Source organism: Flagellimonas maritima, assembly GCF_003269425.1.
Classification (GTDB): Bacteria; Bacteroidota; Bacteroidia; order Flavobacteriales; family Flavobacteriaceae; genus Flagellimonas; species Flagellimonas maritima.
The window spans coordinates 2,024,898-2,082,568 of the sequence record NZ_CP030104.1 but is presented as its reverse complement, the minus strand read 5'-3'; the positions used below and the strand labels follow the sequence as shown (position 1 = coordinate 2,082,568).

The 57,671-nt window shown below is 38.3% G+C and carries 57 protein-coding genes and 1 pseudogene (2 of these 58 cut by a window edge); 42 read left to right on the top strand and 16 right to left on the bottom strand.

Translation table 11 applies throughout. The features are described from left to right. From HME9304_RS09345 to HME9304_RS09275, 15 genes are all read left to right on the top strand, one after another. A protein-coding gene (locus tag HME9304_RS09345) for a tetratricopeptide repeat protein (protein ID WP_417935256.1) crosses the window boundary here: on the top strand, positions 1-29 show its end. 1,759 nt of this gene lie to the left of the window's left edge; 29 of the gene's 1,788 nt are visible here — the last part of the coding sequence; its start codon lies beyond the left edge, outside the window; its stop codon occupies positions 27-29. A 36-nt stretch (positions 30-65) separates the two neighbouring features. Continuing rightward, positions 66-383: a DUF4286 family protein gene (locus HME9304_RS09340; protein ID WP_112378341.1), complete on the top strand. Its 318-nt coding sequence runs from the start codon at positions 66-68 to the stop codon at positions 381-383. Positions 384-502: 119 nt separating this feature from the next. Further along, positions 503-1,375 carry a 16S rRNA (adenine(1518)-N(6)/adenine(1519)-N(6))-dimethyltransferase RsmA gene (gene rsmA, locus HME9304_RS09335; protein ID WP_112378340.1) on the top strand — a complete coding sequence of 291 codons (873 nt, stop codon included), beginning with the start codon at positions 503-505 and terminating at the stop codon, positions 1,373-1,375. Then, positions 1,362-2,714, top strand: coding sequence for a magnesium transporter (gene mgtE, locus HME9304_RS09330; RefSeq protein WP_112378339.1), 1,353 nt, complete (start codon positions 1,362-1,364; stop codon positions 2,712-2,714). Before rsmA ends, mgtE begins: the two co-directional genes overlap by 14 nt. Positions 2,715-2,726: 12 nt before the next feature. Continuing rightward, positions 2,727-3,092 (top strand): cupin domain-containing protein, encoded by a 366-nt coding sequence (locus HME9304_RS09325; protein WP_112378338.1) that lies wholly within the window; start codon positions 2,727-2,729, stop codon positions 3,090-3,092. An 18-nt stretch (positions 3,093-3,110) separates the two neighbouring features. Next, the gene (locus HME9304_RS09320; RefSeq protein ID WP_112378337.1) at positions 3,111-4,043 is read left to right on the top strand and encodes a 2-hydroxyacid dehydrogenase; all 933 of its coding nucleotides are present in this window, start codon (positions 3,111-3,113) and stop codon (positions 4,041-4,043) included. A gap of 9 nt (positions 4,044-4,052) precedes the next feature. Beyond that, positions 4,053-4,469, top strand: coding sequence for a response regulator transcription factor (locus tag HME9304_RS17235; RefSeq protein WP_112378336.1), 417 nt, complete (start codon positions 4,053-4,055; stop codon positions 4,467-4,469). A 100-nt stretch (positions 4,470-4,569) separates the two neighbouring features. Next, positions 4,570-5,076, top strand: coding sequence for a DUF4199 domain-containing protein (locus HME9304_RS09310; RefSeq protein WP_112378335.1), 507 nt, complete (start codon positions 4,570-4,572; stop codon positions 5,074-5,076). Positions 5,077-5,081: 5 nt separating this feature from the next. Further along, positions 5,082-5,537, top strand: coding sequence for a DUF1801 domain-containing protein (locus HME9304_RS09305; protein ID WP_112378334.1), 456 nt, complete (start codon positions 5,082-5,084; stop codon positions 5,535-5,537). Between the two features lie 39 nt (positions 5,538-5,576). Beyond that, complete coding sequence (locus HME9304_RS09300; protein WP_112378333.1) at positions 5,577-5,963, top strand: VOC family protein; 387 nt, start codon at positions 5,577-5,579, stop codon at positions 5,961-5,963. A gap of 57 nt (positions 5,964-6,020) precedes the next feature. Next, a complete protein-coding gene (locus tag HME9304_RS09295; RefSeq protein WP_112378332.1) occupies positions 6,021-6,410 on the top strand; it encodes a TM2 domain-containing protein in 390 nt (129 codons plus the stop codon). Between the two features lie 86 nt (positions 6,411-6,496). Continuing rightward, positions 6,497-6,820, top strand: coding sequence for an ArsR/SmtB family transcription factor (locus HME9304_RS09290; protein ID WP_112378331.1), 324 nt, complete (start codon positions 6,497-6,499; stop codon positions 6,818-6,820). A 2-nt stretch (positions 6,821-6,822) separates the two neighbouring features. Continuing rightward, entirely contained in the window at positions 6,823-7,317 is a 495-nt protein-coding gene (locus HME9304_RS09285; RefSeq protein ID WP_112378330.1) for a DUF6428 family protein, read from the top strand. A 23-nt stretch (positions 7,318-7,340) separates the two neighbouring features. Further along, positions 7,341-7,817: a GNAT family N-acetyltransferase gene (locus tag HME9304_RS09280; protein ID WP_206170459.1), complete on the top strand. Its 477-nt coding sequence runs from the start codon at positions 7,341-7,343 to the stop codon at positions 7,815-7,817. Positions 7,818-7,832: 15 nt separating this feature from the next. Then, positions 7,833-8,255 carry an arsenate reductase ArsC gene (locus tag HME9304_RS09275; RefSeq protein ID WP_112378328.1) on the top strand — a complete coding sequence of 141 codons (423 nt, stop codon included), beginning with the start codon at positions 7,833-7,835 and terminating at the stop codon, positions 8,253-8,255. A 14-nt stretch (positions 8,256-8,269) separates the two neighbouring features. On the opposite strand, the gene HME9304_RS09270 is transcribed toward HME9304_RS09275, so the two are convergent. From HME9304_RS09270 to HME9304_RS09260, 3 genes are all read right to left on the bottom strand, one after another. Continuing rightward, on the bottom strand, positions 8,270-10,090 hold the full coding sequence (locus tag HME9304_RS09270; RefSeq protein WP_112378327.1) for a GNAT family N-acyltransferase: 1,821 nt from the start codon (positions 10,088-10,090) through the stop codon (positions 8,270-8,272). A gap of 73 nt (positions 10,091-10,163) precedes the next feature. Beyond that, on the bottom strand, positions 10,164-11,414 hold the full coding sequence (locus HME9304_RS09265; protein WP_112378326.1) for an aspartate kinase: 1,251 nt from the start codon (positions 11,412-11,414) through the stop codon (positions 10,164-10,166). Between the two features lie 26 nt (positions 11,415-11,440). Beyond that, complete coding sequence (locus HME9304_RS09260; protein WP_112378325.1) at positions 11,441-11,923, bottom strand: GNAT family N-acetyltransferase; 483 nt, start codon at positions 11,921-11,923, stop codon at positions 11,441-11,443. 112 nt (positions 11,924-12,035) lie between these two features. On the opposite strand from HME9304_RS09260, the gene fbp reads away from it, so the two are divergent. Then, on the top strand, positions 12,036-13,043 hold the full coding sequence (gene fbp, locus HME9304_RS09255; RefSeq protein WP_112378324.1) for a class 1 fructose-bisphosphatase: 1,008 nt from the start codon (positions 12,036-12,038) through the stop codon (positions 13,041-13,043). Here the strand turns inward: fbp and HME9304_RS09250 are convergent. Continuing rightward, a complete protein-coding gene (locus HME9304_RS09250) occupies positions 13,040-13,462 on the bottom strand; it encodes a tellurite resistance TerB family protein (protein WP_112378323.1) in 423 nt (140 codons plus the stop codon). The genes fbp and HME9304_RS09250 overlap by 4 nt on opposite strands. 188 nt (positions 13,463-13,650) lie before the next feature. Between HME9304_RS09250 and HME9304_RS09245 the strand changes: the two genes are divergently transcribed. The 5 genes from HME9304_RS09245 (at position 13,651) to pdeM (ending at position 20,441) form a co-directional block, all read left to right on the top strand. After that, the gene (locus tag HME9304_RS09245) at positions 13,651-14,679 is read left to right on the top strand and encodes a ligase-associated DNA damage response exonuclease (protein ID WP_112378322.1); all 1,029 of its coding nucleotides are present in this window, start codon (positions 13,651-13,653) and stop codon (positions 14,677-14,679) included. Next, positions 14,676-16,361, top strand: a complete 1,686-nt coding sequence (locus tag HME9304_RS09240; RefSeq protein ID WP_112378321.1) for an ATP-dependent DNA ligase — start codon at positions 14,676-14,678, stop codon at positions 16,359-16,361. The genes HME9304_RS09245 and HME9304_RS09240 overlap by 4 nt, the downstream gene beginning before the upstream one ends. Positions 16,362-16,452: 91 nt before the next feature. Then, on the top strand, positions 16,453-16,749 hold the full coding sequence (locus tag HME9304_RS09235; RefSeq protein WP_112378320.1) for a GIY-YIG nuclease family protein: 297 nt from the start codon (positions 16,453-16,455) through the stop codon (positions 16,747-16,749). A 30-nt stretch (positions 16,750-16,779) separates the two neighbouring features. After that, complete coding sequence (locus HME9304_RS09230; RefSeq protein ID WP_112378319.1) at positions 16,780-19,254, top strand: ligase-associated DNA damage response DEXH box helicase; 2,475 nt, start codon at positions 16,780-16,782, stop codon at positions 19,252-19,254. A 554-nt stretch (positions 19,255-19,808) separates the two neighbouring features. Beyond that, complete coding sequence (gene pdeM / locus HME9304_RS09220) at positions 19,809-20,441, top strand: ligase-associated DNA damage response endonuclease PdeM (RefSeq protein ID WP_112378317.1); 633 nt, start codon at positions 19,809-19,811, stop codon at positions 20,439-20,441. A gap of 49 nt (positions 20,442-20,490) precedes the next feature. Here pdeM and HME9304_RS09215 read toward each other — a convergent pair whose 3' ends face one another. After that, on the bottom strand, positions 20,491-21,834 hold the full coding sequence (locus HME9304_RS09215; protein ID WP_112378316.1) for a dihydrolipoyl dehydrogenase family protein: 1,344 nt from the start codon (positions 21,832-21,834) through the stop codon (positions 20,491-20,493). Between the two features lie 207 nt (positions 21,835-22,041). On the opposite strand from HME9304_RS09215, the gene HME9304_RS09210 reads away from it, so the two are divergent. From HME9304_RS09210 to HME9304_RS09200, 3 genes and pseudogenes are all read left to right on the top strand, one after another. After that, complete coding sequence (locus tag HME9304_RS09210) at positions 22,042-22,851, top strand: tryptophan-rich sensory protein (RefSeq protein ID WP_112378315.1); 810 nt, start codon at positions 22,042-22,044, stop codon at positions 22,849-22,851. 69 nt (positions 22,852-22,920) lie between these two features. Further along, complete coding sequence (gene mfd, locus HME9304_RS09205) at positions 22,921-26,508, top strand: transcription-repair coupling factor (protein WP_112378314.1); 3,588 nt, start codon at positions 22,921-22,923, stop codon at positions 26,506-26,508. Between the two features lie 61 nt (positions 26,509-26,569). Beyond that, positions 26,570-27,247 (top strand): annotated as a pseudogene (locus HME9304_RS09200) (Dph6-related ATP pyrophosphatase); the annotation flags it as partial. 70 nt (positions 27,248-27,317) lie between these two features. Here HME9304_RS09200 and HME9304_RS09195 read toward each other — a convergent pair. From HME9304_RS09195 to HME9304_RS09180, 4 genes are all read right to left on the bottom strand, one after another. Beyond that, positions 27,318-28,475: a serine hydrolase domain-containing protein gene (locus tag HME9304_RS09195; RefSeq protein WP_112378312.1), complete on the bottom strand. Its 1,158-nt coding sequence runs from the start codon at positions 28,473-28,475 to the stop codon at positions 27,318-27,320. A gap of 74 nt (positions 28,476-28,549) precedes the next feature. Beyond that, the gene (locus tag HME9304_RS09190) at positions 28,550-30,529 is read right to left on the bottom strand and encodes a DUF3352 domain-containing protein (protein ID WP_112378311.1); all 1,980 of its coding nucleotides are present in this window, start codon (positions 30,527-30,529) and stop codon (positions 28,550-28,552) included. A 67-nt stretch (positions 30,530-30,596) separates the two neighbouring features. After that, positions 30,597-31,256 carry an aspartate kinase gene (locus HME9304_RS09185; RefSeq protein ID WP_112378310.1) on the bottom strand — a complete coding sequence of 220 codons (660 nt, stop codon included), beginning with the start codon at positions 31,254-31,256 and terminating at the stop codon, positions 30,597-30,599. Between the two features lie 52 nt (positions 31,257-31,308). Next, on the bottom strand, positions 31,309-31,668 hold the full coding sequence (locus HME9304_RS09180; protein WP_112378309.1) for a YraN family protein: 360 nt from the start codon (positions 31,666-31,668) through the stop codon (positions 31,309-31,311). Between the two features lie 168 nt (positions 31,669-31,836). On the opposite strand from HME9304_RS09180, the gene HME9304_RS09175 reads away from it, so the two are divergent. Both HME9304_RS09175 and HME9304_RS09170 read left to right on the top strand, forming a co-directional pair. After that, on the top strand, positions 31,837-33,333 hold the full coding sequence (locus HME9304_RS09175) for a DUF1800 domain-containing protein (RefSeq protein WP_112378308.1): 1,497 nt from the start codon (positions 31,837-31,839) through the stop codon (positions 33,331-33,333). An 11-nt stretch (positions 33,334-33,344) separates the two neighbouring features. Beyond that, positions 33,345-35,057, top strand: a complete 1,713-nt coding sequence (locus HME9304_RS09170) for a DUF1501 domain-containing protein (protein WP_112378307.1) — start codon at positions 33,345-33,347, stop codon at positions 35,055-35,057. 90 nt (positions 35,058-35,147) lie between these two features. Here the strand turns inward: HME9304_RS09170 and HME9304_RS16975 are convergent, their stop codons facing one another. Next, complete coding sequence (locus tag HME9304_RS16975) at positions 35,148-35,285, bottom strand: hypothetical protein (RefSeq protein ID WP_164674825.1); 138 nt, start codon at positions 35,283-35,285, stop codon at positions 35,148-35,150. A 188-nt stretch (positions 35,286-35,473) separates the two neighbouring features. On the opposite strand from HME9304_RS16975, the gene metG reads away from it, so the two are divergent. The 5 genes from metG to HME9304_RS09145 all read left to right on the top strand — a co-directional run bounded on the left by metG (position 35,474) and on the right by HME9304_RS09145 (position 41,919). Continuing rightward, positions 35,474-37,630 carry a methionine--tRNA ligase gene (metG, locus tag HME9304_RS09165; protein WP_112378306.1) on the top strand — a complete coding sequence of 719 codons (2,157 nt, stop codon included), beginning with the start codon at positions 35,474-35,476 and terminating at the stop codon, positions 37,628-37,630. 63 nt (positions 37,631-37,693) lie between these two features. Next, a complete protein-coding gene (locus HME9304_RS09160; protein WP_112378305.1) occupies positions 37,694-38,011 on the top strand; it encodes a GIY-YIG nuclease family protein in 318 nt (105 codons plus the stop codon). A 301-nt stretch (positions 38,012-38,312) separates the two neighbouring features. Further along, positions 38,313-40,442, top strand: a complete 2,130-nt coding sequence (locus HME9304_RS09155) for a Tex family protein (protein WP_112378304.1) — start codon at positions 38,313-38,315, stop codon at positions 40,440-40,442. A gap of 7 nt (positions 40,443-40,449) precedes the next feature. Further along, complete coding sequence (locus HME9304_RS09150; protein ID WP_112379778.1) at positions 40,450-41,352, top strand: histone deacetylase family protein; 903 nt, start codon at positions 40,450-40,452, stop codon at positions 41,350-41,352. Positions 41,353-41,397: 45 nt separating this feature from the next. Next, complete coding sequence (locus HME9304_RS09145; RefSeq protein ID WP_112378303.1) at positions 41,398-41,919, top strand: ferritin; 522 nt, start codon at positions 41,398-41,400, stop codon at positions 41,917-41,919. Positions 41,920-42,191: 272 nt separating this feature from the next. On the opposite strand, the gene HME9304_RS09140 is transcribed toward HME9304_RS09145, so the two are convergent. Beyond that, positions 42,192-42,605, bottom strand: coding sequence for a hypothetical protein (locus tag HME9304_RS09140; RefSeq protein ID WP_112378302.1), 414 nt, complete (start codon positions 42,603-42,605; stop codon positions 42,192-42,194). 141 nt (positions 42,606-42,746) lie between these two features. Continuing rightward, positions 42,747-43,079, bottom strand: coding sequence for a single-stranded DNA-binding protein (locus tag HME9304_RS09135; RefSeq protein WP_112378301.1), 333 nt, complete (start codon positions 43,077-43,079; stop codon positions 42,747-42,749). Between the two features lie 748 nt (positions 43,080-43,827). Here HME9304_RS09135 and HME9304_RS09130 point away from each other — a divergent pair. The 4 genes from HME9304_RS09130 to HME9304_RS09115 all read left to right on the top strand — a co-directional run bounded on the left by HME9304_RS09130 (position 43,828) and on the right by HME9304_RS09115 (position 45,944). After that, a complete protein-coding gene (locus tag HME9304_RS09130; RefSeq protein ID WP_112378300.1) occupies positions 43,828-44,325 on the top strand; it encodes a Dps family protein in 498 nt (165 codons plus the stop codon). 46 nt (positions 44,326-44,371) lie between these two features. Further along, positions 44,372-44,842, top strand: coding sequence for a hypothetical protein (locus tag HME9304_RS09125; RefSeq protein WP_112378299.1), 471 nt, complete (start codon positions 44,372-44,374; stop codon positions 44,840-44,842). 105 nt (positions 44,843-44,947) lie between these two features. After that, positions 44,948-45,547: a GNAT family N-acetyltransferase gene (locus HME9304_RS09120; RefSeq protein ID WP_112378298.1), complete on the top strand. Its 600-nt coding sequence runs from the start codon at positions 44,948-44,950 to the stop codon at positions 45,545-45,547. A gap of 1 nt (position 45,548) precedes the next feature. Next, positions 45,549-45,944, top strand: a complete 396-nt coding sequence (locus tag HME9304_RS09115; protein WP_112378297.1) for a hypothetical protein — start codon at positions 45,549-45,551, stop codon at positions 45,942-45,944. Here the strand turns inward: HME9304_RS09115 and HME9304_RS09110 are convergent. Beyond that, positions 45,930-47,069: a glycerate kinase gene (locus HME9304_RS09110; protein WP_112378296.1), complete on the bottom strand. Its 1,140-nt coding sequence runs from the start codon at positions 47,067-47,069 to the stop codon at positions 45,930-45,932. The genes HME9304_RS09115 and HME9304_RS09110 overlap by 15 nt on opposite strands. Positions 47,070-47,233: 164 nt before the next feature. Between HME9304_RS09110 and HME9304_RS09105 the strand changes: the two genes are divergently transcribed. Then, positions 47,234-47,938 (top strand): SIMPL domain-containing protein, encoded by a 705-nt coding sequence (locus HME9304_RS09105; protein WP_239023228.1) that lies wholly within the window; start codon positions 47,234-47,236, stop codon positions 47,936-47,938. A 3-nt stretch (positions 47,939-47,941) separates the two neighbouring features. On the opposite strand, the gene HME9304_RS09100 is transcribed toward HME9304_RS09105, so the two are convergent. Both HME9304_RS09100 and HME9304_RS09095 read right to left on the bottom strand, forming a co-directional pair. Next, a complete protein-coding gene (locus HME9304_RS09100; RefSeq protein WP_112378294.1) occupies positions 47,942-48,523 on the bottom strand; it encodes a TetR/AcrR family transcriptional regulator in 582 nt (193 codons plus the stop codon). Positions 48,524-48,718: 195 nt separating this feature from the next. Next, positions 48,719-49,468 (bottom strand): SDR family NAD(P)-dependent oxidoreductase, encoded by a 750-nt coding sequence (locus tag HME9304_RS09095; RefSeq protein WP_112378293.1) that lies wholly within the window; start codon positions 49,466-49,468, stop codon positions 48,719-48,721. Between the two features lie 152 nt (positions 49,469-49,620). On the opposite strand from HME9304_RS09095, the gene HME9304_RS09090 reads away from it, so the two are divergent. From HME9304_RS09090 to HME9304_RS09075, 4 genes are all read left to right on the top strand, one after another. Continuing rightward, a complete protein-coding gene (locus HME9304_RS09090; protein WP_112378292.1) occupies positions 49,621-52,767 on the top strand; it encodes a VPS10 domain-containing protein in 3,147 nt (1,048 codons plus the stop codon). Positions 52,768-52,977: 210 nt separating this feature from the next. Further along, on the top strand, positions 52,978-53,541 hold the full coding sequence (locus HME9304_RS09085; RefSeq protein WP_112378291.1) for a pentapeptide repeat-containing protein: 564 nt from the start codon (positions 52,978-52,980) through the stop codon (positions 53,539-53,541). A 106-nt stretch (positions 53,542-53,647) separates the two neighbouring features. Continuing rightward, entirely contained in the window at positions 53,648-54,145 is a 498-nt protein-coding gene (locus tag HME9304_RS09080) for a DUF6265 family protein (RefSeq protein ID WP_112378290.1), read from the top strand. Further along, complete coding sequence (locus tag HME9304_RS09075; RefSeq protein ID WP_112378289.1) at positions 54,142-54,492, top strand: hypothetical protein; 351 nt, start codon at positions 54,142-54,144, stop codon at positions 54,490-54,492. The genes HME9304_RS09080 and HME9304_RS09075 overlap by 4 nt, the downstream gene beginning before the upstream one ends. 11 nt (positions 54,493-54,503) lie before the next feature. Here the strand turns inward: HME9304_RS09075 and HME9304_RS09070 are convergent, their stop codons facing one another. Further along, entirely contained in the window at positions 54,504-54,974 is a 471-nt protein-coding gene (locus HME9304_RS09070; protein ID WP_112378288.1) for a CBS domain-containing protein, read from the bottom strand. 120 nt (positions 54,975-55,094) lie between these two features. On the opposite strand from HME9304_RS09070, the gene HME9304_RS09065 reads away from it, so the two are divergent. Both HME9304_RS09065 and HME9304_RS09060 read left to right on the top strand, forming a co-directional pair. Beyond that, the gene (locus HME9304_RS09065) at positions 55,095-57,377 is read left to right on the top strand and encodes a M28 family peptidase (RefSeq protein WP_112378287.1); all 2,283 of its coding nucleotides are present in this window, start codon (positions 55,095-55,097) and stop codon (positions 57,375-57,377) included. Then, positions 57,370-57,671 carry the 5' portion of an SDR family oxidoreductase gene (locus HME9304_RS09060; protein WP_112378286.1) on the top strand. The gene runs 508 nt beyond the window's last position, so 302 of the gene's 810 nt are visible here — the first part of the coding sequence; the start codon lies at positions 57,370-57,372; the stop codon falls past the right edge of the window. The genes HME9304_RS09065 and HME9304_RS09060 overlap by 8 nt, the downstream gene beginning before the upstream one ends.

Sequence of the window (57,671 nt, the reverse complement as noted above, 5' to 3'; positions counted from 1 at the left end):
GGATGCTTAGGGGAGATGCTATTAACTAAATCTTTTTTACATTTAGTTTTTTAAGATAAACTCACATGCTCATATATAATGTCACCATCAATATAGATGAAAGCGTTCATGATAAATGGTTATCCTGGATGCGTGATAAACATATTCCGGATATGTTGGCGACAGGTAAGTTCTCTCATGCAAAAATGGCCAAAGTACTTGTTGAAGAGGATATGGAAGGAATCACCTACTCCATTCAGTACACTTCCAAAGACAGGAAAACCTTGGAAAGCTATTATGAGGAAGATGCGGAGAGATTACGTGGCGATACTCTAAAATTATTTTCCAACAAATTTGTTGCCTTTAGAACAGAGTTGGAAATAATAAGCCAGCAAATACCCTAAATTTTTCAAACTAATTTCCCTATAAAATATAATCGGATTTTTAAATACTGAAAATTTCGATTTGGAGCTGGACCGTAGGCCTATGTGTAAAATTCACATTAACTTGCAAAAAAACTGCTGTGGCCAAAAAGAATAAAAAGAGATATGAAGAAAGCTGGTCAAAAAAAAAGAAAAATGGGCGTGACGAGAGCATTGTCAAACCTAAAAAGTATCTAGGACAGCACTTTTTAAAGGATGAGGATATAGCCAAACAAATTGCTGATACGCTTTCCCTCGATGGATATACCAATGTTTTGGAAATTGGTCCGGGCATGGGTGTGCTTACCAAATACCTGCTCCTTAAAAATTTGGATTTAGTAGCCATGGATCTCGACGAAGAATCCATAGTCTATCTTAACCATAGTTTCCGTTTGGAGCATCCAAAAGTGTTTGAAAAGAATAATCGCTTTGCTATTATTGAAGCAGACTTTTTAAGGTTTGATTTAAAACAACTTTATGGGGATGAACAATTTGCCATAACCGGCAACTTTCCCTATAATATTTCCAGCCAAATTGTCTTTAAGATGTTGGAAATGAGACAGCAGATTCCAGAATTTTCAGGTATGTTCCAAAAAGAGGTCGCAAAGCGTATTTGCGAAAACCCTGGGAGCAAAACCTACGGCATATTATCGGTTTTGGTACAGGCCTTCTATGAAGCGGAATACCTTTTCACCGTGCATCCACAAGTATTTGACCCCCCTCCAAAAGTACAATCAGGAGTGTTGCGACTAACCCGAAGGGCAACTTTAAAATTACCCTGTGACGAGCATTTGTTTTTCAAAGTGGTAAAGGTCGCTTTCAACCAAAGAAGGAAGACTATTCGCAATAGTCTTAAAACCTTCAACCTTTCCAATAATCTAAAAGAAGATACTATATTTGATAAGCGTCCAGAACAACTGAGCGTACCTGACTTTATAGCGTTAACACAGAAAATAGCCAATGACTCCGTTTAAACTTACAGATGAGCTAATCGCTGAGATACAACAGCTTATAGAGGCAAAGAAGAACGCTGACCTTCAGTTATTGATGAAGGAGTTCCACTATGCGGATATTGCAGAGATAGCCGATGAACTTACCGTTGATGAGGCTACTTATCTAATCAAGCTCTTGGATAGTGAAAAAACCTCCGATATCATCGCTGAAATGGACGAAGATATTCGAGAGGCCGTACTGAACAATCTTTCCGCAAAAGAAATCGCGGGCGAGCTTAAAGAACTCGACACGGATGATGCCGCAGATATTGTTGGGGAACTTCCAAAAGAAATCGTCCAGGAGGTCATCTCGGAAATAGAGGATAGAGAGCACGCCAAGGATATCGTGGACCTTTTGCGCTACGATGAGGATTCAGCAGGAGGCCTTATGGCAAAAGAGTTGGTGAGGGTCAATGAAAATTGGAATGTACTCACTTGTGTAAAGGAAATGAGAGCACAGGCAGAGAATGTTACCCGGGTCCACTCTATTTATGTGGTTGATGATGAAGATAAACTAAAGGGTAGGCTATCATTAAAAGATTTGCTTACAACTTCCACAAAAACCCATATAAAGAACATTTATATTCCCAAAGTGGACTATGTTGGAGTCAATGAAAAATCTGAAGAAGTAGCAAAAATAATGTCCAAGTATGATTTGGAGGCGATTCCCGTAGTCGACGAAATTGGGCGATTGGTTGGGCGTATCACAATCGATGATATTGTTGATGTGATTCGTGAAGAAGCAGATAAAGACTACCAGATGGCTGCAGGTATCTCTCAAGATGTTGAGGCAGATGACAGTATTTGGGAATTGACCAGAGCAAGATTGCCCTGGCTTATATTGGGCCTTTTTGGAGGAGCCGCCGCCGCATATATTATGGGAGGGTTCGAAGAAATGTTCAATAAATACACCGTTCTTTTTCTCTTTACGCCTTTGATTGCCGCCATGGCAGGAAATGTTGGTGTACAATCCAGTGCCATTATTGTTCAAGGTCTGGCAAACGATGATTTAAAGGGAAGTGTAAGCAATAGATTGGTAAAGGAAATTGTATTGGCACTTTTAAACGGAGTTATTTTAGCAGTAATACTATTGCTTTTTACCTGGGGCTGGAAAGGAGATTTTATGACAGCACTGGCAATTTCCATTTCGTTGATCGCGGTTATTGTTGTAGCGGGTTTTGTGGGCACATTTACCCCGCTATTTTTACATAAGCGTGGCGTTGACCCAGCAATTGCCACTGGGCCTTTTATTACAACTAGCAATGATATTTTTGGAATCTTGATTTATTTTTTGATTGCCAAAATGATTCTGGGGATTTAAATTCTAAAAGTTATGAAGCCTATCAACCTAAAACAAAAACATTCAGAATTCACCAAGCAATGGCATCCACATCAAATTGCGGTCGTGGATGACATGCAGGTCATCCTTGCCAAAGTACAGGGAGAGTTTGTTTGGCATTCGCATGAGGGCGAAGATGAACTTTTTCAAGTTTTGAAAGGCACTTTGTACATGAAGTTTCGAGATAGAACCGAAGTTGTGGAAGAAGGTGAGATTATTGTAGTTCCAAAAGGAGTGGAGCATTGCCCTTCGACCAAAAATGGGGAAGAAGTCCATTTATTGCTTTTTGAAAAACAGGATACTGCACATACCGGTAAAGTAGCGCATGAAATGACCCAAACCGAATATCCCAAAATTTAGGAATTTTAGATTACAGCCATGAAAGTTCTCCACCTAGACACCAATCATCCACTGCTTATAGAACAGTTCGCGGAACTCGGATTCCAAAATGACGAAGACTATACATCATCAAAAGACGATATTGAGAAAAAAATACATTTGTACGATGGCGTAATCATAAGAAGTAGATTTACTATTGACCAACAGTTCTTGGACAAAGCAACCAACTTAAAGTTTATAGGCCGTGTAGGTGCCGGTTTGGAAAATATAGATACACGTTATGCCAAACAGAAGGATATCTTTTTAGCTTCGGCACCAGAAGGAAATCGTAATGCCGTAGGCGAACATACTTTGGGGATGTTACTGTCCTTAATGAACAAAATGACCAAAGCAAACAGGGAGGTCAAAAAAGGGAAATGGGACAGGGAAGGTAATCGCGGTGTTGAATTAAACGGTAAAACTGTTGGTATTATCGGTTATGGAAATATGGGCAAGGCTTTTGCCGAAAAACTCAGTGGCTTTGATGTGGACATTATCTGCTATGATATTGTAGGCGGTGTAGGCGATGATAATGCAAGACAGGTAGGGATTATGGAGTTCAAACAAAAATCCGATGTTGTAAGCCTCCATGTTCCCCAGACAGAAAAAACCATAGGGATGGTCAATTCAGGATTTATAAATGAATTTCACAAACCATTTTGGTTTCTGAATACGGCACGTGGAAAATGTGTTATAACCCACGATTTGGTAAATGGATTAAAGTCAGAAAAAATTCTTGGTGCTGGTTTGGACGTGTTGGAATATGAAAAAAAATCGTTCGAAAATATGTTTGCGCAGAAACCAAAGGCCTTCAAATATTTACGAAAAGCCAAAAATGTTCTATTGACGCCCCATGTTGCAGGTTGGACAACAGAAAGCAAGGAAAAGTTGGCACAGACCATTGTAGATAAAATCAAAGCTGGATTTTGTTAAATTTAATGGGTGAAAAAGACCGTATTCGTTTTTTCGGCACTTATAGTATCATTGCTTGCACTTCTTCAACTAAGCAAGTATGCCTATATTTCCAATGATATTTCCATAGAAATAATCATTGCCATTATTGCTATCTGCTTCTTTGCCATTGGTCTTTTTATCAACAAAAGGAAATCGCAAGAAGAAAAATTCTCTTCTTCCTCAATAGATTTAAAGAAGATTGAACAGCTTGGAATAAGCAAACGTGAACATGAAGTACTTGTTCAGGTATCAAAAGGCCTTTCCAACAAAGAAATTGCAGATCAACTTTTTGTATCGGAAAGTACCATAAAAACCCATGTATCCAACCTGCTTGTAAAGTTAGAGGCCAAACGTAGGACACAAGCGATACAAATAGCAAAAAAACTACAAATCCTGTCACTCTAAATTGTTTTGGAAGTTAAATACCATCATTTTAGTACTTTAGTATGAATACAGCATGACTCCCCATAAGTACTTTTGAACTAACCATTTAAATAAATTTAAGATGAAGAAAACAGTATTAAAGTTCGGTCTTTATGGAGCCATTACCATCAGTGTGCTTTTTTTGATCAGTTGGTACGCTTTGAGTGATTTATCATTCTCCATGCAGGAAGTATTGGGTTATATATCCATAATACTTTCCTTAAGTTTTGTATATTTTGGTATAAAACATTTTAGGGACAAAGAGAATCAAGGCAAGGCAAGTTTTAAGCAAGGGCTTATTGTTGGAATATTGATAAGCCTCATAGTCGCATTGATTTTTGGTGTCTTGGATATATTTTACATTAAAGTAATAAATCCAAATTTTACCACAGAGTATTACGAGCATGCTATAGCAGATATGAAAGCATCTCTTCCAAAGGTAGAGTTTGAAACCAAATTGGCAGAAATGGAATCTCAAAAGGAATTATTTGCCAATCCATTTTTCTCCTTTGCGCTCATGGCAATGACCGTTTTTGTAATAGGTTTTATAATTTCCTTGATTTCCGCTTTTACACTTCAACGTAAATAGTAAAAATGACCATAGAAGCGAAGACACCCGATGAATATATTGGCAAATTGCCCAAAGAACGCAAGGAAGCAGTTTCTAAGTTGCGGAGTACAATAAATACAAACCTACCTAAAGGATTTGAAGAATGTATCAACTATAATATGATAGGGTATGTGGTGCCCCATTCTTTGTACCCCAAAGGTTATCATTGTAATCCTAAATTGCCCTTACCATTTATACATATCGCCTCACAGAAGCATTACGTGTCCCTATATCATTCTGGGATATATGCGGACAAAAAATTATTGGATTGGTTCTTGGCCGAATATTCCAACCATATAAAAGCAAAATTGGATATGGGAAAAAGCTGTATCAGGTTTAAAAAAATGGAGAATATTCCTTTTGGACTCATTGCTCAACTGTGTCAGAAAATGACAGTTGAGGATTGGATAAAATTATACGAAAAGAACATAAACAGATAAAATTTTTCCATTTTCTGGAAAAAGGAAAGTAGAATTAAAATGAAAAATAGAGTAACGGGCCTAGGCGGTTTTTTCTTCAAAACAAAAAATCCAAAAGCATTGAAGGAATGGTATAAAAACCATTTGGGTTTGCCCACGGATGATTATGGCTGCACCTTTTGGTGGAAGGACAAAAGAGGTAGCTCCTGCTCCACACAATGGAGTCCACTTAAAGAAAACACCGAATATTTTCAACCAAGCGATAAACAATTTATGATGAACTTTAGGGTTGAAAATTTAACCGAACTCTTAAAAACGCTCAAAAAAGAAGGAGTAACCATAATAGGCAAAGTTGAAGAATATGAGTATGGAAAATTTGGCTGGATCATGGATTTGGAAGGGAACAAAATAGAACTTTGGGAACCTGTTGATAAAGCATTTCTATAGCTAATAAAATATTCCTTAAATTTAAACCATGTACAACCAACAAAATTAATTAATACCATGTCCGAAGAAAACAAAGACGATAATAAGGCCAAAGATGGCTTTGAAGGAGCAAAAGATTCTACCAATGACTTTAAAGAAGAAGCGAAAAAAACCGCCAATGAGTTTTCAGATGGTGTCAACGACACCCTAAATGCTGAAAATAAAAAAATGCTTGCGGGTATTTTAGCTATTATTCTTGGCTCATTGGGGGTTCATAAATTTATTTTGGGCTATCAGAAAGAAGGATTGATCATGATAGCGGTTACTTTGGTTCTTGGAATATTTACATGTGGAATTGGAGCATCAGCTATGGGCTTAGTAGGTTTAATAGAAGGAATAATCTATCTAACTAAATCTGATGAGGAATTTTATAATACTTATCAAGTAGGAAAAAAACCTTGGTTCTAAAATAAAAATGCCAGAGGTTTTTTACTCTGGCTTTTTTATTTAAAGGTATTATCGTAATATTGCAATATAATTTTTAATAATAAAATTTGGGCGCATCCAAAACACATATTTTTTCTTTACCTCAAAATGAACTGGCTCAAGTGGCCAAAGTTTTGGCACATCCTGCACGTATAGCTATTTTAGAATATATAAGCCGACAAGAAAATTGTATATGCAACGATTTGGTCGATGTGATTGGACTTTCACAACCTACTATATCCCAGCACTTGAACGAAATAAAAAAGATAGGCCTCTTAAAAGGTACTTTTGAAGGTAAAAATCTTTGTTACTGTATAAATAAAGAACGATGGGAAGAATTGCAACAATCGTTCAATACTTTTTTTACGAACATTAACTATAACTGCTGTTGATCATGAACACATCTGAACTTTTATCATTACTCAACCAAAATCAAGAAAAGAGCCTACTTTTTGAGTATTCAAAAAATAAATTTGTTGAAGCAAACTATCACATTACCGAAGTAAAAAATATTACGGTAGATGCTGTTGACTGTGGTGCTGGAACGGACTACTGGAAAGAAACCGTGGTACAATTGTGGGAAAGTCCAGATGAGATAGGGAAACAAGACTTTATGAAAGTTCATAAAGCCATGGAGATTTTGAACAGGGTGGATAAAATGAAACCAATGGTCAGGGAAGCCGAAATTAAATTTGAATATAGTAATCCAAATTTTCACACGGCCCAACTTTTTGTTGATGATTATAATATTGATAAAGATGCATTAATCATCCAATTGTCCATTAAAAAAACTGATTGTAAAGCGCGTGATACTTGTGGTGTAAGCAATACTTTGGAATCCGTAAATCAAACAGAAAGCAGTTGTGCTCCAGATAGCGGTTGCTGTTAACGTAAATGATAAAAACCCGTAAAATGAAAGCTTCGGACTGGAAGCAGGTTTCTCAAATATACGAACAAGGAATCGCTACCGGTCTTGCAACTTTTGAACAGCAAATCCCTAGCTATGAAAGTTGGGATAATGCGCATGTAAAAGAATGTCGAATTATTGCCATCAGTAGTGCCAAAATCTTAGGATGGGCAGCCCTTTCGCCTGTCTCAAGCAGGTGTGTTTATGGAGGAGTCGGTGAGGTAAGCGTTTATGTTGCCTCAAATAGCAAGGGAAAAGGCGTGGGGAGACTGCTTTTGGAACAACTTATAAGTGAAAGTGAAACAGCAGGATTTTGGACATTGCAGTCTGGTATCTTCCCAGATAATGAATCCAGCATCGCGCTCCATAAAAAGACTGGATTTCGTTATATAGGCAAGCGTGAGCGTATTGGCAAAATTAATGGCGAATGGAAAGATAATTTGCTATTCGAAAAAAGAAGTGAAGTTGTTGGAACATATTAATAATCAAATTGAAGCATGAAAAACGTATTGGTACTTTGTACAGGTAACTCTTGCAGAAGTCAAATGGCACATGGTTATTTAAATTATTTTCAAGATGCCTTGGCAAATATTTATAGTGCAGGTATTGAAACACACGGATTAAACCCAGATGCAGTTGCCATAATGAAGGAAGATGACATCGATATATCCTCGCATACCTCAAACCATGTGGATGAATATAATGGAATTGAATGGGATTACATTATTACTGTCTGTGACCATGCTAAGGAAAACTGCCCTTTTATTCCTTCAAAAAATGCAGAGCGGATACACCATAATTTTTTTGACCCTTCAAAAATAGTTGGTGCAGATGACGTAAAACATAAGGCATTTCTAAAAGCCAGAAATGAAATAAAGGAATTTTGTCAAAACTTTGTCAAAGAAGAATTACTAAATTAAAATCCAACATTCATTTAATCTGTTGCGTAAGGATTGTTCCCTTCCGTCATTTTTTGTTCAAGCTCGGCCTGAAACTCTTCCATAACCGGTTTTACGGTACCCTCTGGCAAATCTGCAATTTTAATATACATTAACCCATCTACCGAATTATTAAATAACGGATCAACATTAAAGGCAACAACCTTTGCGTTTTGTTTAATATATTTTTTGATTAATACTGGTAAACGAAGACTCCCTGGTTCTACCTCATTAATGAGCTTATCAAATTTATTTAAATCAGCTTGGGTCTCGTCAAATATAAATTCCTTATCAGCATCTTTTAGTTTCACCTTAAATTCTTTCTTGGGATGCACATATTGAGCCACATAAGGATCCCAATAGTTGGACTTCATGAATTCAATCATTAGAGACTTTGAAAAATTGGAAAACTGATTGCTGATGCTTACTCCACCAATCAAATATTTATGCTCGGGATGTCTTAAAGTAGTGTGCACTATACCTTTCCATAACAAAAACAAAGGCATTGGTTTTTGTTGATATTCCTTCACGATATAGGCTCTGCCCATTTCAATGGATTTTTCCATCATCCCGTACAGTTCTGGTTCAAAACGGAACAAATCTTGAAGATAAAACCCATCTATACCATATTTCTTGAAAATTTGAGAACCTAATCCCATACGGTAAGCACCAACTATGGCCTTGTCTTCGTCGTCCCAAAGAAAGAGATGATGATAGTAAGAATCGAAGCCATCCAAATCTATGGCATTATTGGTGCCCTCCCCTACTTCTCTAAACGTTATTTCCCGCTGCCTTCCAATTTCGTTTAAAATAAAGGGCATATCTTTCTTCTGTGCCAGATATACCTCATAGTTTTTGCTTTGCAGCATTCGGCAATCTTTTTCTCTTAGTTTTTCTATCTCGCCTTGCAATACTTCGGTACTTACAGGGGACGCAATCTTTTTTGGGGATTTAGGAATTTTTAATGTAGAAGGGACCTTATCTATTAAACGTTCTTTTTCAAAAGCGTTAGCGAGCAAATAGGTCTTTTTACGTAAAAGCTCCGTAAAAGATTCCAAGGTTTTTTCTTCTTTTTGAGTAGCCACCGATATAGGTTGTCCAACCCTTACCTTTATAGGTCTCTTGTTCTGTGAAGTAACTTCAGATGGCAACTTTGCAGTTCTAAAGACATCGTTCAATTTGGATAGTCTGTAAAAAAGCCGGCTGTTGCGGGCATGAAAATAAATAGGTACAACAGGAACTTCCGCTTTTTTGATCAATTTAAGTGCAGCTTCTTCCCAAGGTCTATCAACAACCAACTTTCCATCCCTATATGTTGAAACTTCGCCAGCAGGGAAAATACCAAGAGGGTGCCCCTCCCTTAAATGCAAAAGTGCATTCTTGAAGCCGGTAATACTACTTTTGGCATCTTTATGGTTCTCAAAAGGATTAACTGGCATTATAAAAGGTTTCATTGGCTCAATACGATGAAGCAAAAAATTGGCGATGATTTTAAAATCTTCTCGCTTCTGCAGCATCAGTTTAAGTAACAATACGCCATCTATGCCTCCCAACGGATGATTGCTTATGGTAATATAAGCCCCGGATTTGGGAAGACGCTTTAAATCTTCCTCTGGAATCTCAAAATCGATTTCGTAATGCTCGAGAATAGCATCCAAGAATTTTGTGCCCTCTAAGTCTTTGTTATCATCATAAAACCGATTTATAGAGCTAATTTTGGTAGCCACAATTAAAAGCCATCCCACAAAAGTTCCCAAAAATCCGTATTTGTCCAGATTAATGACCTTTGCTACCTCTTTCGCAGAAACCAACCCCATAGATTATCAATTAGGTAACCGTAAAGATAGAAAAATACCCTAACTGAGTTCTCACCCTAAAATGATTTTAAATTTATTTTACAACAAGCTGAACAGTTTCTTTGCCGCGTTGCTCCACAAGAACAGAGGCTCCATTTTGAAGTGATCTTACAGATTTATCATCAAAATGTCGAACAGTGTATAGCGATACATCTTTATGGCAGACCACTTTAAATTTTCGCTTCAATTCATTCAACATCGCTTCCAGACCATTAAATTTATTATCCAAACAAACAGAAAAACTTATCGCAGAATTTTGAATCAAATCTACTTTCATTCGGTGATGATGGAAAAGTTTGAATATCTCGCTAATACTATCCTCCATAATAAAAGAAAAATCAAGAGAAGATAGTTTGATGAGCACTTGATTCCTTTTTACGATAAAACACGGCACTTCTGGAGATATTCCTTTGCCTTTGGCAACCTTTGTTCCATTTTTTAAGGGGTCAAGAAAAGATTTGACATATAATGGAATTTCCTTCCGTTGCAATGGCTGTAGGGTTTTGGGATGAATTACCGAAGCTCCATAAAAAGCCAATTCTATTGCTTCTCTATACGAGATTTCATCTAGCAATTGTGTTTTCTTAAAATTTCTGGGATCCGCATTCAAAACGCCCGGAACATCCTTCCAAATCGTGACCGAATCCGCGTTTAGACAAAACGCTAAAATAGCGGCAGAATAATCAGACCCTTCTCGACCCAGGGTTGTGGTAAAATTGTTATCATCGCTTCCCAAAAATCCTTGGGTAATATTCAATTGCGATATATTGATTCTAGTGGAAATCTCATTTTGGGTACGTTCCCAGTTCACAGAAGCATCCCTATAAGCAGTATCTGTTTTAATTAAATTACGTACATCTTGCCACGTGTTGGGGATACCCGCTTCTTTAAAGTACTCACTCACTATTGTTGTAGATATCAGCTCGCCATATCCCACAACCTGATCATAGACAAACCCATATTTAGGTGATTTGTTCCAGGTCAAAAAGCCCTTTACTTCCTCAAAAAGAAGTTTTACCCTTCCATATACAGGATGGTTTTTAGTATCGAACAAATCTGCCAATATGGCTTCATGGTAATCAATGACTTCCTGCAGCGAAGAGGATATTGTTTTTTTGTTCTCAAAATAAGAAGCAATCACTTTTTCCATTGCATTTGTAGTTTTTCCCATTGCAGAGATTACGACCAATGTATTTTCATGACCTACCTGTTGCAGAACATTTACAATATTCCTTACCCCATCTGCATCTTTGACAGACGCGCCACCAAATTTAAAAACCCTCATTTGACTTTATTTATTCCGAGGAAAGTCTAGTCCAAACTTTCCATATAATTTTTTATTCCCTTTTCGTCCAATTGCACAACATCCCAATCCCGCATGACCTTTGCTCCTTGCTTTTCGTAAAACTTAATTGCGGGTTCGTTCCAATCCAATACTTCCCAAGAGATACGTTTTACGCCCAGGCTATATCCGTACTTCACAACCTCATCCAAAAGAGCCGTTCCAAGACCACCGCCCCGCATAGTCTCGGCAACTATTAAATCTTCCAAATGAATCACAGGCCCTTTCCATGTAGAATATCTTGGGTATACCAATGCAATACCTATTATCTTATCGTTTTTCTCGGCAACAAAACAATGAAATAGTTTTTTGTCCCCAAACCCATCTTTAATCAAATCTGCTTCGGTGACCTCTACGGCATTGGACTCTTTTTCAAAATCGGCCAATTCCTGGACAAGTTCCAATACTTGTTCCATATCTTCTTTTTGCGCTTCCCTGATTGAATAATCCATATTGTTACAAATAAAACTCAAAGTTATATATTTAAAATACTTTACGTTGGCGAAAACGATGTAGTATCACAAAATACCCGATATTTGTCGGCAAATAAAACACCTGCCTACAATGGATAAGAAAACCTTGACCCTTGGAGAGTTCATTATTGGAAACCAAGATTCTTTTCAGTACACTTCAGGAGAATTATCAAGGCTTTTAAATGGCCTTAGATTAGCTGCAAAAGTCGTGAATCACGAAGTGAACAAAGCAGGACTCGTAGATATTATTGGCGCTGCAGGAGATACCAATATTCAAGGGGAGAACCAACAGAAATTGGATGTAATGGCCAATGAAAAATTCATTCAGACCCTTTCAAAGCGGGAGATAGTTTGCGGAATAGCTTCAGAAGAGGAAGATGATTTTATTAGTATCAATAGTTTTGATAAGCAACATCAAAACAAATACATTGTTCTCATCGACCCTTTGGATGGCTCTTCGAATATTGATGTTAATGTATCCGTTGGGACCATCTTTTCAATTTATAGAAGAATAACCCCTGTTGGGACACCGGTGACCATTGAAGATTTTCTTCAACCGGGCCGAAATCAAGTCGCCGCAGGTTATATTGTCTACGGAACCTCAACAATGCTCGTTTACACTACGGGCGATGGCGTAAATGGTTTTACGTTGAATCCTGCGTTGGGAACTTTTTATCTTTCCCATCCAGACATGGAATTCCCGGAAAATGGAAAGATCTATTCAGTGAACGAGGGCAACTATATACATTTTCCACAAGGCGTAAAAGACTACATAAAATATTGCCAAGAAGAGGAAGATGACAGACCTTACACGTCCAGATACATAGGCTCTTTGGTGTCTGATTTTCACAGAAACATGATCAAGGGCGGTATATACCTGTACCCAAAAAGCAGTAAAGCCTCAGAAGGCAAACTACGCTTGCTCTACGAGTGCAACCCTATGGCATTTTTGGCGGAACAGGCCAACGGAAAAGCCAGTGATGGGTTCAATCCTATCATGGACATTAAACCAAAAGAACTGCACCAACGAGTTCCTTTTTTCTGCGGAAGTAAAAAAATGGTGGAAAAAGCAGAAGAATTTATGGCATTAAGGGCCTAATGGTCCAAAAGATACTGATAGGACTCAAAAGATATCTTACCCTCAAAAATATCAAATGACTTTTTTATAATTCTTTCTGCATCTTTTGATGGGTAGCCCAATGCCACTGCATATTTCTCGATCAATCTCATCTGGTCTTCATCTACGGAGTGGTCTGCAAATGCCATTTGAAAGAACTCAAAAAGTCGCTTCAATCTTTTTTCACCACTATGGGGAGTTTCAATAGGATACTTATTTTCCTTTTTCATTACCTCCTTATATTCGGCATCCGTAATATCCAATTTAAAGGCAAACCTATCCAAGATTGCTTTTTCTTTAGGATTTACTTCCCCATCAACAGCAGCCAAAGAAGCTAACGTTGCAAAATGGGCAAGATTTTTTCGTTTATCTCCGTGCTCGTAAAGATCAATAATTGGCATATGTTAAAATTTGTTGCGCAAATATAATTCTTTTTAGAGGTAAAGATTAATCCCCATATCCATTATTTTGGCGTTTCCCAAATCGTTGGTTTTGGTTCGCGCTATTCGTTACAAAGCCTTGTGCACTTTTAATGCACTTCGCTATCGCTAACGCTGGCTACCCGTAAAATTTGTAAATTCACACAGCTATGAACATTCCCCTTTTACAATTTACCGATCGTGGAATTTACTGTGATGCGGCCAATGTATACCTAGACCCTTGGAAACCTGTGGACAACGCTATTATTTCCCATGGCCACGCAGACCATAGTCGGTGGGGGCATAAAAAATATATTACCCATCACAGTAACGTTCCTATTATAAAACATAGATTGGGTGATATAAACGTTACAGGTAAAGAATGGGGCAGATCATTTACGATTAGAGGGGTAAAGTTCAGTTTGCACCCTGCAGGCCACATTATTGGCTCGTCACAGATCAGGGTAGAACATAAAGGGGAAGTTTGGGTTTTTACGGGAGATTACAAAACCGAGGATGATGGCCTCGCCACACCCTACGAAACCGTTAAATGCCATACCTTTATAACCGAATGTACATTTGGGCTGCCAGCATTTCTTTGGACGCCCCAGAAAGAAGTTTTTGAGGATATTAACAACTGGTGGAGCCAGAATAAGGCTGACGGCAACACTTCTGTACTATTTGGATACTCTCTGGGAAAAGCACAACGATTGCTTAAACATCTTGATCCATCCATCGGAAAAATCTATACACACGGTGCAGTTGAGAACATGACCCAGGTATTACGCTCACTGGTTGATTTTCCAGAAACCGAACTCATTACCCGCGACACCAAAAAAGAGGATATCAAAGGCAACATTGTCATTGCACCGCCCTCGGCACATGGCAGCACTTGGATTCGTAAAATGGTTCCCTATGTTACGGCCTCCGCTAGTGGCTGGATGGCCTTCCGTGGTGCACGGCGCAGGCGTGCAATTGATAAAGGCTTTGTACTGAGCGATCATTGTGATTGGCCGGCACTTTTGAGCGCCATCAAAGATACTGGGGCTGAAAAAATTATTTGTACGCACGGCTATACCGAAATATTTTCCAAATACCTACGGGAGCTTGGGTACGATGCTAGGACGGAAAATACACAATACGAAGGTGAACTGGCAGAAATGAATATTTCAGAAACCTCAAAAATTGAGGTCAAATGAAAAATTTTGCTAGCCTGATCAAAACCCTGGACAGTACCAACAAGACCAACCGAAAAGTCCAAGCTTTGGCAGACTATTTTCAAAAGGCAGGCGCCAAAGACAAGATTTGGACAATTGCGATACTCTCACATCGCAGACCACCGCGTCCCGTCAACACTACCTTGCTCAGAGAATGGGCAGCGGAATTGGCAAACATTCCCTTATGGTTGTTCGAGGAAAGTTACCATATTGTTGGTGATTTGGCGGAGACCATTGCACTGATAATCCCAGAAGGAAAAAAATCCACGGACAAAAGCTTGACTGACTTTTTGGAAGAAATGATTTGGCTCAAATTAAAGACCGATGAAGAAAAAAAGTCTTATCTCTTCAAAAACTGGAGTCAACTCAATTATTACGAACGCTTTGTTTTTACTAAACTGATTACGGGCGGATTTCGCATTGGAGTCAGTCAAAAACTAATGACCAAAGCACTTTCAAAAGCAACCGAGATCGACGAAGATGTATTGGCGTACAAACTCATGGGTAACTGGGACCCAAACACCATAACTTTTGAAGATTTAATACTGAAAGAGAACGAAAGCGATTATCTCTCCAAACCTTATCCATTTTATCTGGCCTATGCGATTGAAAATGAAGTTTCAGAACTAGGAGATGTGAAAGACTGGTCCATTGAACATAAATGGGACGGCATCCGTTGTCAGGTCATCATCAGGAACAACGAAATTTTTGTTTGGAGTCGTGGAGAAGAATTGGTGACGGATAAATATCCAGAATTCGGAAAATTCATAAAAGCAATTCCTAACGGAACTGTTCTGGATGGGGAATTACTCCCCTATCCTAATGGTGAAATCGGCACTTTTAATGATTTACAGACCCGTATTGGCAGAAAAACAGTTTCTAAAGCACTTTTAGAAAAAACTCCTGTGGTCTTAAAAGTATATGACCTGCTCGAATGGGAAGGTCAAGATATTAGAAGCAAAGCGTTTTTGGAGCGTAGGGCATTATTGGAAAACCTTTATAATACTGTGGTTTCCGCTACGCAAAACCACCAAAACAATACAAATCAGGTCACTGAGCGGAGCCGAAGTGACCTACCCCTCCTTCTTTCCGAACGACACCAGTTTAATACTTGGGATGAAGTAGCACAAGAACGAAACCGCGCCAGAGAAATGCGAAGCGAAGGATTGATGTTAAAAAGAAACAAATCCCACTATCAAGTAGGACGTAAAAAAGGAGATTGGTGGAAATGGAAAGTCGACCCATTGACCATTGATGCGGTGCTCACCTATGCCATGCGCGGCCATGGTCGCCGAAGTAACCTCTTTACCGATTATACATTTGCGTTATGGCAAGAAAAAGAAAGTGGGGAAAAAGAACTGGTGACTTTCGCCAAAGCATATTCAGGATTGACCGATGCCGAATTTAGACAAGTGGATGCCTGGATAAAGAAAAATACGCTTGAACGTTTTGGCCCTGTACGGAGTGTGACACCCCACCATGTTTTCGAAATTGCATTTGAAGGTATTGCGCTATCAAAAAGGCACAAGAGCGGTGTGGCTACCAGATTCCCTCGTATATTGAGATGGAGAAAAGACAAGAAGATTGAAGAAGCAAACACTTTGGAGGATTTGAAGGCACTGATTCCGAGCACAGCGAAGGAATCCCTTAACAAAGAAACCTGAAACGGAAACATTGAAACAAGCCATTCAAATAGAAAGCAATCAAAAACTTCCGTTCCCTTCACGCAGATTACTTCGTTTAACTCGTAATTTCATGACAAAAGGATATTGCTATATATTAACCAACAAGAATAAAACCGTACTATACATTGGGGCAACCAATGATTTACGAAGACGCACGAGTGAACATAAGAATGGTAAATACTCAAATTCGTTTACAAAAAGATATAATTGTAATCTATTGGTATATTTTGAAGAATTTGATACGATAAAAGATGTATTTGCCAGAGAAAAACAGTTAAAATCAGGCAATAGAAAAAGAAAAGAAGATTTGATAACCTCTATAAATCCAGATTGGAAGGATTTATCTTTGGAATGGCAAGCAGACTAAAATAACAGATTCCTTCGCTGCGCTCGGAATATGAACAGAAAACAACTTTTTGAAATTGCCGAAAACTGGTTCCAACAACAGCACTGGAAACCTTTCGCATTTCAAAAGGAAACATGGACGGCCTTTTTACAGGGAAAGCATGGTTTGCTCAATGCTCCAACAGGTAGCGGAAAAACTTATGCGCTTTGGTTTCCCATTGTTCTGAACTACATCAAAAAAAATCCTGATTATAAATCCAAGCACAAAAAAGGCCTAAAGGCGATATGGATTACGCCCCTACGTGCCTTATCCCAAGAAATTAAACAATCCGCAGAGCGAATTACCCTAGATTTGGACACTCAGATGACCGTCGGGATTCGAACGGGAGATACTTCCACAAAAGAACGTTCAAGACAGAAGACCAATATGCCCGATCTATTGATTACAACACCTGAAAGTTTGCAGTTGTTGCTTTCATCAAAGGGATATGAAAAAGTGTTCAAGGATTGCTCGGCGATTGTTGTTGATGAGTGGCATGAGTTACTGGGAACAAAACGTGGCGTACAAATGGAGCTGGGATTGTCCCGATTAAAAACAATCTGTAGTGATTTACGCATTTGGGGTATCTCGGCCACTATTGGGAATTTAGAACAAGCTAGGGAAGTGTTGCTCGGCCCAACCTCAGAAGCACTAAAAAATTCAGTTTTGGTGAAAGCTAAGCTCAATAAAAAAATTACGGTAAAAAGTATCATCCCAAAAGAAATGGAAACCTTTCCTTGGAGAGGACATTTAGGGCTTCGTCTTCTGGAGGACGTGGTACCGATCATTAACGGTAGTAAAACAACTTTACTTTTTACAAATACCAGAAGCCAATGCGAAATCTGGTTTCAAAAAATACTGGAAAAACATCCTGAATATGCAGGTGAAATGGCCATGCATCATGGTAGCATAAATAAGGAAACCCGTATATGGGTAGAGCAGGCCATCCGCAACGAAAGTCTAAAAGCCGTGGTATGCACATCCAGCCTTGATTTGGGAGTAGATTTCGCTCCTGTTGAAACCGTGGTACAAATTGGCGGACCAAAAGGTGTTGCCCGTTTTTTGCAGCGTGCGGGGCGTAGCGGACATCGTCCTGGAAAGGAAAGCGTAATTTACTTCTTGCCGACCCATGCCATGGAACTCATAGAGGCTTCTGCCCTTCAACAAGCCGTTATAAAAGAGGCAGTAGAAGATAGAATGCCCTATTTGAACAGTTACGATGCGCTATTGCAGTATTTGACCACTTTAGCGGTCTCCGATGGATTTTATCCCGAAGAGATCTATCCAGAAATTAAACAAACCTTTTGTTACCAAGCGCTAACTAAAGATGAATGGCAATGGTTGCTCAATTTTTTGGTTATGGGCAGTCAAAGTCTAAAGACTTACGATGAATATCAAAAAGTAGAAGTAGAGGATGATGGCAGATTTAAAGTGAACAACAGGGCAATCGCAATGCGACACCGTCTCCAAATAGGGACTATAGTTGGTGATGCGGTTATTTCAGTTCGCTATCAAAAAGGAGGATATATCGGTACTATGGAAGAATATTTTGTTTCTAAATTACAACAGGGCGATGTATTTACATTTGCAGGTAGAAATTTGGAGTTTATTCGAATAAAGGGAATGCAGGCCCATGTACGAAATTCTACAAAACGCACAAACAAGGTTCCCAGTTGGTCAGGAGGGCGTCTCAGTTTTTCGTCACAAATGTCCCAACTCTTGCGCGAGGAACTCTATAAGGTAGCTTCTTCAAAATCAACTTCTAAAAATAAACTTAGTGAGGAGCTCAAATCCTTAAAGCCAGTTTTTGTTAGACAAGAAAAGGAAAGCATCATACCAATACCTTCGGAATTTTTAATAGAAACCTTTAAGACCCGTGATGGCTACCATCATATTTTTTATCCTTTTGAGGGGAGAGCTGTCCACGAGGCTATGAGCAGTCTGCTTTCCTACCGTATCAGTTTACTTTCCCCAATCACTTGTTCGTTGGCATTTAACGACTACGGATTCGAAATGCTTTCTGATAAACCCATCGATATTCAAAATGTATTGGACAATAATCTATTTACGACCGAGTATATGCTAGACGACCTTCAAAAGAGTTTGAACAGCAATGAAATGGCAAGAAGAAAGTTTCGTGATATCGCGGTTATCAGTGGAATGGTCTTTACTGGATATCCAAATAAGGGAGTTAAAATGAAACATCTACAAAGTAGTTCACAACTCTTGTTCGATGTTTTTAAAGATTTTGAAGCCGACAATTTATTGTTTAGACAAGCATTTACTGAAATGTTCGAGCACCAATTGGAGGAAGGCCGATTGCGGATTGCATTGGAAAGAATTGCGAAACAAAAGATTGTTTGGAAACAATGTGAGAAACCTACGCCGTTTTCTTTTCCGATTATCACGGATAGACTTCGTGAAAAGCTCTCCAGCGAAAAACTGGCCGATCGTATTAAGCGAATGACCAAGATTTTGATGAAGTGAACCTTATAAAATTATTTAACTTTACAAAAAGCTTCGCTATGAGTGTTTCTGAATTACAAAATGAAATTATAAAAAAAATCTACTTTCCATAAAAGAAGAACAAACCTTGATTCTTTTCAAACAATTGTTGAGCAATCACACAAATCCTACAACATATCAACTTAATAAAACCAAAAAAAAAATTAATTTTAGAGAGAATTGCCGACTATAACTCAAATCAGGTTTTGACGAATGAGTCTGTTTTCAAAAAGAATACCGAATGGCTAAACGAATATTTTGGACATCCAAAGCAGGTGCTGTTTTCACTAAAATCCTAGAATTCTATTGTTAGCGAAATGGTTCAAAAAACAATAGTCGCAAACTTGATAAAGAAATAAATGTAGCTATAAAACTGTTGTCCCAGCATCCTTTACTTGGAATAAAAATAAACCGTCCGAGCATTTACATTTTGATTAAGAAACGTTTTATAATATTCTACGAACTAAAGTTAGAGGAAATCATAATTCATTTGATTTGGGATACTCGACAAGACCCATTTAGCTTAAAGCTTTAATATGACCCAATCGATAAAAATCCAAAGTCAAGAATTTCTATTACACCCTTTGGGCGGAATTTTTTGGGTAGAGAAATCGATGTTATTGATCAGTGATGTTCACTTGGGAAAGGTTGTCCATTTTAGAAAATTTGGTGCTGCCGTACCTCAAAAAGCCATCCACAAAAACTTCATGCTCTTGGATGAAATTGTGGGTTATTTTCAGCCTTTTCAAATCTGTTTCCTTGGGGATTTGTTTCATTCTTCATTAAATAAAGAATGGCAATTGTTTGAGAATTGGGTCGGAAAGACACCGGCAGAAATTATTCTAGTTGCGGGCAATCATGACATTATCGCACCCGAAAAATTTGAACATCTTGGTATCAAGATATTTCAAGAATTGGAATTCGATGGTTTTTTGTTGACGCACCATCCAAAAGAAAAAGATGGGTTTTTTAATTTTTGTGGGCACGTTCATCCTGCTATACGATTGAAAGGTTTTGGCAGGCAACGATTGAAGCTATCCTGCTTTTTCAAGAAAAAAAAACAACTGATTTTGCCCGCGTTTGGCAAATTCACGGGCACTTATGTTCTTGAACCAACTGAAGAAGATGAGGTTTATGTTGTTGTTGAGAACGAGGTATTACAAGTTTAATACCCGTCTAAATATAAGAAGCTGTAAACTAATACAGCTTTAATTTTATCTATACCATACTTTTTGTATCATATCCCCATGAAGGATAGGTAAAGATGGTTTGTTTAATATCATAAACCGTCATTTTTTGATTGATGGCCATTACGAAAATATTAATGATTTCAGCAGCAGTTTCGCTCAAAATGTGGGCCCCTAGGATTTTGTCGGTTCTTTTGTTACTGATAATCTTACAAGCATATTTTGGAGAATTTATATGTGTTGCGTTGAACCAATCCTTTAAGTTCTTGTGTTCTACTACAACGTTTTTGTATCTACGCTTTGCTTCTTCTTCAGATAAGCCGACCGATGCAATATTTGGATGTGTAAAAACTACTGATGGAACTACGGGTAGTTTAATTGATTTTGAATTATCGGAAATTATATTATCACCTACAATATATCCTTGCAAGCCTGATAATGGTGTTAGAGGCAACCCCTTATCAGATACATCGCCACATGAGTAAATACTTCTATTTGATTTACTTTGAAGATATTCATTGGTAATTACTCCATTTTCATTGAAATCAACGTTTGCATTTTCAAGGTCAAGTTCGGCGATTGCTGGCACTCGGCCTGCAGTATTAAAAACTGTCCTAGATTTTAGGCGCCTTTCTTTTCCATTTTTGGTATACGTAATACGAAGGTTCTTTTTAAGCTTTTCAATAGATTCGATATTGGCATTGAAGATGAAATTAATTCCCCTGGATTCACAAGAAATGACCAAATCATTAACCAAATCCTTGTCAAAAGCTTTCAATGGTCTATCCGATTTGTCAATAACCGTTACCAAAACACCCATTGCTGACGCTATGTTGGCGAATTCCATTCCCACATATCCAGCCCCAATAAAGACCATACTCTTGGGTAGTTTTTTTAAATCAAGGAAATTGTCGCTAGTCATGGTATACTCGGCCCCTTTAAAGGACAATCGCGTAGGCTCATACCCTGTTGCGATAACAGCTTTTTTGAAGGATATTGTTTTGCCTTCTACCAATAGTGTACTTTCATCTATAAATTTTGGGGATTGATGATATAATTTAATGTTCAATTCCCGCAATTTCTTCTCGGTACTAGCAGGAACATTATCAGTAAAATTTTTTTTGAATTTTTGGATATTCTGCCATTTCAATTTCGGCAAGTCCGTAATACCTTTACCCTCTAAATTCTTGGCACGTTGTAAAACTTCAATAAAACCGAGCATCACTTTCTTTGGGTCACATCCCCTGTTGGCACAAGTTCCTCCAAATTCACGTTTGTCCGCTATGGCTACCTTCAAATTCCCATTCACACACTTTTCCGCCACGGTCTGTCCAGCTATTCCACTACCAATGACAAATACATCAAACTGTTCCATCTAGACCATTTTTGATTGAAGCATTGGAAAATTTAAAATTATCCATAATTAAAGGTGCGATTTTAATAAGAAAAGGAATAGCCCAAAATGATAAAATTATAGCACGAATAAAATAAAACGCAACCAAGTTCAAGCCATTCGGCATAAAGCTTAAACCAATTAAGATAATACTTTAGAGGATTGACCGGTATTTTTGTAATAAAAACTATGAAAAAGAAATTAGCAATTATTAATCTTTTTTCAATACTTCTGGTTATTGCCGTTAACTATATCTCACAAGCCTTACGGTTGAACAATACCACTATTGGAGAGATCAGTGGTACGTATGAAAATCTTTTTACGCCTGCGAGTTATGCATTCGCCATTTGGGGATTGATATTCTTGAGTCTTTTGGCATATGGTATCTTTCAAGTCAGACGAGCCTTTTTTAGTGACAAGAAGAGTATATTCATAGAACAGACGGGATATTGGTTTGCAATGGCGAACCTGCTCAATAGTCTATGGGTATTTGCTTTCGTTTACGATTATACGGGAGTATCTGTTCTGATCATGCTGGGTATCCTTTTCTCATTGATAAAGATAATTTTAAATACCAATATGGAGCGTTGGGATGCACCCCTGCCCATAATCGCGTTTGTTTGGTGGCCCATCTGTTTGTACAGTGGTTGGATATCGGTAGCGACCATTGCCAATATAGCCACTTATCTAACAAAATTAGGTTGGGATGGAGGTTTTCTATCAGAAGTAAGTTGGACTATTATCCTAATTTTGACCGCAACAATACTTAACGTTGTAATCGTACTAAAGCGCAACATGCGGGAATTCGCCACCGTGGGAATATGGGCACTGTTTGCTATATTTATCAGACATCAAGATTCATATAAAACTATAGCGTATACCGCACTGTTCTCCGCCATTGTAATTTTTATCGTCATTGCTTGGCACGGTTTTCAAAATAGGCATACCAATCCTTTTAAAAAGTTTTTGGAAGACGGAAAAACAAAGAATATTGGATAATACAAAAAAGAGGATACGTAGATTGTATCACTGCATGATCGATAGTATATTTGCCCAAAATATTTTGGATTGACCAAATCGTCCGTGCTACAATTATTTGAACAGTCTTCCCAAGTAGGAAAACTGCAATCCGCTATTGCTCAATTTTCAGCGACTTCGGCTACATCCAATAACCGGCCACAGGAGTCTGATCTTAACAAAAGACACCATATCCATCTAAAAGGCCTTACTGGTTCCGCTTTGTCTTTTTTGATTTCAGGCGTTTTCAAGAATAGTGAATTACCGTTCTTGGTACTTTTGAACGACAAAGAAGAGGCTGCTTATTACCTAAACGACCTAGAACAGTTGATAGGCGAAAACGAAGTGCTCTTTTATCCTGGCAGTTATCGTCGGCCCTACCAAATTGAGGAAACGGACAATGCAAATGTATTGCTGCGAGCAGAGGTATTGAACCGTATCAATTCCAGAAAAAAACCCGCGGTCATCGTAACGTATCCTGATGCACTTTTTGAAAAGGTGGTCACTCGCAAGGAGTTGGATAAAAACACTTTGAAAATTAAGTTGGGCGACACGCTTTCACTTGACTTTCTGAACGAAGTACTTTTTGAATATCAGTTTAAGCGAGTGGATTTTGTAACAGAGCCAGGTGAGTTTTCGGTTCGTGGGGGTATCATGGATGTTTTTTCTTTTTCGCATGATGAACCGTACCGTATCGAGTTTTTTGGCGATGAAGTCGAGAGTATTCGAACTTTTGATGTAGAGACACAGCTATCCACGGAAAAGGTGAAGCGTATTACAATTATCCCCAATGTGGAAAATAAATTTTTACAGGAATCAAGGGAAAGCTTTTTAAAATATATTTCACCGGAAACCATCATATTTTCAAAGCGATTGGATTTGGTATATGCCCGAGTCGATTCATTTTTTGAAAAAGCTAAAGAAAGTTTTAAAAAACTCGGCGAAGACATAAAACATTTGAAGCCAGAGGAATTGTTCCTTAATTCAAGCGTATTGAAAGAACAATTGAAGGATTTTTGTTTGGTGGAAATTGGGACTTCGGCTGTGTCCGTATCGGGCAATGTGGTTTCGACTTCGCTCAACCACCAAAAAAAGCAGGAATCGGTCACTGAGCCTTTCGACTTCGCTCAAGACCGGCGTGGCAGAAGTGACGAAATTATATTCAATACAAAACCCCAACCGTCTTTCAATAAGAAATTCGACCTGCTCATTGAAAATCTAAATGAGAATCATGAAGCAGGTTTTACAAACTTCATTTTCTGCGCATCAGAACAACAGGCTAAACGGTTCCATGATATTTTTGATGACGTGGCTTCGACTATGCCTGTCTTGAGTGGAGCAGAAAGGGTCAGCCACCAAAAAAAAAATAAGGATGTTTTGGACACTGAGCGTAGTCGAAGTGTTCATTACAAAACTTTGGTTTTTCCACTCTACCAAGGATTTATTGACCACGATTTAAAATTGGTCTGCTATACGGACCACCAAATTTTTGAGCGCTACCATAAATTCCATCTTAAAAACGGCTATGCCAAAAAACAGGCCATAACCCTCAAAGAGCTGAACAAACTGGAAATTGGTGACTATGTTACCCATATTGACCACGGAATTGGTAAGTTCGGGGGATTACAAAAAATAGACGTTGAAGGAAAAAAGCAAGAAGCCATCAAACTAATGTATGGTGAGCGTGATATTCTCTACGTGAGCATTCACTCACTCCACAAGATTTCAAAATTCAATGGAAAGGATGGTGCACCACCCAAAATCTATAAACTTGGTTCTGGAGCTTGGAAAAAAATAAAGGACAAAACCAAAAGCAGGGTCAAGAAAATTGCCTTCGACCTTATTAAAATCTATGGAAAGCGCCGATTGGAAAAAGGATTCCAGTATGCTCCCGACAGTTACTTACAGCATGAACTGGAAGCATCTTTTATTTATGAGGATACGCCCGACCAAGAAAAATCCACACAAGATGTAAAAAAAGATATGGAAAGCGAGCGCCCAATGGACCGCTTAATTTGTGGCGATGTTGGATTTGGAAAAACCGAGGTTGCCATTCGTGCCGCTTTTAAAGCTGTGGACAATGGAAAACAGGTGGCCGTTTTGGTACCGACCACCATTCTTGCCTTTCAACATTCCAGAACATTCAAGGAGCGTTTAAAAGAAATGCCCGTTACGGTAGATTACCTCAACCGATTTAGAACTGCGAAAGAAAAACGTGAGATTCACGAACGCTTGGCCCAAGGCAAAATCGATATCATCATCGGCACCCATCAATTGGTGAACAAAAGTGTACAATTCAAGGATTTGGGACTGCTTATTGTTGATGAAGAACAGAAATTTGGGGTTTCGGTAAAGGACAAGTTAAAGTCCATTAAGGAAAATGTAGATGTATTGACCTTAACGGCAACGCCCATTCCCCGTACGCTACAATTTAGTTTGATGGCCGCTCGTGACCTTTCGGTAATTACAACGCCACCACCTAATCGTTACCCTATTGAAAGTAGGGTCATTGGTTTTAATGAAGAAGTTATCCGTGATGCGGTTTCGTACGAAATCCAACGTGGCGGACAGGTCTTTTTCATCCATAATCGAATTGAAAATATTAAAGAAGTTGCTGGGATGATCCAGCGATTGGTACCCGATGCCAAAATCGGAATCGGTCATGGGCAGATGGAAGGGAAAAAATTGGAAGGCTTAATGCTCGCCTTCATGAACGGAGAGTTTGATGTGCTGGTTTCGACCACTATTGTTGAAAGTGGTTTGGATGTCACCAATGCCAACACCATTTTTATCCATAACGCCAATAATTTTGGTCTTAGCGACCTGCATCAAATGCGTGGTCGGGTGGGAAGAAGCAATAAAAAGGCGTTCTGTTATTTTATTACTCCCCCTTTCGAGGTCATGACTCCCGATGCCCGAAAACGTATTGAGGCCCTAGAGCAGTTTACCGAGCTTGGTAGTGGATTCAATATTGCAATGAAAGATTTGGAGATTCGTGGGGCAGGCGATTTATTGGGCGGTGAACAGAGTGGATTTATCAATGAAATCGGTTTTGAAACCTATCAGAAAATATTGGCAGAAGCCATTGATGAACTCAAAGAAAATGAGTTTAAAGAGCTGTATGAGGAAGTGGAAGGCGAAAAACCGAAGGTCTTTGTGAAAGAAACCCAATTGGACACCGATTTTGAACTGCTTTTTCCCGATGACTATATCAATAACATCACGGAACGTTTAAATCTATATACCCAACTGAACACTATTGAAAACGAAGAAGGCTTGAACAAGTTTGAAGCGGAGCTGGTTGACCGATTTGGCGAATTGCCCATTGAAGCTGTTGATTTGTTCAACTCGGTTCGTATTAAATGGATTGCAAATAGCATAGGATTGGAAAAAGTAATCCTGAAGAAGAACAAATTCATCGGTTATTTTTTATCCGACCAACAATCTCCATTTTATCAAACAGATACGTTTACCAGGGTTTTGCAATACGTGCAAAGCCATCCACTACAATGCAAGCTGAAAGAAAAGCAAACTCGAAACGGATTGCGATTGCTGTTGGTTTTTGAAGCAATTACCAGTGTGGAAAAGGCCCTGAAGGCATTAGAGCCCTTGTCTATAAAACGTGAAGCCGTATCTTAATCTAAGCATTATATATTTTGCTTAATCAAACCATGTCCAAAAAACAAAAACCTATTTCAATTGGAGTTCTGGGAAAGACTCGGCTTTGGCGCTTTACTATCACCAACAGAAAAATAATATGGAAATTGACCTGTTGCTGACCACCTTAAACAAGCATCATAACAGAGTCTCCATGCATGGACTTCACAGAAAAGTTTTGGAGGTCCAAGCTGAAGCCATCGGAATACCTTTAAATATAATTGAAGTTCCTGAAAAACCGAGTATGGAGGAGTACAACAGTTTGATGATGGGCAAAATAGAGTGGTTAAAATCTAAGGGATATACGCAAACTGTTTTTGGTGATATTTTTCTGGAAGATTTAAAGCGATATCGAGAACAGATGCTTTTGCCTTACGGAATCAAAGCCATTTTCCCGTTATGGAAGATAGATACCAAACAGTTGATTCATGAATTTATAGATGTAGGTTTTAAGGCAATTATTATATGTATTGATACTTTAAAGCTAGATATGTCTTTTCTGGGGAAAGAATTGTCTTTGGAACTGATTGATAGACTTCCAAAAGATGTTGACCCTTGTGGCGAAAACGGGGAATTCCATACGTTCTGTTTTGATGGTCCCATTTTCAAAAACCCCGTTCCTTTTGAGATAGGCGAAAAGGTATTTAGGGACTATGACAATCCTTTGGACAAGAAGAACAGCATAACCTTCGGGTTTTGCGATATCAAACTAAAAGATTAGACTACTTAGCACTCTTTTCTTTGAACATTTATCAACATTAAATACAAAGCATCGGGGGCGATTATCGCAATCAAAAAGCATCATAAACCAGCTTAACAAACTCTCCTATTTTATTGGGTTCCAACCAACGTGTTACCAACATCAAACCCGTTTTTTGATCTATCACGATAAAATTCCCTCCAAAGCCTGCTGCATAAAACAAATGCTCAGGAACTCCTTCCCAATGGCGAGAGCCTTTTTGGTTTAACCACCACATATACCCATAATTGCTATTGGGCACCGAAGGTGTAGTAGCTTTTGCAATCCAATCCTCACTTAGTAATTGTTCCTTTTTCCATTTACCATTATTAAGGAATACCAAACCAAAACGTGCCATATCTTCGGTGCTGATGAACAAACCTGCTCCCGAATGTCCGCCACCCGTAACGGACTTCATTTGTATCCCGTCAATTTCAGTCCAGGCATGATCATAACCATACCAGCGCCATGTTGTCGAGGCATTTATCCTGTCCATAAAATTATCTTTCAGCACCATGGGCAAAGGCTTGCGCCAAACATGGGTAAGCGAATAGGAAAGCACATTGACACGGACATCGTTGTATTCCATAACCGTACCGGGTTCGTTGAGTTTTCTGAATTTCCAATCATCCAAGCCACCTTCTTTTGGTGGTCTATCCGCCCAATCTTTTAGCCCCCAAAGTTCGCCCGACCAATCTGAATTCTGTTGCAACAGATGCTCCCATGTTATCTTTCTGTTGTGCTCTCCATCAAAAGTACCGTCCCAAATATAATCCCCAACGTTGTCATCCACATTGGAAATAAGTCCTTTATCCAATGCCAAACCGGCCATCGTGGAAAGAAAACTTTTAGTCACACTAAAGGTCATATCGACCCGCTTGGTATCTCCCCAAGAAGTGATAAGAAATCCATCTTTCAAAATCATACCTGCTGGTCCGCCGCGCTTTTTGGTAGGTCCTAAAATCTCATGAAAGGGTTCGCGTTGAAAGCCTTTCAAAATTGCCTGACGTAAATCCTTGGAACCGGAATACTCGTTTTCCTTTGCAAAATCTACTGCTGCCTCCAACTTGGTTTCATCAAAAGAAAATTGATTCTTTTTAGCGGATTGCCATGTTTCGTTACGTTCTGGAAAATAGAGATCTTGACAGATTCCTAAATGGGTTGAAAAAACAAAAAGAAGTATTACTGCCGCTTGGAAGGTTTTTTTCATTTGTAGTGACTCTTGGTTTGGGAAATCAAGTTACTAAATGAAAGTCGATTCCAAGAAGTTCTACAAAAATTATACTAAAACCGTTTCTTTAGAATCAACTCTTCTTTATCATCGTAGTACCGCCAAGTACCGACTTGTTGGTCATTTTTAAAACGTCCTTTTATTTTTTCAACACCATTGGCATAAAATTCCGTATAGCGACCATGTTTGAGACCGTCCTTTAGTTCAACCTTGAACCTAGGTTTTCCGTTTGCATGCTTTTTTATAAAAGATTTTGCATTCAGGTCCGTGGGATAAATTGGTTTTAAATTAAAAACAGCTTCGGTAATCTCTTGTTGTCTTGATGGTTGGGTTTTTGGTTTTGGCCGAGCCTTACGTTCTTGAAACTGGGCTTTTTCTTTGACCGTTTCCACATCCTGATAATTGACAACCAATCGGCTCTCGAACAAATCATCTTCTGGCGTAAGTTGAAAACCTACCTGCGGAAAACAGACAATAAAATCTTTGTTCTTTCTTAACTGTATTCTGGTGCTGCCATCTGCCAAATCATACATGTTATTGTACAAAACAGGTATATTACTGTAAACGAACAAACTGGACTCCCCTTCGAACTCTTTATTAAAATCCTGAAAATCTTTTGAATTGGATAGGGTTTCTTTGTCGGTAAAGTCATTAATGATACTTTTTAGCGTATTGGGATTATTGCTGAACACTACGTAATCCTCTACAGTAGTAAAATAGGGTTTATCAAACTGCTCAAAGCGACCTCCTAGCAATATTTTGAAAAAGCCCTTGATAGAAAGGAAGTTGATTTCATGTTCTTTATAATCTACCGCCTTAAACTTAACCGGTGTTTTCTTTCTTATTTGCTTTAAGACAAAATCCAGGTTTCTTTTTGCGTCATCCTTGTTGTTCGTTTTAAGTACCAAAGCCATTTCATTTTTTCCTTTTGTAATACTGGATTGAATTTGAAGCAGTGCAATTTCATCCCCTATCCAGCTTACAAAATTTTCCTTGATATCAATTTTTAAAAACTTTTCGATTTTTGAAATTCCCGCTTTGTAGCTATCAAATTGTTCTGAATCGTCCTGCTGGACTATCATAAAATTTTCATAGAAATCCGAGAAGCTTTCAAATCCATAGCTGACATACAGTGCAGTTCGTTTTGGAGCAATTTTTGGTATTGTCCTTTTAGATGTTCCGGATTTTTGGAGCGCCTTTAGATAGTTTTGATTCGTCACATCAAGATTTGTAAAGCCGTTGGCCGTGATGGTACTGTTATCATCCAAATCAAAACTAAATCCCGAAAAAAGGAAGTTTTCTTCCATTCTATTGATCCAATCATTGGGCTTATCGGAAAAACGTTTATAATATTCATCCAAAAAATCATATTGCAGATAGAGTCGGAACAAATCTTCATAACCTACCTTTTTATTGATTTCAATAAAACTCAAATCCCTACCAAGTACGGGTTCTTGATATTGGTCTATAGATGATTCCACAAGCGTATGGGTATATGAAGCTACCAACTGGTTTTTCACAAAGGCCAAATACATGGTCTCTTTATTCTTTCGGTCATAAATCTCCAGAATTTCGTGATCATGATAATTTCGCTTGCTCAACGTATAGTTATCATTGAGCAAGGTATTTAAATACGTTTTGAGGAGTTTTAATTTAGCGATTCGCTTCAGGTCCAACACATAGAAAATACCATAATCTTTGGGCGAAACCATGTGAATGGAAATAAAGAGTGAACGCCCATCAAAAAATTCGAACAGCTTATGGTTGTTATTGAAAATGGTATCGACCTTCTGAATATTTTCGGTCAATTCGGCAAAGTATCCATTTTTTTGTAGATGTTGCCAAGCTTCACTTTCACTTACTTTCTCCCAGCTTTCCACAGGTTTTTCAGATTCAATGACGAAAACCGCGTCCTTTGGAATCAGATAAATGGACTGTAAATTGGTCTTGGGAGATAAAACAAAGATGTATAATAAATAACCAATGTATAGTAGCAAGAGTGTCAGTATACCAAGTAAAAATCTTTTTTTCATTGATTGGTCAGAAATATATCCTTTTTAACAACGAAAATGCCAATACTTTAGTCTATTTATTGCCTTCTTATAAGGTCTTCAAATCTTTGATTGTTTTAAAAGCCACATCAACCTGTTCTTCGTTGACCAGAATCGTGAACTCATTTGTAGTTGAGATTACCTCGTAAAGCACTATGCCCTCCCATGCCAGCCTTTGAAAAATAAAATAATAAATTCCGGGTACGGAGACATTTTCTGCTGGAAGTTTTACTGTAATCGATGAGAGGTTTTCAGCTTTTTGTGTACAGCGCTCACGCTTAAAATATTTTTCTACAATAGCGTCCATTACATTACTGATGACAATATTCATCTCATTCACTCCCCGTGAAGATGTATAGAAAACATCTTGATTGGTGTTTACTTCTTCCAAAAGTTTGGCTTGTTGTTGTAAAATAGTATCGGATGCCAAAAAGGTGTAATCCGTTAATGAAGAACGCACCGTAATTTCACCGATGTTTTTTAAAACCTTTACAATTTTGTGCGTTGCCCTAAATTCCAGATCATCTGAAAGTCGTTTTAATGCCATAACTATCGCACCATCTTTAACATTTTTGCCCAATGCATCTGAAATTTCAGGTTTGATTTGTCTGGACAGTGAGGTAAGATTAATAATACCTTGGGCTAGTGCGCTTTGCAAAAATGGCTTTTTTTTAATGTAATGCTCAACTACAGCTGATATCGTTTTCATCGAGGTTTTGATTTAGACAAAAATAACATACTGTTACATATAAAACAAACGGTTAAAAATGATAGAAAGCATTTTCCAAATGTTCTATAAAAAACATTCCCTTATCACTGATTACCGTTATTACATCAAACCTAACCTCAAAATCCAGATTATTTTCTTCAATATATTGATTGGCAGCTGCTATGAGGAGCTTAATTTTTTTCTGGTTAATGGTATCTGATAAGTCTTCAAAAAATGCATTGTTTCTAGATTTTACTTCAATAACTGCTAGAATATCTTGTTTTATTGCGATAATATCGATTTCACCTTTTAAGTACCTGTAGTTTTTGCAACAGATTTCATATCCATTTTGAAGCAGAAAATCAACTGCTTTTTGTTCGCCAAGCTTTCCAAAATCATTGTGTTTTCCCATGAAGCCCGAAAAATATTAAATTAATTGTGCAGTTCGTCGAAAAATTTAACAGTTCACGGCAAAAACAACGTTAACATTGTAATTTGTTGGCTCAATTGGACCACACCAACATCAACTAAACATATAGTTGCCCCTAAACTATGGACTTTCTTAACCCCAAACATTGTTATGGAGTACTTTATCAATTGTAATTCCTCACCTTTAGCGGAGTACAATACCCCAATGGATAAAACCCGTGCTGAGCATTTATACAGAAGACTGGGTTTTAGCGCATCAATACAGACAATTAATGCCGCCGTTGGAGAGACCGCAGGTAATTTAGTGAACACTTTAGTAAATCAGGCCCTTGCTGCGCCTGTAATTCCTGCACCGGAATGGGCAGATTGGACTAACGCCAATTACCCTGAAGATGACGACTTGGCCAGACAGATAAGGCGAGCTCAACAAGAAGAGTTTAAACTTTCCTATATTAATTCGTTACTGGACAATAACCTAAGAGATAGAATGAGCTTCTTTTGGAGCAATCATTTTGTCACCGAATTAGATGTTTACAATTGCAGCTCTTTTCTGTATTACTACATCAACTGTCTACAGCGAAATGCTTTAGGAAACTTTAGAACTTTCGTAAGTGAAATAGGTTTGACCAGCGCTATGCTCTATTATTTGGATGGTGTAAGGAACCGGGGTAGCAATCCAAATGAAAATTATGCCCGTGAACTCTACGAACTTTTTACACTGGGTGAAGGCAATGGCTATACAGAAGACGATATTATAGAAACGGCAAAGTCACTTTCTGGATATACGGAACGTGGCGAAGAAGGTTGTACACAGGTTACTTTCAATCCAGAAAACTTTAATACCGACAATAAAACTATTTTTGGGCAAACAGGTAATTGGGGCTACGATGAAACAATCGATATTCTTTTTACCCAAAAAGCTGATCTAATTGCAGGTTTCATCTGCAAGAAATTATATGAATTTTTTGTGCACCCAGATTCTACAAACGATGAAGGAGGAAATGCTCCGGATATCATTGCAGGCATGGCACAAAGAATGGTTTCCAGTAACTTTGAAATTGCACCTGTACTTTCAGAATTATTTAAAAGTCAGCACTTTTTTGATGAAACCGCTATAGGTGTCATTATCAAAAGCCCCTATGACCTATATCTAAACTTCTTTAAAGAAACTGGATTTACTTACAACGATAGTAATTTATTGTTTGTTGATGGTAGCACAGAATTATTAGGTCAAGAGCTTTTTGATCCATTTGATGTCGCAGGTTGGCAACGGGACAGGCAATGGATCAATACTAATTTTATTATAGGCCGTTGGTTGAGCATGGAAGAATTACTTGGCAATCTCCATAATGCGAACAACGAACAATTCAGGATATTTGGAATTGAGGCGACAAACGCTACGGGAGCTAATGGAAACACTGAAAATGATCCAGAGGTAGTAGCTAGGGCCATTATTGAAAAAATAACTCCAAAAGGACTTTTGGAAGACTCTCAATACGATGCCGCCATAACTGTTTTTAGAGAACCTTTTGAGGATACCAACATGTTTGAAAGTGGTTCTTGGAACATGACACTTGAGAATACGGATGTTCAAGTGTACTTACTCTTGCTTCACTTGTCTAGACAACCTGAATTTCAACTTAAATAACCCCTACTACTATGTGCGATACTCATCACGATCACGATACTACACCATATAAAGGCCTAGAACACGAAGGCCATGATTTGGAACATAAAAACTGGAGCAGACGTTCTTTCCTTCAAGCTTTGGGTATAGCCGGGTCTGGCTCCATGTTTTTGGGAAGCAACTTACTTACTGCATCTGGACCTTCTCCTTTAACCTCTGCAATTGCAGCAGCTGAAACTGATAATATTCTTATTTTAATAAGACTTTCAGGAGGTAACGATGGATTAAGTACTGTTATTCCTATTCAACAATATGATACCTATGCCAATGCAAGACCTAATATCTACATTCCAGAAAGTAAGGTCTTAAAACTTACGGATGATTTCGGTGTACCTACGTATATGAGTGCCTTAGAGCCTCTTTGGGGCGAAGGTCAATTTAAAGCGGTACATGGAGTAGGTTACGAACGCCAAAGTCTGTCACACTTTACAGGATCCGATATTTTTGCGAATACCGATTTAACCAGTACCGGTTTTTCGGGACTGAATACAGGCTGGATGGGAAGGCATTTTGAGAATATTTATCCTAATTATTTAATCAATCCACCGGAAGCTCCTGCAGCAATTCAAATTGGAAATTTGGCCAACTTGGTCTTTCAAGGTGAAGAGACCAACTATGCCTTTGTAACGAATAATGTGGACCAACTGGAAGAAATTGCCGAAACCGGGTCTTTTTATGATATTGAAAATGCACCTTTTGATAACTGTATGTACGGTGACCAACTTAAATTTTTAAGAGGCGTTGCCAATACAACCTACGAATATGCAGGGAAAATACACGAAGCATACGAAAGAGGACAAAATCAAGTCGAATACCAAGAGAACGGTTTTGCAAGACAATTGGCTTTGTTGGCCAGACTGATTAAAGGAAATCTGGGCACCAAAGTATATATGATTTCCATGGGAGGTTTTGATACCCACGGTAATCAACCTCTTGTTCACGAACGATTGATGTCAAATCTTTCGATAGCAATAAACAATTTTTACGAAGACATCGCCTTTACCAATCAGGACGAACAGGTATTGAGTATGACTTTCTCTGAATTTGGACGTAGAATTTTTGAAAATGGCTCTACAGGAACAGATCATGGAAAAGCTGCGCCCACACTATTTTTTGGGTCAGGATTAAAGGGAAGTGCTTTTGTAGGGGAACACCCATCATTGGATAGCCCTAACAGTCGTGGAAATTTGGATTATACCATGGATTTTAGGGATCTATATGCTACGGTTCTTGCCGAATGGCTATGTGTTCCCATTCCATTGGTGGAACAGCATTTATTAAATCACCCTTACGCCCCGGTAAATCTCGGCTTCAATTGTAGTGGCACGGATTTCCCCGATATAGCCATGGATAATGATCCGCCAACATTACCAGAGACTCCACCAAGTCCTGATAGCATGGAACCTAATCCAGAATTACTGAATACGATTGTCCACAAACCCTATTATCCATCTGAAAGAAACCCCCATATTTACCTGGAAATGCCCGTTGCGGCCCATGTTGATATTCAGCTATATAATATTCTTGGTCAAAATGTAGGAACTGTTTTCAATGAAATGATGATGGAAGGTTCCGCAGAAATTAATATCAGGGAACGAATGCGCGACAGCTTATCTACTGGAAAATATATTTATCAAATTCAGGTCGGGGACCAGAGAATGAGTAAATCCGTAATGATAATGTAGAAAAAGTATAACACTAACATTCCAGAATCCTCCGATAGTGCATCTCCCCACCCCATAATTAGGAATGCATTATTCGGAGGTTTCCTTTTTTTAAGTCAACTTGGGTTTGTTATTATCTGTTTTAAAAGATAACGCCTTCTTCACTTCATGATTTTTGTTTTTGTAGATTTTGGTCATTTCTTCTTTTTCCTCTTTTAAGATGGATTTAAATTTCTCAAGTTTCTTCATTTTTTAGGATTACCAGTACTCATGGTATCAATTTTTATAAGTGTATTCTTATAATATTTGGAATATTTAAATTTCCAACTAAAAATTAATACTGTTTTCGATGTCGGTACATTCACTAACTACTTCACATAAAGGATAGAACCACTCTAATGAAATTCTGTATTTTTGAGGCTTAATCTAAATAGTACATGTCTCAGACTTCATCATCATCAAGATATACCATTACCGCAGCGCTGCCCTATACCAATGGCCCCATCCATATTGGTCATTTGGCCGGGGTTTATGTCCCTGCGGATATCTACGCGCGATACCAAAGATTGCAGGGGAAAGATGTAGCTTTTATCTGCGGTAGCGATGAACATGGAGTGGCGATCCCCATGAGGGCCAAAAAAGAAGGCGTTACCCCAAAGGAAATTATTGACAGGTACCATGAAATTATTAAAAAGTCTTTTGTTGATTTTGGAATTTCCTTTGATAATTATTCCCGTACATCGGCAGAAATTCATCATAAAACCGCATCGGATTTCTTTGAAAAACTATATCATCAAGGAGATTTTATAGAAGAGGTTACGGAACAACTTTATGATGATGAAGCCAAGCAGTTTTTGGCAGATCGATTTGTTACGGGTACTTGTCCAAAATGCGGATATGAAGAGGCTTATGGGGATCAGTGCGAAAATTGTGGTTCATCCCTAAACGCTACTGATCTAATCAATCCAAAATCTACGATAACAGGAGCAATCCCAATATTGAAAAGGACCAAACATTGGTTTTTACCATTGGACCGTTATGAAGATTTTTTAAAAAAATGGATTTTGGAAGGCCACAAAAACGATTGGAAACCCAATGTCTACGGGCAATGTAAATCTTGGATAGATGACGGTCTAAAGCCACGTGCCGTTACGCGCGATCTGGATTGGGGAATTCCCGTACCTGTTGAAGGTGGCGAAGGAAAGGTGCTCTATGTTTGGTTCGATGCTCCCATTGGATATATCTCTTCAACAAAGGAATGGGCACAAAGAGAAGGAAGGGACTGGGAACCCTATTGGAAAGATAAAGAGAGTAAACTGCTTCACTTTATCGGTAAGGACAACATTGTTTTTCACTGTATTATCTTTCCAAGTATGCTTAAGGCACATGGTGACTTTATCTTACCGGAAAATGTACCTGCAAATGAATTTCTAAACCTAGAAGGCAACAAGCTATCAACATCCAAAAATTGGGCGGTTTGGCTACACGAGTATTTGGAGGAATTTCCAGGTATGGAAGATGTGCTTCGCTATACATTGACTGCCAACGCCCCTGAAACAAAGGATAACGATTTTACTTGGAAGGATTTTCAGGCGAGAAACAATAACGAACTCGTTGCCATTTTTGGCAATTTTATAAATCGTGTGGCGGTTCTGACCCATAAGTATTATGACGGTGCAATTCCTTACCCAGATGAATTCCACGATATTGACAAAGAAACGCTGAAGTCTTTACGGAATTTTCCAGCGCTTATTTCCAGTTCCCTGGAACGCTATAGATTTAGGGAAGCAAGTCAAGAATTAATGAACTTGGCGCGATTGGGCAATAAGTATTTGGCCGATGAAGAGCCTTGGAAGCTCATTAAAACTGATGAAAAACGTACCAAAACAGTGATGTTCGTTGCACTTCAGATTGCTACTGGTTTAGCAATTTTGAGCGAACCTTTTTTGCCGTTTACATCCAAAAAGCTTAAAAACATACTCAATATCGCTTCCACTACGCCAGTCTTGAGCAAAGTCGAAAGGCTCAGCGACCATACCGAAAATAGCACAAAAAACACTTTCGAGTCTTCTTGGAGTACTATTGAAAAAGAAGAAACCCTTATCCAATCGGGACATCAAATCAATAAAAGTGAATTGTTGTTCCGTAAAGTGGAGGACAAAGAAATTGAAGTGCAATTGGCAAAACTTGAAGCTACCAAAAAGGCGAATGCTTCGACAGAGCTCAGCACAAGTCAAATGGAAAAAGAAATTGCAAGACAAAAAGACACCATTACCTTTGATGACTTTACGAAGCTGGATATGCGAGTAGGCACCATCATAGCGGCAGAAAAAATGCCGAAAGCCAATAAACTTTTAGTGTTAAAAGTGGATACGGGCTTAGATACCCTAACCATTGTTTCAGGAATTGCAGAGAGTTTTACACCTGAAGAAATTATAGGCAAAAAAGTAACCGTTTTGGTAAATCTGGCACCTAGAAAATTACGTGGGGTTGAAAGTGAGGGGATGATTTTGATGACGGAGAACAAAGAAGGAAAATTGGTATTTGTGAACCCAGATGAGGATGGAGTTGGGAATGGTGAGGGTATAAATTAATTCCAATAATTGTATATGTATGTCACATCGAGCGCAGTCGAGATGCATGCTGAAAAAAGTTGAATGTTCAGATATTATGTCTACATCTTGTTATGTTCCGATGGTTCAACCTACACAGGAATCACCAATGACTTCAATCGAAGATTCGAAGAACATCAAAAAGGATTGAAACCACAAAGCTTTACTTATAAAAGAAGACCCGTACAACTGATTTTCAAACAAGAATTCAATAATGTGATACAAGCAATTTATTTTGAAAAGAAAATCAAAAAATGGAGTGCAAAAAAGAAGCTAGCTTTAGCAAGCGGAGATTTCAATCTACTAAAAATTTTGGCCGAATGCCGAAATGCTACACACTCAAAATATCAACCGGATGATTAGTGTACAACATCTCGACTGCGCTCGATATGACACTTCAGCCTATCAAAAAAAGAGTATAGAGTTCAGTAGATAAATACGTACTGAAAATAATTTATAATGAATTGATTATCAAATTTTTAAAATATTCAATATTGTCGGTTCGAGCGCAGTCGAGAACTGTTCGTCCGTCCAAAGTAGGTTTCAATTGCGCCTGTTTGTCGACAAAGACAGCTTTAATCTGACATTTGTTGAAAAACCATAAATTTCAATAGGTAACCATCTACTGATTTCTAAAAGAATAAATACACATCACTAAGAATCCATGCAACTCATCCCCTATATTCTAAAACAAACACATCTTTCAGAAAAAAGTATTGAAAATACCGTTGCACTATTGAACGAAGATTGTACCATTCCCTTTATATCCAGATATCGAAAAGAACGTACGGGTAATCTGGACGAAGTACAAGTAGGAGAAATCGTAAAGTTTAAAACCCAATTTGAGGCACTTGAAAAGAGAAAGCAGGCCGTCATTAAAGCAGTTGACGAACAAGGGGCACTCACTCCCGACTTAAAAAGAAAGTTTGAGAACTGCATCGATTTAGCTACATTGGAAGATATATACCTTCCCTTTAAAAAAAGTAAAAAAACAAAAGCGGAGACTGCCAGAAAACAGGGGCTTGAACCTTTGGCAAAAATCATCATGGCCCAAAAAAGCGATGAAATCGAATTTATTGCTTCCAAATATCTCAGTAATGAAATCATTAATGAGGATGATGCACTGGAAGGTGCTCGCCATATTATAGCAGAATGGATCAATGAACGTACGGATATCCGCAACCAACTACGAAATCAATTGGAGCGACATGCCTTGGTTACTACAAAGGTTGTCAAAACAAAAAAAGATGACGAAAAAGCCCAAAAATTCCGAGATTATTTTGATTGGAGCGAATCACTTAACCGATGTCCTTCGCATCGATTCTTAGCCATCCTAAGAGCGGAAAAAGAAGGTTTTATCCGTGTAAAAATTGAAATTGATCATGATAGGGCACTCGACAACATGGAGAGGCGCATCATAAAATCGGACAATGCCTGTACCGTTCAAATTAAATTTGCCATTGCCGATGCTTACAAACGATTGTTGTTCCCTTCCTTGTCCAGTGAGCTTCTAAGAAATGCCAAAGAAAAAGCGGATACCGATGCTATTCAGGTTTTTTCCAAGAACTTAAAACAATTGTTGCTTGGTGCGCCTTTGGGCGAGAAGCGAATTTTGGCCATAGACCCTGGTTTTAGAACAGGATGCAAGGTGGTTTGCCTGGACGCGCAGGGAGATTTAAAGCACAACGAAACCATTTATCCCCATGCGCCCCAAAACAAAAGTTCGGATGCCATTAAAAAAATAAGTTCTTTGGTGGATGCGCACAAAATTGAAGCTATTGCCATAGGAAACGGAACGGCATCGCGCGAAACGGAACGATTGGTAAAGCGAATATCCTTTAAAAACCCTATTGAAGTATTTGTGGTCAGCGAGGCGGGTGCCTCTATTTATTCAGCTTCAAAAATAGCACGGGACGAATTTCCCAATTACGATGTTACCGTACGGGGAGCGGTTTCTATTGGTCGCCGTTTGGCCGATCCATTGGCGGAATTGGTCAAAATAGATGCAAAATCCATCGGTGTAGGACAATACCAGCACGATGTGGATCAGACAAAACTCAAAACTTCGTTGAATACGGTCGTGGAAAGTTGCGTAAACACTGTTGGTGTGAACATAAACACCGCTAGCGTTCCTTTACTTAGCTATGTATCCGGTATTGGACCTAAACTTGCCGAAAATATAGTCGCTTATAGAAATGAAAACGGTGCCTTTAAGAGCAGGGAAGAAATTAAAAAAGTTCCCCGTTTGGGCGGTAAAGCCTTTGAGCAGGGTGCTGGATTCTTACGCATAAAAGATGGCATCAATCCTTTGGATGATTCCGCGGTGCATCCTGAAAGTTATCCTATTGTTTCAAAAATGGCCAAGGACAAAGGGATAGCGGTATCAGCTATTGTTCAAAACGAAGCTGTCATACAACAGATAGATTTAGAATCGTATTGCACGAACACCGTTGGAATGCCGACCTTGAAGGATATTCTAGAAGAGTTGAAACGACCGGGGCTGGACCGTAGGGAAAAAGCAAAGCTTTTCACCTTCAATCAAAATATCAAGCAAATTACCGATTTACAGCAAGGCCAATTGTTACCTGGAATTGTCAACAATATTACCAATTTTGGGTGTTTTGTGGATATTGGCATCAAAGAAAGTGGTCTTATCCATGTTTCGAACCTATCCGATTCTTTTGTGAAAGATGTAAATGCGCATGTCAGTTTGCATCAGCAAATCGTAGTAAAAGTTTTGGATGTTGATGTACCGAGAAAACGTATTCAATTGGCGTTGCACAAAAAAGATTGATTTTATAATGCTCAAAATTGCCTTTCATCCTATTTATAAGCATCCTTTACCAGAGGGTCATCGCTTTCCCATGATCAAATACGATCTTTTACCGCAGCAATTGTTGCATGAAGGCACCTGTGATGATGCTAATTTTTTTCAACCAGGAACTCCGAACGATACTGTCATTTTAGCGGCACATGAAGAGGAATACTATAACAAGCTCATCAATCTAGACATTAAACCAAGCGCCGCCCGAAAAATAGGTTTTCCATTAAGTAATGAGCTGGTACAAAGGGAGCGGATTATAGCGGACGGCACCATAAAAGGCTGTGAATTTGCTTTGGAGCATGGCATAGCCATGAACATTGCGGGAGGCACACACCATGCTTATTCCAACCGAGGTGAAGCATTCTGCATGCTGAACGATCAAGCCATTGGTGCCAAGTTTCTTCAAAATGAGGGTTTGGCACAAAAAATATTGATTGTGGATTTAGATGTACACCAGGGCAATGGTACGGCTAAAATATTTCAGGATGACGATTCGGTTTTTACATTTTCAATGCATGGCAGCGGAAATTATCCGTTTAAAAAAGAAATATCCGATTTGGATATCCCCCTTGAGAAAGGAATAACAGATGGGGAATATCTTTCTATCTTAAAAAATACACTCCCAGAACTTGTAACAAAGGTGAACCCCGACTTTATTTTTTATCTCTGTGGCGTGGATGTACTTTCTTCGGATAAACTGGGAACGCTGGGAATGACTTTGAATGGTTGTAAGGAGCGCGACCGCTATGTGCTCCAAACATGTTTTGATGCCAAAGTTCCCGTGCAATGTAGTATGGGCGGCGGGTATTCCCCTGATATTAAAACCATTGTGGAGGCCCATGCAAACACATTTCGTTTGGCACAGGAGATTTACTTCTAGTCTTGCGGCCCTTTAATTTGTAACTTTGTAGTAAAGCATAGAATTATGTTATCTAAAAAACTGGAAAAAGCACTCAACAATCAGATAAAGATAGAGGCCGAATCCTCACAAGTATATCTATCAATGGCATCTTGGGCAGAGATAAAAGGTCTGGAAGGAATCGCAGGATTTATGTACGGCCACTCGGATGAAGAACGTATGCACATGCTCAAACTGGTCAAATATGTAAACGAACGTGGCGGTCATGCTCAGATTTCACAATTAAAAGCTCCGAAAATAGACTTTGTCTCTTTTCAAAAAATGTTTGAAGAGCTATATGAACATGAAATTTTTGTTTCAAAAAGCATTAATGATTTGGTACATGTAACCTTGGAAGAAAAGGACTATGCAACACATAACTTCTTACAATGGTACGTTGCCGAACAAATTGAAGAAGAAGCTTTGGCAAGGACTATCTTGGACAAAATAAATCTCATCGGTAACGATAAAGGCGGATTGTACCTTTTTGATAGGGATGTGCAACAAATTAATGTGGAAAGTGCAGCTTCCAACACCATGGGAGAATAATTTTTTGATTATTTATTTAGATTAATTTAAAATAACTATTTTTGTCTCATCTGTACTTTACGATGGGTAAAAAGAAAAATAAATCCAATAAAAAGAAAAAGGCACTATTAAAAGAGTTGTCTTTGACCAATTGTAAAACCAAGTGCTGTAAAAAATTTAAAAAGGGAGAAAATAAGCGCTGTAAACGCTGCCCATGTTTTGACCTACTTAAGAAAGTAGCATAGAAAACCACCTAATAGGTGGTTTTTTTATTGTTATGCTTATTAACGAATTTAATTTTTAATACCCGATTGGGCTACCTTACTGGCATTTTTACCGAGCTCATAGTCAGAGTCCAATAATGATACATAGGCTTTGGCCTTCTGAAAATAAAGTTCGCTATGCGACATTTTATGTTCGCAGTTGCCCAGATGCTCTGCATATGCATCTTTCTTACTTTTCATGTAGACCAAATATGAGGTGAAATCGATTTTACCTAAATGTCTTTCGTAGTTTTCTTGGTCTGCCCAATAATCAGATTCATCTTGATTGCTTAAAAGAAAAAGTGATTGTTCGTAATCTGCATCGCGCTGAGCCAATCTTTCGTAAAATCGCAATCCAATTACGGAATTCGCACTCTGTTGAGCCACTATCCCAAGGGAATAGCTACAGATTAAGACCAACAAAATGAAACGAATTGCTTTCATGACAATAACAGCTATACTATTGGACGAACACTTACAATCATTGTTACTCGATTTTCCTTTAATTTAAAGTTAAATCAGATTTTAAAAGAAGAAAGAGGGCGATTGACCCTCTTTCTCGATAATGTGCAAGCTGTATTATATTTATTTGCCCAGCATCAATAACTCATTACATTTAATTTCTGTGATATATCGTTTCTCTCCTTCTTTGGTTTCGTAAGAGCGTGTAACCAATTTTCCTTCAATGGCTACTTCTTTGCCTTTCATTAAATAATTTTCGACAATTTCGGCCGTTTTCCCCCAAGCCACGATATTGTGCCATTGCGTATCCGTAACTTTCTCTCCCTCGGAATTCTTGTAGGATTCATTGGTAGCAATTGAGAACTTGGCCAGTTTGCTGCCATTTTCCAATAGTACGATTTCTGGGTCGTTGCCCAAGTTTCCAATCAACTGTACTTTGTTTCTTAGTGAATTCATGTTTTAAATTTTACGTGTTAAACAGTTAATACTATCGAACGCTTATCATTCGACAGGGCAAACATAATAGCAAGAAAAAACACGAAACGGTTTTAAAACGTTTGTTTTCGTTTGTAAACGGATGTAAATGATTGAAAATAGATAATCTCTTTGCCTCCCTTCCCAAATCCTAGATTCTTTTCAACTCCAAAAGGGTTCTCTAACTTTTTAAAATGATATTCCCGTTTATAAGATTTTATTGATAATTTGTGAAACTTTCTTTGTTTGGCTTGCAAATTGGAACATGGAGAATAACAACTACGGGAATGAATTGTCTAATTTTAAGTACTGGATATACTTCGTAATTGGCACCATATGTATAGTCCATGCAGTTTTTTATTTGCAAGAAATGTGATTGGCATAATTTAAATTGTATGGATCTTTATCTCTTTGTATATAATTGACCAAAACATTATAAGCATTAATTCTGATTTCTTTTCAGTACTACCGAGAGAAACGTTAAAAGCTGTTAAAAACTTGACTTTTTTCTAAAAATCTATATATTGATAGTATGATTTATTCGAGAAAACACATATCCATCTACGTGTTCTAAGTCAAGTAATTGACTTATACTATTTACATTGGGAAATTCTAATTCCCACCCCTCCAAAATACATTAAACAGAATTTGATAAGCACAAGGCTTTCAAAATATAATCTTGAACGCCATACACTTATCGAGCATTTATTAATTCACAAACGAAATTAAGATGGAAAATATAAAAACTTCAGAAAATAAAACTTTTAAAAAATTAGGATTTACATATCTAGAAACCGCTGAAATAGTGGTAACCCTAAATACATTATTGGCAAACTATCAGGTATTCTACAACAAGTTGAGAAACTTTCACTGGAATATTGAGGGACCGGAATTTTTTGAACTACATGAAGAATTTGAAAATGAATACAACACGGTAAAAGAGAACATCGATATTGTAGCGGAAAGAATTAGGGTATTTGGCGTAAAAACAAACTTTACGTTGGAGAAATCCCTAGAGTTGTCTGAAATTAAGGAGAACAAGGACAATTTGTCCGCACTTGAAATGGTAAGGGAAACTCTAAAAGATTTTGAAATCCTCCACAATAGCATGATGGAAGGTATCAACGCATCCTTGGAAACCGGAGATATTGCCACTGAACAAATGTTGACCGATTTCTTAAGGGAGTTGGAAAAAAGAAATTGGATGTTCACTTCTTACTTGAAATAATCGATAAACCTTATTAAAATAATTTTTTTAATCTAAAACAGTTCACATGAAAAATATAGTATCACTTATAGCAATAGCAGCACTATCAACATCTCTAACGTTCGCACAAACCAACGAATCAGGTTCTATGGAATCTACAACGGTTCAAACATTTCCCGTGACAATTAACGGTACTCAAAAGGAGTACAGCGTAAAAGTTATGGAGCGAAGAAATTATTCCGTAGCGTTCAAAGAAGAGGACGCCGGAAAACGTGATAAAGCCAGAAAAATAATCCCTGGAAAAGTCACCAAGTTGATTGCTGTTGACATCAATAATGACGACATGTATGAACATTATATGGTATTAAAATATAAAAAAGCCAAAAACCAAGACTTTAAACTTATGCCGACCGACAATGGTTTTATTGTGAAAGTTGATGATAAAACATTGGAATACTTAGCAGAAGATGACATCTACATTATTAATAAAGAAAATGAAAATTTCTTTTATGTAGACGAATTTAAAGAGATTGGATAAGAATTTCTGATTTCGTTTTTTGATTGATAAGAGGACCGGGCGTTGCCCGGTCTTTTTATTTTAAAACAACATTAAACTTATATTTGATCAGCTAAAACATAGTTTATGGATTCATGGTTACAACCTATTGAACTTGAAGGAAATTTGGTCAAACTGATTCCCATGCAACAATTGCACAAAGAAGGTTTATTGCAAGCGGCCGCAGACGGTAATCTCTGGGAGTTGTGGTATACATCGGTTCCATCTGAAAACACAGTGGATGAATACATGGAATTTGCTTTAAAGGAACAAGATGAAAATCGTGCCCTCCCCTTTGTTGTTATTGATAAAAGAACAAATAAAATAGTAGGTTCCACACGATTTTGCAATATCGATGCTGCAAACAGAAGGGCAGAAATAGGATATACCTGGTATGCAAAACAAGTACAACGTACAGGCATCAATACAGAATGTAAATATTTGATGCTACAGCACGCTTTTGAGGCATTAAATGCAATTGCCATTGAATTCAAGACCAATTTCCATAATTTTCCGTCACGCAATGCCATCTTGCGCTTGGGAGCAAAACAGGAGGGCATTATCAGAAATCATAGGATCGATAAAAAAGGAATTGTACGGGATACGGTTCTGTTTTCTATTCTGGAAAATGAATGGGGAGCTGTAAAAACTTCGTTGGAATTTAAAATGAAGAAAAAATATTCTTAAAATGACAGATTTGAATTTTATGTATCAGTTTGAAAAAGGAACATATCCTCCCTCATTATTTACACATGAAGCACATCTACGCTTGGCATGGGTTCACATAACCAAGTATGGTGTTAATACGGCAATCACGAACGTAACGCAACAGATTAAACAATTTACGGTTATTCACAACGCAGCGGATAAATACAACCATACTTTGACCATAGCAGCCATAAGGGCCGTTTATCATTTTATGATCAAATCAAAATCCGATAATTTTCAAGATTTTATAAAAGAGTTTCCTAGATTAAAATTCAATTTTAAGGAATTGATGGCATGCCATTACGGATTTGACATCTACCGGTCCCCAATGGCAAAAGTCAAGTATTTGCAACCTGACCTTTTACCTTTTGATTGAAGTTTGCAATAGTTTGGCAAAATTGTAGCTGGCAAGTTCCAAATTGTTGAAACTGTTTTGTTTTGCCTCGTGGAGAGAACCTACCCTATTCAAAATTGATGTTACATATTGAAGTCCCAGAGTTTTAAGTTCTGGTAAAGAAATAGAAACAGACCCACAAAAAGCAGCTACAGGAATATTCCTTTTTTGAGCGGCTTGGAGTACCCCACTTATGGTTTTACCAGATAACGTCTGGGCATCCAATTGGCCTTCTCCGGTAATGATCCAATCTGCATCGTTAATGGCATCATCAAATCCCGCCATTTCCATGACAAGATTTATTCCTGAAGACAAAGTGCCATTGAGAAACACCATAGCACCAAAACCCATTCCTCCTGCAGCGCCTGCTCCCTTACTATTATGTATTTCTTTGCCAAATGTTGACCCTACTACTTCTGAAAAATGTTGAAGTCCCTTGTCCAACAAATTCACTTCGCTTTTAGATGCACCCTTTTGTGGCCCATAAATAAACGCAGCCCCATTTTTCCCGTACAATGGATTGGTAACATCACACGCTACCTTCACCGTTGTCATTGGCAGTCTTTTATGGACATTCAGTGAAACAATTTTTCTGACAGAAGTAAGATTCTTTCCTATAGGATTCAACACATTTCCATTTTCATCTAAAAATGTATAGCCCAAAGCTGTTGCCATACCCATTCCGCCATCATTTGTCGCGCTGCCACCAATCCCCAAGATGATTTCGTTGGCGCCTTTTTCCAGCGCATCAACAATCAACTCGCCAGTACCCTGCGAAGTTGTGTACATACAATTCAATTCATCCTTGGAAAGCAACTTATAACCAGAAGCTTCGGACATTTCAATAAAGGCTGTCTTTTTATCATCAGAGAGTAGATATTCAGCTTCAATATCCCGAAAAAGGGGGTCTTTGACCACGACCTTAACCTTAGAAGCTTTCAAATAGCTTTTTACAACTTCTAAAGTGCCATCGCCACCATCCGCAAGGGGTTTGCTAATAATCGTAGCATCAGGGAGAACCAATCCAATACCGCTCTCGACCGCAGCACAAAATTGCTGCCCAGATAGAGAACCTTTGTATTTGTCGGGAGCAAGAACGAATTTCATATAGTTGGATTTATCTGATAGCTGATTAAAACTTAGTCTAAAAATAACGAAAGAAACAAATCCATAGAATCTAAGATCCGCTTCTATTTTATTTAACTTTTAAGAACAACCTACGTTTTGCACCTTGTGGCAAAGTATTTACCTTTAAACAAAATAAAGTACAAATGATGAAACATACCCTAATTCCTATACTCTGTCTTTTATTTACGACCGCACTTTTGAGTCAAACCAAGAATTTCTTGGATATTCCCTATTTGGAAACCTCTGCAAGGGTCGATACTTTGGTTACACCGGACAAGATTTATCTGAACATCACTATTCAAGAAAAAGATTCCAAAGGACGGAAATCCGTTGAAGAGCAAGAAAATAAAATGGCCAGTAGACTTAGAGCCTTAGGTATAGATTTAGATAAGCAATTGGTCATCAAAGATCTGAGCAGTAACTTCAAAAAATACTTTCTTAGAGGAAAAGAAGTCCTTAAAAGCAAGCAGTATTCACTTTTGGTCTATTCTGGAAAAAAAGCTGGTGAAGTTATGGTTGCATTGGAAAGATTGGACATCTCCAATACCTATCTAGAAAAAACCGAGTACTCAAAAATGGATGCTCTGGAATTGACACTAAAATCCGATGCGGTCAAAAAGGCCAAGAAAAAGGCGGAGGCACTCACAACACCTTTAGGGCAATCTGTGGGAGCTGCGATACATATTCTTGATGTTTCCACACCTTACTATCCAAGGTATAATCAATCAGTACGAATGGAAATGAAAACTACTGCCATGGATATGGAGGAAGCAGAACCTTTGGATATCGATTTTGAAAAGATAAAAGTGGAGACTTCCGTCAATGTCAAATTTAGGATTGTTGAGTAGGTATCAATCAAGCACCGAAAGACCGCCCTTGACCATACTTTTAAGTTTTTGTCGGTCGGGATCTATCTTTGCCAGTACGCGCATACCATTGTAAAGTGTAAAAAGCATAAGTCCTATGTTATTCGGATTTTTAAGGGGAGCTATTTCGCCTGAATCAATCCCTTTTTGGATATAGTCGATAAAGAGTTTTTCGATATTTTCCTTGTTTTCTTTTAATACTTTATGAATCTTTTTATCACTGGGAACGAGCTCTGTTGTGGTGTTGACCACAAAACAACCTTTTCTGCACTCATCCTCTATTGATTCTTGAATGGCCTTATCAAAAAGTATGTTTAACCCTTCTTTTACGCTATGCTCTTTTTCAAAAAGTGTTTTTATAATTGTTCCATTAGTATTCCTGTAGTGTTGAAAAGCTTTGTTAAAAAGTTCTTCCTTCCCGCCAAACGTATCATAAAGACTTGCTCTATTTATTCCCAAACGCAATACCAAATCTTGCATTGAAGTGGCATGAAACCCTTTTTCCCAAAAGAGTTCCATGGCCTTGTTCAATACTTCTTTTTCATTAAATTGTTTTGTTCTGGGCATTATTCTGGAATAATTGTTCCAAATTTATTTAAAAAAATTGATTCCACTTTATTGTACCAGCATTCAATCCAATTGTCACATCGAGCGCAGTAGAGATGTTTTTGTCGAACTTTCGATTGCGCTCAAGGTAACAAAAACATATTTCAAACATCTTATTTGGCTAGTGGTACAATAGCGGATATACAATAAAAGAAATTAGACTTGGGCAAAACCACCATCCACAGGAATTTCCGTTCCAGTAATGTAACTGCTGTCCGAAGAAGCCAAAAACAACGCTGTATTGGCTATCTCATCGGAGTTACCAAATCTTCCCAAGGATACCAAGGAAGGAAAGTTTGATGCCATTTCATCTATATTTTCTTGAGGCACATTGTGTTTTCCATAAATTGGCGTATCAATAGGTCCAGGCGCTATGGCGTTTACGCGAATACCTCTAGGACCAAATTCAGCAGCCAATGTTCTTGTCAAAGACCTTAAGGCAGCTTTACTGGAACCATAGGCTGCCATTCCCACGAAACCTTTTACGTTCACCACCGAAGTATTGAAAATGATACTGGCTCCCTCATTCAATTGTTCAAACGCTGCTTTGACCGTGAATAAAGGACCCCTGACGTTGATATTGTGAACCTCATCAAAAACCTCTTCTGTAAGATTATCGATGGTTTCAATTCTAAAGATTCCGGCATTCAGGAAAAGAATATCGATTTTACCAAATTTGGAAACCGTTTGGGCTATTAACTTTTCACTATCAGAAATACTTGATGCTTCTGCGTTAACCAAAAGATAATCTCCAGATAATTCAGTTTTTAAAGCATCCAATTTTTCTTGGTTTCTACCTGTCAGTACAACTTTTGCTCCCTCTTCAAGGAACTTTTTTGCAGTTTGTAAACCCATTCCACTGGTGGCACCAGTAACTATTGCTACTTTGTTTTCTAATTTTTTCATAATATAAAATTTATTTAAAGTTTATTTTGGAACGTTCATTCCGAAACAAATATACTCTATCTGGAATGATTGTTCCAAATAAAAATTGAACTTTATCTTTTCATTAACAATCGGATAGGTTTTGTATCTTTCTATGGACTAATTCCAACCTTATGAAAATCATTCAACTTGTTCTTGTAGTACTATTATTTTTTCCCTCAAATAGCGAAGCGCAACGCAGAAAAAAAAAGACTGTTTCTCCTAACATCGTTCTCAATGATTCGGTATACCATGGATTAAAATGGCGAAACATTGGTCCTTTTAGAGGAGGACGAAGTGTAGCTTCTTCTGGTGTGGTAGGCCAGCCCATGACCTATTATATGGGCTCTACCGGTGGTGGAATTTGGAAAACCACTAATGATGGCATCACTTGGAAGAACATTTCCGATGGGCAGCTCAATACTGGGACCGTCGGTGCCATTGCGGTATCGGAAAGCAATCCCAACATTGTGGTAGCGGGCATGGGCGAGCATGCTGCTAGAGGTGTTATGACCTCCATGGGCGATGGCGTTTACAAATCCACTGACGGAGGAAAAACCTGGAAGCACATCGGACTTGATGAAACCCGGCATATTTCTGATGTAATCATAAATCCTAAAAATCCAAATATCATTTTCGTAGCAGCACAGGGTGCACAGTATGGAGCTTCAAAAGAAAGGGGCATTTACCGTTCCTTGGATGGTGGGACTACTTGGGAAAATGTACTTTTTGTAGATGAAAAAACAGGAGCTTCGTCCCTGTCCATGGATATGAAAAATCCATTGATTCTCTACGCGGCCATGTGGCAGCATACACGCTATCCCTGGACTATGGAATCCGGTGGAACCTCATCCGGTATTTATAAATCAAACGATGGAGGAACTACTTGGGAAAAATTGAAGGAAGGCCTGCCCGATGAGTTTGGTAAAGTTGGAATTTCGGTGTCACGTGCCAATCCAGAACTCGTTTTTGCCGTAATTGAAGCCGAAGGTAAAAAAGGAGGTGTCTACCGAAGCGATGATGCAGGTAAAAAATGGAAACAAGTCAATTCCGACCGAATCAACATTGCCAGGTCTTGGTATTATATGGAAATCTTTGCCGACCCTCAAGATGAAAACCTTGTGTACGTGCTCAACGCTCCCGTGACCAAATCCATTGATGGTGGAAAGACCTTTACGCCCTTACCTACTCCCCATGGGGATAATCATCATCTATGGATAAACCCCAACGACAATACCAAAATGATCAACTCCAACGATGGTGGCGCAAACATTTCCAACAATGGAGGTAAAAGTTGGAGTACACAGCAAAATCAGGCTACCGCCCAATTTTATAGGGTTATCACAGATAATCTTGTCCCCTATAATGTCTATGGCGGGCAGCAGGACAATTCGGCCATCGCGATTGCCAGTAGAACCAATGATGGTGGAATTGATTGGAAAGACTGGTACTCCGTTGCTGGCTGTGAAAGTGCCTATCTGGCATTTGACCCAGATAATCCCGAAGTAGTTTACGGTGGCTGCTACCAAGGTATCATTGAAAAATGGGTGAAGGCTTCCAGAGAGGGCAAGGCCATAAAGGAATATCCAGAACTTGGTTTAGGAAAAGTACCAAAGGACTTTAAGTTTAGATACAATTGGAATGCTCCAATTATCAGTTCTCCCCATGACCGCAACACCATTTACCATGCGGGCAATGTGGTTTTCAAAACAACGGATGGAGGACACAGCTGGGATGTTATAAGCCCAGATTTAACACGTAATGAAATTGAAAAGCAGGGTCCTGGTGGTGGGCCGTACACCAATGAAGCTGCTGGTGGCGAAAATTACAACACCCTTATGTACTTGGTTGAATCACCACATGAACAAGGTGTGTTATATGCCGGTAGTGATGACAGTCTTGTTCATATTACTAAAGACGGCGGTAATAATTGGACCAACATTACTCCGCCAAATCTCCCCGAAGGCATCATCAACAGTATCGAAGTTTCTCCCCATGATGCTGCTACCGCTTACATTACAGTAATGCGCTATAAGTTCATGGATTTGAAACCGTATATTTTTAAAACCTCCAATTATGGCGAAACATGGACAAAAATCACCGATGGTTTCGAAGACAAGCATACTTTTGTGCGCGTTGTTCGAGAGGATAAAAAGAAAAAAGGCTTGTTATATGCAGGTACAGAAACGGGACTCTATGTTTCTTTGGATGATGGACAAAATTGGCAAAAATTTCAATTGAACCTCCCTATAGTCCCTATAAATGACCTTGTAATTCAGGACAACGATCTGGTTGCGGCCACTGCTGGGCGTTCTTTTTGGATTTTGGATGACTTGGGTGCCATTCAAAACAGTTTTGACACCACGGAAAAATTGAAAATCTTTAAGCCGAAGGATACCTATCGGATTTTTGGAGGAAGTCCCGAGAAGCCTGTTCCGGGATTGGGACAAAATCCAAAGCAAGGCATAACCTTCGATTATTATTTACCAAAAGAAGCAGACTCTTTGGATTTAAAACTGGAGGTGCTTCAAAACGGAAAAACAATCCGGACTTTGACCAACGAGAAGGCGAAAGATTTTAAATCGTGGCCCGGTGGACCACCCAAACCAGTAGTGCTTCCTTCAAAAAAGGGATACAATCGTTTTACTTGGGATTTTAGCAAAGACCCCCTACCATCCATAGATAAAGTGTTCGTTTTTGGAAATTACAATGGCGCTAGCGTTGCACCTGGAAACTATACCTTGCGTTTGACTTTGGAGAATGAAACCGTAGAAACCTACGCAACCATTTTACCCAATCCAAAAATAAATGCCACAGAAGCCGAATATGCAGAGCAACAAGAGGTTTTGAATCAAATCGAAAACACGGTACGTTCCATGCACGAAGCTGTTAACCAAATGCGTTCCGCAAAATCACAATTAGAAAGCTATAACAAGCTTTTAAAAAACAATGAAGATGCAGACGAACTCGTAAAACTTGGTGATTCACTGATCAAAAGAATTGAAATATGGGAGGAAAAGCTCATTCAGCCCAAACAGAAAACCTTTCAAGATGTAATTAATTTCAATAACCGGCTCAATGCGGATTTTATGCATTTAAAGGGCTTTGTGGATTCTGCTGAACCAAAGGTGACCGAAGGAGCAAAAGAACGTCTACGCGACTTAATGGCACAATGGAGGATTTTTGAGAACGAAAAGAATGATATCGTTACCAATGAAATGTCCAACTATAATGAACTTTACAAAACGTTGAGGTTACCCGCTATTTTGTTGGATGACTAGCAAATACTATTATGGGATTGAGTCGTCAAGGGTCAAGGGTCAAGGGTCAAGGGTCAAGGGTCAAGGGTCAAGGGTCAAGGGTCAAGATAAAAAAAGTCTATTTTCTTGGCTCTTGGAGCGCCACGGTCTTGATTCTTGATAACTCTTATACTATGATTATATGGCACTCGCAACAATGTCTCAAGGAAATCTAATCATAAAACAGACGATTTGTTTATAGCCGATAAAGAATTTCAGGGAATTGATTATACGCAAAACCGATTACCAAAGGGAGACTATGAAAATTGTCTTTTTGAGAACTGTACTTTCGCCAAAGGGTATTTGGACAACCAGAACTTTATGGAATGTACATTTGCAAACTGCGATCTGACCAATACCAATATAAAATATACCATTTTTAAAGAATCCGTTTTTAAGGATTCCAAGCTCGTTGGTCTTCGTTTTGAAGATTGCAATGACTTTCTGTTATCCGTCCAATTTGAAAATTGCAATTTAACCTTGGCTTCCTTCTTTAAGGTCGGGTTAAAAGCAACTTCTTTTTTGGAGTGTAGACTCATTGAAGTGGATTTTACCGAAACGAATTTGAACAAAGCCATATTTTACAACTGCAATTTGGAAAAAACCATCTTTTTTCAAACAGTTTTGGATGAAGCTGATTTGAGCACCTCCTTCAATTTTGACATTGACCCTGAAAAGAATTCGTTGAGAAAGGCCAAGTTTTCTAAAGAGGGACTTATAGGGCTTTTGAAAAAACATGAAATTAAAATAGTATGACTGTCCAAAATAGTATAGCCAAAAACGTCTTTGGATTACAAGTTTGGCATCTTCATTCCAGTTTTTGAAGACCTATGCCATCTTTTAATTCAATAAAACTTAAATTATGCGACAGTTTTTTATGCTATGTTTTTTTGTAACTATCTCTTCCAAAGGACAGAACACGCTCTCATTTAAAAAAGGTGATATCTCACCAAAAGCTTCTTTGACAGAGGTGGCCTGGATGGAAGGTCATTGGAAAGGAGAAGCATTTGGGGGAATTGCAGAAGATCTATGGAGCCCTCCATCCGGAGGTTCTATGATGTTTGTTTTTAGACATATTTTAGAAGGAAAAGTAAATTTCTACGAAATCGGACATTTTAGGGAAATTGATGGAACACTCGTTTTTGAACTAAAACATTTTAACGCAGATTTAAAAGGTTGGGAAGAAAAAAATGTAGTTCAGACTTTTAAATTAATCAAAGTGGATGGAAATCGCGTATATTTCGATGGATTTACCTTTGAAAAGGTCACGCCCAATGAAGTTAATATTTATGCCATAATTGGTGGAAAAGAACAAAACCCCAAGGAAATACTATTTAATTACAAAAAAGTGTTACGTTGACAAAAGAGTGCTTGGAATGCGGTACAAAGCTGGTGGGAAGGGTAGATAAAAAATATTGCTCTGACCATTGCAGGAATGCCTACAACAATAAACTTAATAAGGACAGTAAAAACTTGGTCCGGAATATCAATAATAAGCTTAGAAAAAACTATCGAATATTGAACAGTTTTTCCTTAAAAGAAGGGAAAACCACCACTACCAAGATGAAGTTGATGGACAAAGGTTTTGATTTCGATTTTATAACCAATTTATATACCACAAAAAAAGGAAGCACCTATTACTTTCTCTATGATCTGGGGTATCTGCCTTTGGACAATGACCGTTATATGATTGTAAAGCGCGAATAGAAACTAAGTAGTTATTTCCAGCTTTGTGAGCTTAACTTAAGTGCCGCTATAACAATATCCTTACGGCTTATTTGACCGACCAGAATATCATTCTTCATTACAGGCAATCTGCGCCTGTTATGTCTGTCAAAGACACCTGCTGCATCAAAAATACTCATATCGAAAGGTATGGTTTCCACATTTTTGGTCATAAAACGTTCCACACTTTTATCCAATATGGGTTGATTAAAATATCTGCTTTCAGAAATTTGTTTCATGCAATCCGCTTCCGAAATAATCCCTACCAGAAAACCATTTTTATCCATTACGGGACCACCGGATATATGATGTTTTGCAAAAGCTTCCATCACCTCTAAAATAGATTGCTCCGGTGTAAATGTAACGAGCTTCTTTGTCATGTAATCTTCTACAAGTATTGGGGCATTGTATTTTTTCTTTAGGGATTCTTTAGATCTAGCTCCTTGAAAACTCTTGATTGCCATAGCATTACATTTTGGGTTGATTAATAAATATAGGGATTTTTAATGAATAATTTAAATATTGCGCTATAAAGGTGCGAACCTTTCATAATTTCATATTTTTATATACAACTTGATCAAACCATGAAATCTTCCAGAACCCTAGCCCTTATTCTGCTTCTTTTAGCCGTTTATTGGAGTTATAAATCCCTTATGCCGTCTTACACAAACGAGGTGGAAGATGTAAGTCTTCAGTCATTTTCTACGGATAGGGCATTAAAGCATGTTAAAAATTTATCCAAAGAGCCTCATGCCGTAGGTTTTCCAGGACATGACAATGTTAGAGGCTATATCATTTCCGAACTCAAAAAACTTGGTTTGGAAACCAATACACAAGAAGGTTATACTGCGGGGGACTGGGGAAATCTGAGCAAGGCAACAAATATATTGGCCAGAATTAAAGGTTCGGGCGGAAAAAAGGCACTCTTATTAATGTCGCATTACGACAGTAACCCCCATTCATCATTTGGAGCAAGCGACGCTGCAAGTGGAGTGGCAACGATTTTAGAGGGTATACGGTCATTTCTTGTAGAAAACAAGACCCCAAAGAACGATATCATTATCTTAATTACAGATGCAGAAGAATTAGGACTAAATGGAGCTGACCTCTTCGTAAACAGACATCCATGGGCAAAAGAGATAGGGTTGGTTCTTAATTTTGAAGCTCGGGGCAGTGGAGGTCCCAGTTATATGCTCATTGAGACCAACCGTGGCAATGGCAAGCTCATAAAGGAATTTACCAAGGCAAATCCCGAATACCCCGTTGCCAATTCGTTGGCGTACAGTATTTATAAAATGTTGCCCAACGATACGGATTTAACCGTTTTCCGTGAAGATGGAGATATTGAAGGCTTCAATTTCGCTTTTATAGATGACCACTATGATTATCATACTGCTTTAGATACTTACGAGCGCTTGGATAGAAACTCGTTGGCCCATCAAGGAAGTTATTTGATGCCGTTGCTCAAACATTTTAGCGAAGTCGATTTGAGCAATTTAAAAAGTCTGGATGACTATGTTTATTTCAACCTCCCTTTCTTCAAATTGGTCTCTTATCCCTTTGAGTGGATTTGGCCCATGTTCGGTATCGCGGTCATAGCTTTTTTATTGCTTTTGATTATGGGGCTAAAAAGAGAGAGGCTTTCCGTTAAAGATATTTTCAAAGGTTTCTTACCTCTTTTGATAACATTGGTCGTAAATGGAATTTTCGGATATTTTGCATGGACGGTAATCAAATGGTGGTATCCTGGATTTAATGACATGCTTCATGGGTTTACTTACAATGGACATACCTATATATTAATTTATGCCTTACTTTCCTTGGCCATCTGTTTTTGGACGTACCACAAATTCAGAAAAATAGGTAAGGGCAGCCTTTTAGTAGCACCTATTGTCATTTGGTTGCTTCTTTCCGGAATTGTTGCAGCATATTTAAAAGGAGCCAGTTTCTTTATAGTGCCTGTTTTCAGCCTTTTGGTCGCTTTTATGGTTATAATGAACCAAGACAGGCCCAATCCATTCTTGTTATTGTTTTTAACGCTTCCCGGCATTTTTATTTTCGCACCTTTTATTAAGATGTTTCCAGTAGGACTTGGATTGAAAATGATGGTTGCTGCCACTGTTTTTACTACACTTTTGTTCTTTCTTGTGCTTCCCTTTTTAGATCAGCTAAAGAACAAGGAGCGCCTGGCTTATTTGTGCTTATCACTATTCATCATTTTCAGTATTTCAGGACACATACAATCGGACTTTAACGAAGAACGGCCAAAACCCAGCAGTCTTCTTTATGTTTACAATGCGGATAGTAACGCATCTATTTGGGCCACTTATGATCAAAAATTGATTGACTGGAACGCTCAGTTTGTTGCAAATGGAGAACGAGCACCTGAACCGGGGGAACTCAATACGATACCCAGTAAATACCGTACTGAATTCACCTTTATCGCAGCTGCACCAAAAAAAGAAGTTGCTGAACCATTTATTGATATTATGAGAGACACTGTAATTGGCAAGGAGCGGATTCTAGAACTATGCATTGCGCCAAAAAGGGCCATCAACCGATTGGATGTTTATACCAATCCCATCAAACTGAATTCTGCCAAAGTAAACAACATTGTGCTATCAGACTATTTTCTCAAAAACAGAAAAAAGAGATTGATTACGCATTATGTAAGCGATAATGATTATACGGAACTGGAATTGAGTTTTCCCAAAGATTCCATTTTGGAGCTTACACTCTATGAATCTTCCAATGACCTGTTGGAAAATAAAGCATTTACGGTTCCAGAAAGACCCAAGAACAGTATTCCAATGCCTTTTGTATTAAATGATGCCATTTTAGTGACCAAAACCATAAAGTTTGATTGAGAAAATTGGCATAATGGGCTGCGGCTGGCTTGGCTTTCCATTGGCCAAACATTTTGTGGCCAAAAATTATAAAGTTTATGGCAGTACCACATCCAAGGATAAGTTGGCTATTTTAGGAAAAGAGGGGATTTACCCGTACAAAATTTCGCTATCGGCCGACGGTATTAAAGGTGATATCCAAGGTTTCTTATCCAATATTCATGTACTGATAATCAATATACCTCCTAAATTAAGAGGTGGAGGCTCTGAAAGTTTTATTGAAAAAATAAAACACTTACATGTCGAAATCAAAAA

Bases quoted from the DNA above. Each gene is read 5' to 3' on its own strand.
- HME9304_RS09340 (WP_112378341.1), top strand. From the start codon at position 66: ATGCTCATATATAATGTCACCATCAATATAGATGAAAGCGTTCATGAT.
- mgtE (WP_112378339.1), top strand. From the start codon at position 1,362: ATGACTCCGTTTAAACTTACAGATGAGCTAATCGCTGAGATACAACAG.
- HME9304_RS09325 (WP_112378338.1), top strand. From the start codon at position 2,727: ATGAAGCCTATCAACCTAAAACAAAAACATTCAGAATTCACCAAGCAA.
- HME9304_RS09320 (WP_112378337.1), top strand. From the start codon at position 3,111: ATGAAAGTTCTCCACCTAGACACCAATCATCCACTGCTTATAGAACAG.
- HME9304_RS09310 (WP_112378335.1), top strand. From the start codon at position 4,570: ATGAAGAAAACAGTATTAAAGTTCGGTCTTTATGGAGCCATTACCATC.
- HME9304_RS09305 (WP_112378334.1), top strand. From the start codon at position 5,082: ATGACCATAGAAGCGAAGACACCCGATGAATATATTGGCAAATTGCCC.
- HME9304_RS09300 (WP_112378333.1), top strand. From the start codon at position 5,577: ATGAAAAATAGAGTAACGGGCCTAGGCGGTTTTTTCTTCAAAACAAAA.
- HME9304_RS09295 (WP_112378332.1), top strand. From the start codon at position 6,021: ATGTCCGAAGAAAACAAAGACGATAATAAGGCCAAAGATGGCTTTGAA.
- HME9304_RS09285 (WP_112378330.1), top strand. From the start codon at position 6,823: ATGAACACATCTGAACTTTTATCATTACTCAACCAAAATCAAGAAAAG.
- HME9304_RS09280 (WP_206170459.1), top strand. From the start codon at position 7,341: ATGAAAGCTTCGGACTGGAAGCAGGTTTCTCAAATATACGAACAAGGA.
- HME9304_RS09275 (WP_112378328.1), top strand. From the start codon at position 7,833: ATGAAAAACGTATTGGTACTTTGTACAGGTAACTCTTGCAGAAGTCAA.
- HME9304_RS09270 (WP_112378327.1), bottom strand. From the start codon at position 10,090: ATGGGGTTGGTTTCTGCGAAAGAGGTAGCAAAGGTCATTAATCTGGAC.
- HME9304_RS09265 (WP_112378326.1), bottom strand. From the start codon at position 11,414: ATGAGGGTTTTTAAATTTGGTGGCGCGTCTGTCAAAGATGCAGATGGG.
- HME9304_RS09260 (WP_112378325.1), bottom strand. From the start codon at position 11,923: ATGGATTATTCAATCAGGGAAGCGCAAAAAGAAGATATGGAACAAGTA.
- fbp (WP_112378324.1), top strand. From the start codon at position 12,036: ATGGATAAGAAAACCTTGACCCTTGGAGAGTTCATTATTGGAAACCAA.
- HME9304_RS09250 (WP_112378323.1), bottom strand. From the start codon at position 13,462: ATGCCAATTATTGATCTTTACGAGCACGGAGATAAACGAAAAAATCTT.
- HME9304_RS09245 (WP_112378322.1), top strand. From the start codon at position 13,651: ATGAACATTCCCCTTTTACAATTTACCGATCGTGGAATTTACTGTGAT.
- HME9304_RS09240 (WP_112378321.1), top strand. From the start codon at position 14,676: ATGAAAAATTTTGCTAGCCTGATCAAAACCCTGGACAGTACCAACAAG.
- HME9304_RS09235 (WP_112378320.1), top strand. From the start codon at position 16,453: ATGACAAAAGGATATTGCTATATATTAACCAACAAGAATAAAACCGTA.
- HME9304_RS09230 (WP_112378319.1), top strand. From the start codon at position 16,780: ATGAACAGAAAACAACTTTTTGAAATTGCCGAAAACTGGTTCCAACAA.
- pdeM (WP_112378317.1), top strand. From the start codon at position 19,809: ATGACCCAATCGATAAAAATCCAAAGTCAAGAATTTCTATTACACCCT.
- HME9304_RS09215 (WP_112378316.1), bottom strand. From the start codon at position 21,834: ATGGAACAGTTTGATGTATTTGTCATTGGTAGTGGAATAGCTGGACAG.
- HME9304_RS09210 (WP_112378315.1), top strand. From the start codon at position 22,042: ATGAAAAAGAAATTAGCAATTATTAATCTTTTTTCAATACTTCTGGTT.
- HME9304_RS09195 (WP_112378312.1), bottom strand. From the start codon at position 28,475: ATGAAAAAAACCTTCCAAGCGGCAGTAATACTTCTTTTTGTTTTTTCA.
- HME9304_RS09190 (WP_112378311.1), bottom strand. From the start codon at position 30,529: ATGAAAAAAAGATTTTTACTTGGTATACTGACACTCTTGCTACTATAC.
- HME9304_RS09185 (WP_112378310.1), bottom strand. From the start codon at position 31,256: ATGAAAACGATATCAGCTGTAGTTGAGCATTACATTAAAAAAAAGCCA.
- HME9304_RS09180 (WP_112378309.1), bottom strand. From the start codon at position 31,668: ATGGGAAAACACAATGATTTTGGAAAGCTTGGCGAACAAAAAGCAGTT.
- HME9304_RS09175 (WP_112378308.1), top strand. From the start codon at position 31,837: ATGGAGTACTTTATCAATTGTAATTCCTCACCTTTAGCGGAGTACAAT.
- HME9304_RS09170 (WP_112378307.1), top strand. From the start codon at position 33,345: ATGTGCGATACTCATCACGATCACGATACTACACCATATAAAGGCCTA.
- HME9304_RS16975 (WP_164674825.1), bottom strand. From the start codon at position 35,285: ATGAAGAAACTTGAGAAATTTAAATCCATCTTAAAAGAGGAAAAAGAA.
- metG (WP_112378306.1), top strand. From the start codon at position 35,474: ATGTCTCAGACTTCATCATCATCAAGATATACCATTACCGCAGCGCTG.
- HME9304_RS09160 (WP_112378305.1), top strand. From the start codon at position 37,694: ATGTTCAGATATTATGTCTACATCTTGTTATGTTCCGATGGTTCAACC.
- HME9304_RS09155 (WP_112378304.1), top strand. From the start codon at position 38,313: ATGCAACTCATCCCCTATATTCTAAAACAAACACATCTTTCAGAAAAA.
- HME9304_RS09150 (WP_112379778.1), top strand. From the start codon at position 40,450: ATGCTCAAAATTGCCTTTCATCCTATTTATAAGCATCCTTTACCAGAG.
- HME9304_RS09145 (WP_112378303.1), top strand. From the start codon at position 41,398: ATGTTATCTAAAAAACTGGAAAAAGCACTCAACAATCAGATAAAGATA.
- HME9304_RS09140 (WP_112378302.1), bottom strand. From the start codon at position 42,605: ATGAAAGCAATTCGTTTCATTTTGTTGGTCTTAATCTGTAGCTATTCC.
- HME9304_RS09135 (WP_112378301.1), bottom strand. From the start codon at position 43,079: ATGAATTCACTAAGAAACAAAGTACAGTTGATTGGAAACTTGGGCAAC.
- HME9304_RS09130 (WP_112378300.1), top strand. From the start codon at position 43,828: ATGGAAAATATAAAAACTTCAGAAAATAAAACTTTTAAAAAATTAGGA.
- HME9304_RS09125 (WP_112378299.1), top strand. From the start codon at position 44,372: ATGAAAAATATAGTATCACTTATAGCAATAGCAGCACTATCAACATCT.
- HME9304_RS09120 (WP_112378298.1), top strand. From the start codon at position 44,948: ATGGATTCATGGTTACAACCTATTGAACTTGAAGGAAATTTGGTCAAA.
- HME9304_RS09115 (WP_112378297.1), top strand. From the start codon at position 45,549: ATGACAGATTTGAATTTTATGTATCAGTTTGAAAAAGGAACATATCCT.
- HME9304_RS09110 (WP_112378296.1), bottom strand. From the start codon at position 47,069: ATGAAATTCGTTCTTGCTCCCGACAAATACAAAGGTTCTCTATCTGGG.
- HME9304_RS09105 (WP_239023228.1), top strand. From the start codon at position 47,234: ATGATGAAACATACCCTAATTCCTATACTCTGTCTTTTATTTACGACC.
- HME9304_RS09100 (WP_112378294.1), bottom strand. From the start codon at position 48,523: ATGCCCAGAACAAAACAATTTAATGAAAAAGAAGTATTGAACAAGGCC.
- HME9304_RS09095 (WP_112378293.1), bottom strand. From the start codon at position 49,468: ATGAAAAAATTAGAAAACAAAGTAGCAATAGTTACTGGTGCCACCAGT.
- HME9304_RS09090 (WP_112378292.1), top strand. From the start codon at position 49,621: ATGAAAATCATTCAACTTGTTCTTGTAGTACTATTATTTTTTCCCTCA.
- HME9304_RS09080 (WP_112378290.1), top strand. From the start codon at position 53,648: ATGCGACAGTTTTTTATGCTATGTTTTTTTGTAACTATCTCTTCCAAA.
- HME9304_RS09070 (WP_112378288.1), bottom strand. From the start codon at position 54,974: ATGGCAATCAAGAGTTTTCAAGGAGCTAGATCTAAAGAATCCCTAAAG.
- HME9304_RS09065 (WP_112378287.1), top strand. From the start codon at position 55,095: ATGAAATCTTCCAGAACCCTAGCCCTTATTCTGCTTCTTTTAGCCGTT.